Source organism: Rhodanobacter sp. Soil772, assembly GCF_001428385.1.
GTDB lineage: Bacteria > Pseudomonadota > Gammaproteobacteria > Xanthomonadales > Rhodanobacteraceae > Rhodanobacter.
Genome location: NZ_LMSK01000001.1, coordinates 1 through 55,303, shown reverse-complemented (window position 1 = coordinate 55,303; position 55,303 = coordinate 1). Strand labels below are relative to the sequence as shown.

Below are 55,303 nucleotides of genomic sequence, written 5' to 3'. Positions count from 1 at the left end.
CGGCCGCGACGTTCACCGGGGCGTCGATGGCCTGCACCAACGCGGCCAGCGTGGCACGGTCATCGAGGCCGATGGGATAGATGCAGTCCGCGCCCGCCGCCAGATAGGCCTGTGCACGCTGCACCGCATCGGCAAGACGCTCGGCCGGAGCGGCGGCATCGTGCTGCATCCAGTTGTCCACCCGCGCGTTGATCACGATCGGCACGCCAGCCGCAGTGGCCGCCCCGCGTGCGGCGCGGATCCGTGCCGCGGCCTCCTCGACGGGCCGCAGCGGGCCGTGCCCGGGGCGGCCGTCTTCCAGGTTGATGCCCACCGCGCCGGCCGCGATCACCGCCCGCACCGTGGCCGCCACGTCCGCCGGTGCCTCGCCGTAGCCGGTCTCGATATCCGCCGTCACCGGCAGCTCGACCACCCGCGTGATCCGCGCGATCGCCGCCAGCACCTCGGCCAGCGGCGCCTGTTCGCCGTCGGCGTAGCCGAGCGACCAGGCCACGCCGGCGCTGGTGGTGGCGATCGCCGCAAAACCGCGCTGCGCGAACAGCCGCGCGCTGCCCGCATCCCAGGCATTCGGCAACAGCAGGATCGCCGTGCGATCGTGCATCTGCCGGAACGCCTGCGCCCTGCCGATCTGTACTTGCATGTCCATCCACACACCCGCTGACGATGACGAAACCTGCAGCCTACGCCGCTTGCGTCTTGTCCGGCACTGGTTCCCTCCCGCGTTGCGGCCTAGAGTTGCCGCTGGCAACCCGACGCACCGCGCTGGAGGGAACCATGGCCACACGCAAGCTGGTACTGCTGTTCGACGGCACCTGGAACAAGCCCGAGTCGAACACCAACGTGGAACGCCTGCGCCAGCTGATCGCGCCGCACGATGCCGACGGCAGCCTGCAACTGGTCAACTACATTCCCGGTGTCGGCGTGAAGCGCGGCATCACCCACCTGCTCGGCGGCGCGTTCGGCTACGGCCTGTCCGACAACGTGATCGATGGCTACCGCTGGCTGTGCGAGACCTGGCAGCCCGGCGACCAGCTCTACCTGTTCGGCTTCAGCCGCGGCGCCTACAGCGCGCGCAGCCTCGGCGGGCTGATCCGCAAATGCGGCTTGCTTCGGCGCGGCGCCGACGACAGCGTGGCCAAGGCCGATGTCTCCGCCGCCTACGATTTCTACCGCGACACCCGAAGCAAACCCGACGACCCGATCGGCGTGGAATTTCGCGCCAGCCATTCGATCGAGGTCGACATCCACTTCATCGGCGTGTGGGATACCGTCGGCTCGCTCGGCATTCCTGACACCGCCTCGTGGTTCCCGTACGCCCGCTCGCGCTACCAGTTCCACGACACCGAGCTCAGCAAGATCGTGAAGTACGCGTACCAGGCGCTGGCACTGGACGAACATCGCGCCGACTTCGTGCCCGCGGTGTGGACGCGCAACCCGTTCACGGTGAAGCCCGGCGAAACCCTCACCTCGAAGAAGTCCGAGCAGATCGAGATCGAGCAGCGCTGGTTCATCGGTTCGCACTCCGACGTCGGCGGCGGCAACGACTGCGACGGCGCCGGGCGCAAGCCCGATCCGCTGCCCGACCTGCCGCTGGCATGGCTGCAGCGCAAGGCGATCGACGCCGGCATGACCTGCAGCAAGCTGCTGGTTCCCGCGCTCGATGCCGACAGCGGCGTGCCGCGCAACTCGTACGCGGAATTCATGAGCGGCATCTACAAGGAATTCAAGTCGCCGATCGACCGCCTGCTGGGCACCGGCGTCAACGAAAAGATCGACGATTCGGTGTGGCAGCGCTGGCGTGCCGACGCCGGCTACCGCTCGCCGCCGCTGGTGCGGGCGCTGGCCGACGCCACCGTGCTGATGTCGGCGGATGCCGTGGTGCAGAACCCCGCACCCCAGCCGGGGTCGCCGGCGTAACTCCCGTCACCCTCGATCCTGCGCCGGCCATCAGCGCGGTTCGGCGATCTCCGCCTGCATCACCACCGCCGCTTCGGCACCGGCGGCAGGCTGCACCAGCTGGCGGGTCACGCCGTGGTACCACCACCACGCCAGCACGCCGACCAGGGTCAGCGTCGACGCGCCCAGCGCCAGATGCAGCATGCTGGCCGACAGCAGCGGCGACATCACCCCGGCCACGAAGCTGCACAGCAGCAGGCTGGCAAACGCCTGCACCGAGGAAATCCCGCCGCGATGGTGCGGAAAACGATCCAGCAGCAACAGCGTGAGGGTGGGGAACGCCAGCTGCACGCCGATGCCGTGCAGGATCAGCGGCAGCATCGACCATGGTAGCCGCGGCGCGGGGAACGCCAGCGCCAGCAGCAGGTGCGCCGCACAGGCCAGCAGCATCACCGCGTAACCCAGGCTCACCGTGAACTTCGCGCTGCGCCGTTCGGCCATCCGCCCGGACAGCCAGGCGCCGCCGATCAGGCCGGTCACCACCGGCAGGAACAGCCACGGAAAACCCTGCGCCGACAGCTGCAGCAGTTCGCGCACGATGTGCGGCGCCGAGGCGATGTACAGGAACAGCCCGGCGAAGTTGACCGAGCTGGCCACCAGCAGCGGCCAGAACCGCCGGTCGCGACCGAACGACAGGTAGCCGGCCAGCAGCGGCCGCGGCGCAAATCGCGTACGCCGCGCCGGCGGATGGGTTTCGTCCAGGAACAGCTGCAACGCCAGCGCCAGCAGCACGGTGAAGCCCGCCAGCAGCCAGAAGATGCCGTGCCAGCTGCCCAGCGGCAGCAGCAGCGCGCCGACCATCGGCGCGATCACCGGCGCCACTCCGAAGATCATCATCACCTGCGACATCAGCCGCTGCGCGGCCGGCCCTTCCAGGCTGTCGCGGATCACCGCGCGCCCCACCACCAGTCCGGCGCCGGCGCACATGCCCTGCAGGCCGCGGCAGGCCAGCAGCATCGTGAACGAGGTGGACACCGCCGCGCCCACCGAAGCCAGCGCATACACCAGCATGCCGGCGATGATCACCGGCTTGCGCCCGATCGCGTCGGAGATCGCGCCGTGGAACAGGCTCATCGCGGCATACGTGACCAGGTACACGCTGATCAGCTGCTGCAGCGCCGCGGCGTCCACGTCGAAGCGCGCGCCGACCAGCGGAAACGCCGGGAACACTGCGTCGATCGAGAACGGCCCGATCATCGACAGCGCGGCCAGCAGCCACGGCAGGCTGCGTCGCACGGTGCGATGGGTTGGGTTCATGGCGGCACGGGGCATCGACGGGGCCGTGCAGTATAGCGGCCACCCTTGACGGCGGGACCGCCGGATCAACTAGGATTGGCCGCGCGGGAGATGGCATGCCTCCCGTTCCGGAGCCTGCGGGCACACCGGGACAAACCGCTTCTCGTGATCCCGCGTTGAAGTTGATGATGCCTGCTCCCCCGGTTTCCGGCGGTGCAGGCGCGCCTGCCCGCGGCAACCGGACACTTTCATTGTCAGGAGGCGCGCACGTGGGCTGGAACGGATTTGTGGCAATCGGCGTCGGCGGCGCCCTGGGCTGCTGGCTGCGCTGGGGGCTGGGCATCCTGCTCAACCCGCTGTTTCCCACCCTGCCGCTGGGCACGCTGGCGGCGAACCTCGTCGGCGGCCTGCTGATGGGCTGCGTGATGGGCCTGTTCGATCATTTCCAGGCACTGTCGCCGGCGCTGCGGCTGTTCGTGTTCACCGGTTTCCTCGGCGGCCTCACCACGTTCTCCACCTTCTCGGCCGAGTCGGCCACCCTGCTGCTGCGCCAGCAGTACCTGTGGTTCAGCGGCCACGTGGCGGCGCACCTGGCCGGCTCGCTGGCGATGACCGTGCTCGGCATCGCTCTCACCCGCAGCCTGCTGCGGCATTGAACGGGAGCAGCGCATGAACCAGGAAACCCTGCAACACGGCGTGCACCTGTACTTCTACTGCCACTCGCGCGCGAAACACGACGGCATGCTGCTGTCCGAGTGGCTGCTGGAACAGGCCAAGGCGCACGGCCTGGGCGGCGGTTCGGTGTTCCGCGCGATCGCCGGCTTCGGCCGGCACGGCGTGCTGCACGAGGAACAGTTCTTCGAGCTCGCCGACGACCTGCCGGTGAAAGTGGAATTCCTGCTGCGCGAGGAACAGGCCGATCTGCTGCTGCAACTGGTGCGCAACGCCGGCGTCGACGTGACGTATGCACGTTCGCCGGCAAGCTTTGCGGTACTCGGCGGCGACTGACCGCCACGATTCCACCCACGACGAGGCCACGCATGAGCCAGGACGATCTGAAAAATCGCGCCAGCGAACTGCTCGAACAGGCCGGCATCCGCATCGACGGCGATGCCCCGATCGACCTGCGCGTGCACGACGAGCGCCTGTACGCCCGCGTGTTCGCGCACGGCTCGCTGGGCCTGGGCGAGGCCTACATGGACGGCTGGTGGGACGCCGACGACCTGCCCGCGATGTGCACCCGCCTGCTCACCGCCGGGCTGGACCAGGAACTGAAGACGCTCGACACCCTGCTCGCCCACCTCAAGGCGCGCTTCATCAACCTGCAGCGCGGCGAGCGCGCATTCGAGATCGGCAAGGCCCACTACGACCTCGGCAACGACCTGTTCCACGCCATGCTGGGCAAGCGCATGGTGTATTCCTGCGGCTATTGGGCCAAGGCCGACAACCTCGATGACGCGCAGGCGGCCAAGCTCGACCTGATCTGCCGCAAGCTGCAGCTGAAGACCGGTCAGCGCGTGCTGGACATCGGCTGCGGCTGGGGCGAGGCGCTGAAATACGCAGCCGAACACTACGGCATCGAGGGCGTCGGCATCACCGTGTCGCAGGAGCAGGCCGAGTACGCACGCGAACTGTGCGCCGGGCTGCCGATCGAAATCCGCCTGCAGGACTACCACGACGTCGAAGAGCATTTCGACGCGGTGTACTCGCTGGGCATGTTCGAGCACGTCGGCGGCAGGAACTACCGCGCGTATTTCGAAACCGTGCGGCGCTGCCTGAAGGACGACGGCCTTTCGCTGCTGCATTGCATCGGCAGCAACAGCGCACCGGCGCAGACCGATCCGTGGATCGACAAATACATCTTCCCGAACTCGATGATCCCCGCCGCCAGCCAGGTCACGGCCGCGCTGGAAGACCTGTTCGTGGTCGAGGACTGGCACAACTTCGGCGCCGACTACGACCGCACCCTCACCGCCTGGCGCGCCAACGTCGAAGCCGCCTGGCCCAGCCTGCCGGCGAGCTACGACGAACGCTTCCGGCGCATGTGGCGCTACTACCTCGCCGTCTCCGCCGCGGTGTTCCGCAGCCGCCGCGACCAGCTGTGGCAGATCACCCTGAGCCCGCACGGCGTGCCCGGCGGCTACCGCGTGCCGCGCTGACGCGTGCCGCACTGAAGCCGCATGCGCTGCCCGCTGGTTGCCGGCAACGCGACCGCGCCGCATAGTTCGGGCTGATCTTGCACCGGGGGAATACCGATGAAGCGTTGCATCGCCACCTTGCTGGCCGGCCTGGCCCTGGCCGCCACCGCCGCCATGGCCAGCGGCCCCACGCCCGCCACCACCGCGCCCGGTGCCGGCTACTTCGACCACAGCGGCCGCGACGACGTGCTTGCCGGCGGCGTGAAGATGATCCCGATCACCACACCCAAGGGCACGTTCCGCGTCTGGACCAAGCGCGTGGGCAACAACCCGAAGCTGAAGGTGTTGCTGCTGCACGGCGGCCCCGGCGCCACCCACGAATACTTCGAGGCATTCGACAGCTATTTCCCGGGCGCCGGCATCGAGTACTACTACTACGACCAGCTCGGCTCGGCCTACAGCGACCAACCGAAAGACGATGCGCTGTGGACCATCGACCGCTACGTCGACGAAGTGGAACAGGTGCGCCAGGCGCTGCACCTGGACAAGAACAACTTCTGCCTGCTCGGCCACTCCTGGGGCGGCGTGCTGGCCATCGAATACGCGCTGAAATACCAGCAGCACCTGAAGTGCCTGGTGATCTCCAACATGGTCGACTCGATCCCCGCCTACAACGACTACGCGCACAAGGTGCTGATGCCGGCGATGGATCAGAAACAACTCGCCGAAGTGCAGAAGCTGGAAGCCGAACACCGCACCGACGACCCGCGCTACATGCAAATCCTCACCCCGATGCACTACGAGCAGCACGTACTGCGCATGCCCTCGGCGCAATGGCCCGAGCCGGTGACCCGCTCCTTCGGCCACATCAACGAGCAGATCTACGCCTTGATGCAAGGCCCCAGCGAACTCGGCGCCAGCGGCCGCCTGCTGAACTGGGACCGCAGCAAGGACCTGCACCGGATCACCGTCCCCACCCTGGTGATCGGCGCGCAACACGACACCATGGATCCGAAGTACATGGCCGGCATGGCGAAGAAACTGCCGCATGGGCAGTTTTTGCTGTGCCCGAAGGGGAGCCATATGGCGATGTATGACGACCAGCAGGTGTATTTCGATGGGTTGATCGGGTTCTTGCGGGGCGTTGAAGCGAAGTGACGCAAAAGGTGCGTCGAAACGCTGCGGGATTAGGCTGCGGCGTTAGGCTGCGCATGGCAAGCCAAGGTATTGATTCAAAAAGCGACGACTGGAAAAGTGACACCGCAGACACGGGATAGGCTGCAGGATTACACTGCGATTTGAAATCTACTTAGCGTTAGCCTCCTATGCATCTTCTTAACTACGTTGCGATGATTCCCAATGTTGTCTGGGCTGCCATATTGGCATCAGCCCTTACCTTCTTTGGGGTGATGCTTTCAAATAGGAGTAACACGAGCCGTCTCATCAAAACGTTGGCGCATGAATCTTCCGAGAAGGACAAAGACCGAATACATTCTCTCCGAAAAGACGTCTACCTGCGCGCCGCGGAAACGATGGCTGAGGTCGGCAACTACCTCGGTAAGATTCCACAACTTGACCCAACGAAAGAAAATATTGCCGATGGCCTGTCAGGTTTTTTCGGGGCGTCAATAAAGCTTCAGCTCGTTGCGGAGTCCGGAACAGCCAAGCTGGCAAACGAATTGACAGCTAGATACACCGAGATGCTCTTTTCACTGCTCGCTAAGGCCTCTCCGGTTCATACATTGCAAGCATCCATACAGATCGCAGGTGAGTTCTACGACCAGAAGCAGTCAGAAGTAGTGCGCGTGCTAGCGGAAATGACTCAACTCAATGAGTCTGGTTCCGCTGATCCGTTGCGTTTCGAGGCCCTAAAACGATCCTTCGACAATTCTCAACAGGCCGCTACGCAACTTAGCGAAGATAGGATCAAGAGCTTCGAGGAGCGCAACCTTGCGATGCGCGAATACACAATTGCCCTACTGAAAGAGATGCGCTCGGTTGGTCCCCTGCAAATGCGTCTTACCGCCGCAATTCGTGGTGAGCTTGCGCTGGCAACAGAAGCATCTGACTATGAGGCGGAAGCTCAGGCTAATTTCGAGCGGATCGACCGTTCTATGAAGGAACTACTTGCAACGCTCGAAAAAGGCTAACAAATCAATCCAGCGGACGCGCTACGCGCGCCGCTGATTTCAGGCGTTAGTGCGAAGGGGAATTTGTGGCTTCTACTGAAGAATTAATTGCACAAATAGAGCGCGTGCTCACGAAATTTCCAGCCGTGGCCGCCACGTGGCACTCCAGCAATGTTGTCTCTAGGTTCAGAGACACGGTTGCGTTTTCAGCACTCTGTACTGAGTGTATTGCACTTGGCAACTACATTTATGGCGCGGACCATGTGCAAGCTCGCAGCTTGGCAAGAACTGTCTCGCAGGAAACCCTATTTCATCTTCAATCTGCCGAAGGAATTCTTCATGGCACATTGGAAGCGCTGAGGCACGGTCTCCTAGCAGAGCTACGAACTCAAGTACTGCTCGATATCAAGTCGGATTTTATCAGTGCCGCAAGCCAGGCGCTCGACAACGGCGGTACAGAGGTGGCAGCGGTCCTGGGTGCTGCCGTTCTTGAGGATTCAGCGAAGCGCCTTGCGGAAAAGCACGAACTTACTACGGTGCTCAATCAAGAATTTAGCGTCGTTGTCGTGGAGCTATTCAAGGCCGGCGCCATCACTAAAGCAACAAAAGGTATTCTTCTTGGGTTTAAAGACTTTCGCAATTCGGCCTTGCACGCACAGTGGCACGAAGTATCGGCTGAAAGCGTCCGGAGTCTTTTATTGTACCTTCCGCAGTTCATGGAGCAATATGAGGCTTAGCGCTAACAACTCGTCCGAGGCGGACGGCTTCGCCGCCACTTAACTCCAGCGTTGGGGCTAACGTGCCAGCTTCTCTCGAACATCGATTTACAGAATTCTTGAAGAGCCTTCCCGACTCGGAGTGGCTTGATTCCCCAGAATTCTGTTTTCCGCCAAAAACTAGAAAAGCTGACTTTCTTCTGTATCAACGTAGCGTCATTGTCGAAGTCAAGACAGTTACGAACGACCCGCAACCGAAGATCGATCGTCGGCTAGATCAGCACCTGGAAGATTCGGGCATCATTGTCTTTGGCACTATAGTGAGTACGCAGCTATTCAAAGATCAAACCGATAGCGATAGGTTCCATCATAAGATTCTCAGAGATGTCACGCGAAACACCGAGGAGATGTGTCGATCTGCGAACGAGCAAATTATGCATACCTCGCAGCATCTTGGCATTGACTCCACCGGGCTACTGATCATCTTAAATGAGAGCATTGCGCCCCTCGATCCGGGGGTTGTCGCTTACCGGGTCTGTGAGTACTTGAACAAGAAGTCACGACACATCGATTATTGCTTACTTGTCTTCGAGTCTCATGAGATCAGTAATGGCGGGGATCGCCAGAACCAAATGCTAGTGATTTGTGCTTGCCGCACATTCAAGCACCTCGCTGATGGTTACATAGATCGGCTTATGCAGCGCTGGGCAGAGCATAACGGATCCGAGTACATCAGGCGGGATATCTATGATCCCACAGCTATTGACTATCATCCAAAGCGTTAGCCCTAACAGTTTCGTAAGAGACTTCCGATCAACCCCATGCGCATGATGCTTTTGCCCTGAGCTTTCGGGCCACTGCTGGTCATGTGTCCCCTCTCTTCTGCGAGGTCGCGCATATAGGCGCGACGCAACACCAACGGAAGCCACCCATGAACCAGCCAACCCCACCCTCCGACTACCTCATCCTCTGCCGCGGTCAGTGGGACAAGGACGCCTCGCGCGACGAGATCCAGGGCGCGATCGACCGGTTCTATGCGTGGTACGACCGGCTGGTGAGCGAGGGCAGGATCGGGCCCGGGCATCGGCTCGCCCGCGAGGGTAAGGTGGTGTCGCGGCAGGCGGCCACGGACGGCCCGTTTGCCGAGGCCAAGGAAGTGGTCGGCGGGTACTGGTTCATTCGCGCGAACAGCCTGGAGGAAGCGGCGCGCATCGCGGCGGAGAACCCGTGCCTTGCCTACGGCCTGGTGTGCGAGGTGCGGCCGCTCGATCTGACGCGCGCCAGCGCGTTTGCGCTGACCAACGAAACCCCGACGTAAGCCCGTGCGGGCGACGCCATGTTGGTCGCCCCCCTTCCCGCTCTGCGGCGAAAACGCGATCAGGTCCATTCAAACCCAAACGCCACGAATCCTCCCAAGGAGCCGAAATGGATAGCCAGAACAAGTATTGGTTTCCCGCCAAGCGCTACGGCTGGGGCTGGGGTCTGCCGGTTCGGTGGCAGGGCTGGGTTTGCCTCGCCATCTACGCGGGGTGTGTTGCGCTAGTCTTTCGTTCCCTGCAGCCAGCGGCCGACCCCGTCATGTTCGCGATCAGTCTGGTGTTGCTTACCCTCGGCCTGACGGCCGTGTGCTGGCTGAAGGGCGAACCGCCGCGTTGGCGTTCGGGCGACTGACCGGCCCCGAAATCCTCCGGCGGCTGCACGAGCATCCGCGGGGCGTGACGCGGCCCTCGCTACCGGCCCGCACCCACGCGCCCGATCTCGCTGCGCCGCGTCCGGCAAGGCGGTAGCGAAACCCGGCCAGGACGTGCCGAACCCCGATGTCGAGGTTCCGGATATCGACGGGGACGTGCGCCACCTCGACGCCGAGGTTCCCGATATCGACGGGGACATGCGCCACCCCGACGGCGAGGTTCCGGGGGTCAACTGGCACCTGTGCAACTCCGACACGGCGGTTCCGCAGGCCGACGGCCCACGCCGTCGCCAACTCGCCGGGATTGAACTGGCCACGACCTGCCGCGACACTCGCGGCATGAAGTCCTCGATCGCCCTGCGCCTGTTCGCCTGCCTCGCCCTGCTGCTGCCCGTGGCAGCCATCGCCCACCCCGCCTTGTGGGTGGTGAAGGACGCCGACACCACGATCTACCTGTTCGGCACGGTGCACCTGATGCCGAGCGACGCCAGTTGGCATACCCCCGAGCTGGACCGGGCGATGGCGGACAGCCGGACGCTGTATATCGAAATCACCGACGACGACCCGGCGAACATGGCGGCGCTGGTGCTGCGCCACGGGATGGATGCGACGCATCCGCTGTCCAGCCAGCTCAGCCCGTCGGAGGCGCATCGGCTGAGCCTGCTGGCGAACAAGCTCGGCGTGCCCGGCGGCATGCAGACGCTGAACGTGATGCGTCCGTGGCTGGCCGCGCTGACGCTGGCGGTGACGCCGCTACTGAAGGCCGGGCTCGACCCGGAGCATGGCGTGGACAAGCAGCTGAAGGCGCAGATGAGCGCCACCGGCAAGCCGGTGCTGGGGCTGGAAACCGCCGAACAGCAGATCCGCTTTCTCGCCGACATGCCGCGCGCGATCGAGCTGGCCCTGCTGCGCTCGACCATGCGCGACGCGGACAAGGGCGCGTTCCAGCTCACCGAACTGATCGACGCCTGGAAGGCCGGCGACGTGGACACCATCGCCCGCATCGGCAACGACGACATGCGTCTGCGCGGGCCGAAGCTCTACCAACGGCTGCTGGTGCAGCGCAACCAGGTCTGGGCGACGAAGATCGCCGCGATGCTGCAGCAGCCGGGCACCGTCTTCATCGCCGTCGGTGCCGCGCACCTGGCCGGGCCGGACAGCGTGCAAGCGCGACTGGAATTGCTGGGCGTCCCGGTCGAGCGCCTGCCCTGATCAGTCGATGCCGGCGACGGCGTGCGGTGCATACGGCGCCTCGAGCGCGGCGATCTCCGCCGGCGGCAGGCTGACCGACAACGCCGCCACCGCCTCCTCCAGATGATGCGGCTTGGTCGCACCCACGATCGGCGCGGTGACCACCGGCTGCTGCAGCAGCCACGCCAGCGCCACCTGCGCACGCGGCACGCCGAGCCGCGCGGCGACCTCGCCGACGCGATCCACCACGGCCTTGTCCGCCGCCTTGCTCGCGGCATACACGCCATCGCCCCACGGATCGGAGCCGCCGCGCACGGTGCTCGGTTCGTCCTCCCACGCCCGCGCCAGCCGGCCGCGCGCCAGCGGGCTCCACGGCACCACGCCGATGCCTTGGTCGGCGCACAGCGCCAGCATCTCGCGCTCCTCCTCGCGGTACAGCAGGTTGTAGTGCGGCTGCATCGACACGAAACGCGTCCAGCCGTGCAGGTCGGCGGTGTACAGTGCTTTGGCGAACTGCCACGCCGACATCGACGAGGCGCCGAGATAGCGCGCCTTGCCCGCCTTCACCACGTCGTGTAGCGCCTCCAGCGTTTCCTCGATCGGCGTGGCGTCGTCCCAGCGATGGATCTGGTAGAGGTCCACGTAGTCGGTGCCGAGGCGACGCAGGCTGGCGTCGATCTCGGTCATGATCGCCTTGCGCGACAGGCCGCCGCCATTCGCATCGCCGCGCATCGGATAGAACACCTTGGTGGCGATCACCACCTCCTCGCGCCGGGCGAAATCGCGCAATGCGCGCCCCAGCACCAGCTCGCTGCCGCCGCCCGAATACATGTTCGCCGTGTCGAAATAATTGATGCCCAGTTCCAGCGCGCGGCGGATGAACGGCCGGCCGTGCTCCTCGTCCAGCGTCCATGGCCTCTCGTCGGTAGGTGTCACCGAATAACTCATGCAGCCCAGGCAGATGCGCGAGACCTTGAGGCCGGATTTGCCGAGATTGATGTAGTTCATGAGGTGCACTCCCGTGGGGATGTCGACGGAACGAAAAGCGATCGCCTGCGCTCACCGGTTGCTCACCCGATGCAGGTTGACTCCAACGATGACCAGCGCGATGCCGGTCATCTCAAGCGAACCCGGTATCTGATGCAGCACCACGATACCGATCACGCTCGCCGTGGCCGGTAACAGCGCAAGCAGCAGCGCGAACGTGGCGCGCGGCAGTCGCGCCATCGCGAGCTGGTCGCAGACATAGGGGATCACCGACGACGAAATGCCGATGCCGATACCGGCCGCGAGCAGCCCGGGGCTGACCAGTGCCGTCGCCGCGTCGCGCAGGCCAAACGGCATGACCAGCAGCAAGGCCACCAGCATCGCCGCGGCGAGACGGTCGATACCCTCGCCGCCGCCATCCTTCGCGGCACGATGTCCGAGCACGATATACAGCATGAACAGCGCGCAGTTGGCGAAGGCGAAGACAAAACCCGTCGCCTCGCCGACGATGCGCACGTGGGTCAGCATCCACACACCGGCGACCGCAACGGCCAGCGCCACCACATTGCGTCGGGTGCGCGTACCGGCCAGGGCAAGCGCGATCGGACCAAGGAATTCCATCGCGCCCACCGTGCCGAGCGGCAGGCGATCGATCGCCAGATAGAAACAGAGGTTCATGCAGCCGAGCACGACGCCCAGCCCCACGATGTTCCATCGCGCCGCGACATCCTGCTGCAGGAAATAGCGCCACGGCCTTCGCCACACGGCGAAGATCAACGCGGCGCTGGCGATCCGCAGCCAGGCGACGCCGAGCGGCTCGACGCGGGCAAACAGCAAGACGGCGAAGGCCGGGCCGAGGTAATGAAAGACCGCGCTGACGATGAAGTACAGGTGCGGCGGCAGCCGGTCGCCAAGCGCGGCCAGGGTCGGCACCGGCCGGCGCAAGGTCGGGGTATCGTGCGCGTCATTCATGGCTCCACTTTTACAAAGTATCGGCGCATGATCCATGCCGAAAGAAAGGATTCAGCGGTCAATATTTCGCTTCTTGCAGGTTGAATAACCAAGATGCCTCAGATTTCAAATCTCCTGTCCGACCCCCGCAACGTCGCGCTGCTGCAGGCGCTGCAGGAGGATCCGCGCCAGCCCGTCACCAAGCTGGCCGCCTGCGTCGGGATGTCGGCACCGGCGGTGAAAGAACGCCTGAGCCGGCTGGAAGAAGCCGGCGTGATCCGCGGCTACCGGCTTGATCTGGATCCGAAGGCGCTGGGCTGGCCGATCACGGCGTATGTGCGCGTGCGCCCGGTACCCGGGCAGTTGCCGAAGATCGCCGAACTCGCGCAGAAGATGCCGCAAGTCGTGGAGTGCCATCGTGTCACCGGCGAAGACTGCTTCATCATGAAAGTGCACCTGGATGCGCTGGAAAACCTCGACCTGATCCTCGACCGCTTCCTGCGCTACGGCCAGACCACGACCTCGATCGTGCAATCCACGCCGGTCCCGCTGCGCGCGCCGCCGTTGCCCGCGCCCAAGGGCAAAACCCGGTGAACCCCGGCAACCGTTGCGGCACAACAGCCGCGCTCCCGCAAGCTGTCCCGGGCCGGCGCGTTCTGGCACCATCGACCGGTTATCCGCGCACTGCGCGCTACTCATCAGACATCACCGCATGAACCTGCAAGCCAATTACGAACAGATCCCGCTGAAGGAATACGCCGAGCGGGCCTATCTCGACTATTCGATGTACGTGGTGCTGGACCGCGCGCTGCCGTTTGTGGGCGACGGCCTGAAGCCGGTGCAGCGGCGCATCATCTACGCGATGAGCGAGCTGGGCCTGGCGGCCACCGCGAAGCCGAAAAAGTCCGCACGCACCATCGGCGACGTGATCGGCAAATTCCATCCGCACGGCGATTCGTCGTGCTACGAGGCGATGGTACTGATGGCGCAGCCGTTCTCGTACCGCTACCCGCTGGTCGACGGCCAGGGCAACTTCGGTTCGCCGGACGACCCGAAGAGCTTCGCCGCGATGCGCTACACCGAATCCAAGCTCAGCCCGATCGCCGAGGCGCTGCTGGGCGAGCTGGCCCAGGGCACGGTGGACTGGGTACCGAACTTCGACGGCACCATGGACGAGCCGAGCTGGCTGCCGGCGCGCGTGCCGCACGTGCTGCTGAACGGTTCGATGGGCATCGCCGTGGGCATGGCCACCGACATCCCGCCGCACAACCTGCGCGAGCTGGCCACCGCATGCATCCGCTTGCTGGACGATCCGGACGCCACCGTCGCCGACCTGTGCGAGCACGTGCGCGGGCCGGACTACCCGACCGAGGCGGAGATCATCACCCCGCGCGCCGACCTGCTGGCGATCTACCAGGCCGGCGGCGGTTCGGTGCGTGCCCGCGCGGTGTACCAGCGCGAGGAAGGCAACATCGTGATCACCGCGCTGCCGCACCAGGTCAGCCCGTCGAAGATCCTCGAGCAGATCGCCGCGCAGATGCGCGCGAAGAAGCTGCCGATGATCGAGGACCTGCGCGATGAGTCCGACCACGAGAATCCGATCCGGCTGGTGATCGTGCCGCGCTCGAACCGCGTCGATGCCGACGAGACCATGCAGCACCTGTTCGCCACGACGGACATGGAGAAGAGCTTCCGCGTCAACCTCAACATGATCGGCCTCGACGGCCGACCGCAGGTGAAGGATCTCAAACGCATCCTCGGCGAGTGGCTGAGCTTCCGCACCAGCACCGTCACCCGGCGCCTGGAACATCGCCTGGCCAAGGTCGACCGCCGCCTGCATCTGCTCGAAGGCCTGCACACCGCCTACCTCAACCTCGACGAAGTCATCCGCATCGTGCGCAGCGAGGACGAGCCCAAGCCCGTGCTGATGGCACGCTTCAAGCTCAGCGAGGAACAGACCGACTACATCCTCGAAACCCGCCTGCGCCAGCTGGCCCGACTGGAGGAGATGAAGATCAACGCCGAGCGCGACCAGCTCGAAGAGGAGCGCGCGCGCATCAACGTGCTGCTGAAATCGCCGGCCAAGCTGAAGAGCCTGATCAAGGACGAACTGCGCGCCGATGCGGCGAAATTCGGCGACGAGCGCCGCTCGCCGCTGGTCGAGCGCGAGGTGGCGCATGCGCTGGACGAGAGCGCGCTGGTGGCCAGCGAGCCGGTCACCGTGGTGCTCTCGCAGAAGGGCTGGGCGCGCGCGGCCAAGGGCCACGACGTCGACGCCGAGGCACTGAACTACCGCGAAGGCGACGGCCTGCTCGCCGCGGTGAAGGCACGCACCACGCAACAGGTTGCGTTCATCGACTCCACCGGCCGCGCCTACTCCACGCTGGCGCACACCCTGCCTTCGGCACGCGGCAACGGCGAACCGCTGACCGGCCGCTTCAGCCCGGCCGCGGGCGCCAGCTTTGACGCGGTGGTCGCCGGCGACAACGACACCCGGCTGATCCTCGCCACCGACTTCGGCTACGGCTTCGTCACCCGCTTCGAATCGCTCACCGGCCGCAACAAGGCCGGCAAGCAGATCATCAGCCTCAGCGACAAGGCCAAGGTGCTGGCGCCGCAGACCAGTGCCGACCCGGCGCGCGACCGCATCGTGGTGGTCACCACCGAAGGGCACTTGCTGATGTTCTCGGTGGCCGAGCTGCCCGAGCTGGACAAGGGCAAGGGCAACAAGCTGATCGAGGTGCCGAAGGCGAAACTCGTCAGCGGCGACGAACGCGTGGCCGGCGTGGCCGTGGTCAGCGAAGGCAAGGGTGAGGTCACCCTGTACGCCGGCCAGCGCAAGCTCACCCTGCGCTGGGCCGACCTCGTCGAGTACGGCGGCAACCGCGCCACCCGCGGCGGCCTGCTGCCGCGCGGCCTGCGCCGGGTCGAGCGGATCGAGACCAGCGGTTGAACAACAGCCACAGGAACTTGTCGACGTCCGGCCTTTCCAACAGGGATGTGCACGCCAACGCGGCATCGCGCGTTGAACACGTGACAACCTTGGAGTACGCATGAACATGCCACGGTTCCTTCCCGCCCTGCTGGTCACCTTGCTGACCGCGCCGGCGTGGGCGCAGAGCGCCGACAAGCCGCTGAACCTGAAACTGCCGCCCAGCGACCTGCCTGCTCCGAGTTCCACCGCCGCCACGCCGGCCCGCAACGCGCCCGGCGTGTACTACGGCGACACCAGCGGGCGCATGGGCAACAACGACACCACTGCCGCCGCGACGGGCACCGACTGCGACGACTACAGCTACAACCAGCCCCAGCTGCACGGCAGCGTCGGCATGGGCGTGGTCAGCGGCAACCATTTCGGCGGCAGCTACCAGACCGGCACGGTCAACCTCACCAAGGCGTTCGGCAGCTGCGACCACCCCACCGGCGGCGTCAGCATCTCGGTCGGCGCCGGCAGCGATCACTTCCACGGCCGTGGCGGCCACTGACCGAAGGTATAATCGCCGCATGGTGCCAGGGACGCTTTCGATGCACGGCGAATACAAGATGCCCGGCGGCAAGCTGGTGGTGATCGACCTCACCGTGCGCGACGGCCGGCTTGCCGGCGTGCAGCTGAGCGGCGATTTTTTCCTGGAACCGGACAGCGCGCTGGACACGATCAACCGCGCGCTGGAGGGTCAATCGGAACACGCCGACGAAGCCGCGCTCGCCGCCAGCGTGCGCGACGCCCTCGCCGCCGACGTGATGATGTATGGTCTTTCGCCGGAAGCCGTCGCGGTAGCCGTGCGCCGCGCCTTGCACAGGGAACCCGCCGCATGATGCGCACCGACTGGCGCGACCACGACTGGCAGCTGATCCACACCGCGCCGCAATCGCCCACCCTGCACATGGCGCTGGACGACGTGCTGACCCACGAAGTCGGCGCCGGCCGCCGCGCGCCGACCCTGCGCATCTGGGAATGGGCCGCGCCGGCGGTGGTGATCGGCCGCTTCCAGTCGCTGCGCAACGAAGTGGACGGCGAGGCAGCCCGGCGCCACGGCATCGAGGTGGTGCGCCGGGTTTCCGGTGGCGGCGCGATGTTCATCGAGCCGGGCAACACCATCACCTATTCGATCTACGCGCCGCAGTCGCTGGTCAAGGGGCTGTCGTTCCAGGAGGCCTATGCGTTCTTCGACGCGTGGGTGCTCGAAGCACTCGGCGAACTGGGCATCAAGGCGTGGTACCAGCCGCTCAACGACATCACCTCCGAAGGCGGCAAGATCGCCGGCGCCGCCCAGGTGCACCGCGGCGGCGCGGTGCTGCATCACGTCACCATGGCCTACGACATCGACGCCGCGAAGATGCTGGACGTGCTGCGCATCGGCCGCGAAAAACTGTCCGACAAGGGCACCGTCAGCGCGGCCAAGCGGGTCGACCCGCTGCGCAGCCAGACCGGCCTGCCGCGCGAGGCGGTGATCGAGCGCATGATCGCCACCTTCCGCCGCCTGCACGGCCTCAACGACGGCAGTTTGCGCGCCGACGAGCTGGTCCAGGCCGAAGCACTCGCGCTGACCAAGTTCAGCAGCCCGACCTGGATCGGCGACGTGGCCTAAGCGCAGCCGGCTCGGTTGCTTCGCTGTCGCCGCCGGCTTCGTCGCGGATCGCCCTGGCAATGATGCGGGCGATCCTCTCGCCGCCACTCACAATCGCGTATACGACCACGACTGCATGCGCCCGTCCTTGTATGGCATCACGCCATGGAACGGGCGCGGGTCGGCGTCGAACACCAGCGGCAGGAAGTGGCGGTCGCCTTCCCACATCGGCAGGGTCGGCAGGCGCTCCAGCGCCACCCACTCCAGCGTGCCTTCGTGGTTGACCATGAACGGCGTGCCGCTGTAGCGATCGATCACGAAGATGAAACCGAGCCAGTCTTCGCCGTGCTTGCCGAAACCCGGCCAGTTCAACGTGCCGCGCAACTGCATCGACTCGCATTCGATACCGGCTTCCTCGCGGATCTCGCGGCGCATGCAGGCGGCAATATCCTCGCCCGGTTCCATCTTGCCGCCGAGGCCGTTGTACTTGCCCAGGTGCAGGTCGTCGGGGCGGGCGTTGCGGTGGATCATCAACACTTCGCTGCGGTCGGGCGACAACACGTAGCCGAGAGTCGCCACTATCGGGGTATAGGGCATGGGCGGGCACCGCGGAAAAACCCAAGTTTAGCGGCAGCCGATATCCGGCGCAGGGACATCGGCGGACTTGCACCGACGCGGCTGGGCGGCGACCATCGACGGATGCGCCCATCCGCTTCGCCGCCACCCCACATTTTCCCTGCACGACAGCTGCGACGCGTGCTGCTGCACGCGCTGCTGCCCTTGCTGCTGCTCGTCGGCATGCCCGGCTGTACGCCGAGCGCACGCGCGCTGGACAGCCGCGAGCTGGCGTTCGAGGGCCAGAACTACCGCGTCGTGCACCTGAACCTGAAACGCGAGCCACTGAGCCTGCACTGGCGCGAACCCGCCAGCGGCCAGCCGTTCGGCAGTATCGAGACGCTGCGCCAATGGGGCGAGCAGCGCGGCCGGCGCCTGCTGTTTGCCGCCAACGCGGGCATCTACGACCACAAGTTCGCGCCGCTCGGCCTGTACGTGGAAAACGGCAAGACCGTGGTGCCACTGAACCTGGCGCACGGCAACCCCGCCTCGGGCAATTTCTCGCTGCTGCCGAACGGCGTGTTCGCGGTGTACCCGGACGGCCATGCCGCGGTGCGCACCAGCGCCGCGTTCAAGGCCGACGGCGCGAGCGCGCAGTGGGCGACCCAGTCCGGGCCGATGCTGCTGATCGACGGCAAGCTCAACGAACAGTTCATCGACGACTCGTCCAGCCTGAAATGGCGCAGCGGCGTCTGCGCGAAAACCCCCACCGACGTGGTATTTGCCGTGAGCGAGGCCCCCGTGAACTTCCATACGTTTGGACGGCTGTTCCGCGACAAGCTGGGCTGCCGCGACGCGCTCTACCTGGACGGCAGCATCTCGCAGCTGTACGTCGACGGCGAGGGCTACGCCGGCGCGCCGGCCTTCATGGTCAAGCCGTACGCCGGCATCTTCGCGGTGTTCGCCAAGCCATGACGACCCGCCGCTGGCGCATCCTGCGCACCTTGCTGCTGGCCTTGCTGGCGCTGTTGCTGCTGGCTTTCCTCGCGCTCTGGTGGCTGCTCGCCGGCAGCCAGGCGCGGCTCGACGGCACGCGCCCGGCCACAGGCCTCACCGCCGCGGTCAGCATCGACCGCGACGCGCTGGGCACGGTCACCATCGAGGGGAAAAACCGCGCGGACATCAGCTACGCGCTTGGCTACGCGCACGCGCAGGAGCGCTTCTTCGCGATGGACCTGATGCGCCGCATGAGCGCCGGCGAATTGTCCGCGTTGGTCGGGCCGGCCGCGCTGAAGGTCGATCTCAACCATCGCCGCCATCGCCTGCGCGCCGTGGTCGAGGCCGCCTATGCGCAGTTGCCGCCGGAGCAGCAACACGAACTGGACCGCTACCGCGACGGCGTCAACGCCGGCCTTGCCGACCTGCGCGTGCGGCCGTGGGAATACCTGCTGCTGGGCAGCCAGCCGCAGCCATGGCGCTCGGAGGACAGCGCGCTGGTGATCGCCGCGATGTACCTGGACCTCAACAGCGACGGCCGCAACGAGCGCGAACTGCGCTTTGCGCAGATGCGCGCGGTGCTGCCCGGATCGCTGGTGGATTTCCTGCTGGCGCCCGACCCCGACTGGGAGGCGCCGCTGAGCGGCCGGCTGTCGCGGCCACCGGTGATTCCGCCTGCCAGCGTGTTCGACCTGCACCAGCTCGCGCCGTCGCAGCCCTCCGCGGCGCTGCTCGCCGCCCTGGCGCCGGCGCTCGATGCAGTGCGCCCCGGCAGCAACAATTTCGCGGTCGCCGGCGCACTCACCGGCAGCGGCGCGGCGATGCTGGCGAACGACATGCACCTGAGCCTGCGCGTGCCGAACATCTGGTTCCGCACCCGCCTGCGCTACCCCGACGCCAGCGCACCGAACGGCCAGCGCGACGTCAACGGCGTCAGCCTGCCCGGCACGCCGGCGATCATCGTCGGCTCCAACGGCCAGATCGCCTGGGGCTTCACCAACAGCTACGGCGACTGGCAGGACTGGGTGCGCGTGCTGCGCGATCCCGCCGACCCCACGCGCTACAAAGTGCCCGATGGCTGGGCCCGCATCGACAGCCACGACGAACACATCCAGGTCAAAGGCCAGCCGGATACCATCCTCAAGGTCGAAGACACCCGCTGGGGCCCGATCATGGGCCAGGACGCCGACGGCACGCCGCTGGCGCTGGCGTGGATCGGCGGCCGCGCGCACGGCTACAACGTCGAACTGATGCAACTGGAACGAACTACCGACGTGGCCGGTGCGCTGGACCTGGCGCCGCGGCTCGGCATGCCGCCGCAGAACCTGCTGGTCGCCGACCGCGCCGGGCACATCGGCTGGACCATCGCCGGCAACAGCATCCCGCTGCGCACCGGCATCGACCCGCTGCTGCCGTCGGACTGGTCGAAACCCGGCAGCGGCTGGCAGGGCTGGGCCATGCCGGCGCGCTACCCGCGCATCGAAAATCCGGGCGAAGGCCGGCTGTGGACGGCGAACAACCGCACCGTCGACGGCGATGCGCTGGCCCTGCTCGGCAACGGCGGCCACGACCTCGGCGCGCGCGCGCAGCAGATCCGCGACGACCTGCGCGCCCGCGCCAGCTTCACCCCCGGCAACCTGCTCGATATCCAGATGGACAACCGCGCGGTGTTTCTCACCCGCTGGCAGCGCCTGCTGCAGGACACCCTGGCCGGCAGCACCGACCCGTCACTGCAGCAGTTGCGCCAGCTCACCGCGCAGTGGCAGGAACGCGCCGCCGTCGACAGCGTCGATTACCGGCTGGTACGCGCCTTCCGCGACCAGGTCGGCGCAGCCGTGCTGGCTCCGTTTGCGGCGCAAGTGCAGCAGCGCTACCCGGACTTCAGCTGGCCCGGCGAGAACAGCGCCGAAGCGGCCGTGTGGGCGCTGGTGCGCGCCCGGCCCGCGTACCTGCTCGACCCGAAATACCCCGACTGGCACGCCCTGCTCACCGACGCCGCCCGTCAAGTGGTGGCCGAACTCGGCCGGCAACCCGGCGGCCTCGCCGCGCGCAGCTGGGGCGAACGCAACCGCGCCGGGATCAAGCACCCGCTGTCCGCCGCGCTACCGTCCTGGCTGGGCCGCTTCATCGACATGCCCGACCAGCCCATCCCCGGCGACAACAACATGCCGCACGTCGCCTCGCCCGGTTTCGGCGCCTCCGAGCACCTGGACGTGGCGCCCGGCCACGAAGCCGACGGCATCCTCAACATGCCCGGCGGCCAGAGCGACCACCCGCTGTCGCCGTACTTCGGCGCGGGGCACGCGGATTGGGTCGAAGGAAAGCCGACGCCGCTGTTGCCGGGGGCGACGCAACACACGCTGGTGTTGCAACCCGGGCGCTGAGGCGAATCGTGGCAACCACAACATGCGGACATTCAGCGCAGGGTTGTGCCCGCCTGGAGGCATTTCGTCATTTCTGCGAAAGCGGGAATCCAGCGCCTTTCGCACCACTCACGAATCCTGAAGTCGCTGGATTTTCGCTTTCGCGGGAATGACGGCTCTGCAGCAGGTCGCTCTTGAACCAGTCCGTTCGGTGCTGGGGGTAACACCCGGCACTGCTACCCGCGATCACTCCGACCAAGCAGCCGTTCGCAGATGGCCTCGTACAACGCCGGCAACTGCTCCAGTTCCTCCAGCGCCACGCACTCGTCCACTTTGTGGATGGTCGCGTTGACCGGGCCGATCTCCACTACTTCGGTGCCCATCGGCGCGATGAAGCGGCCGTCGGAGGTGCCGCCGCCGGTGCTCTGTTCGGGGTCGATGCCGCACAGGTCGCGGCAGACGGCCACCACGGTTTCGCGCAGCACGCCGCCAGGCGGGGTGAGGAACGGCTCGCCGGAGAGGTTCCAGTCCAGCACGAAGTCCAGGCCATGCCGATGCAGGATCGCCTCGGTGCGCGCGCGCAGATCTTCGGCGCGGCTGGCGGTGCAGTAGCGGAAGTTGATCAGCGCGGTGAGCTCGCCGGGAATCACGTTGTTGGCGCCGGTGCCGGCGTTGAGATTGGGGACCTGGAACGAGGTGGGCGGAAAGTCGCCGTTGCCTTCGTCCCAGCGCTCGGTCGCCAGCTCGGCCAGCGCCGGCGCAAAGGCGTGGATCGGATTCAGCGCCTTCTCCGGATACGCCACATGCCCCTGCACGCCGCGCACGCGAAGCGTGCCCGACAGCGAGCCGCGTCGGCCCACGCGGATCAGGTCGCCCAGCCGCTGCTTCGCCGACGGTTCGCCTACCACGCACCAGTCGATGCGCTCGCCGGTGGCACGGAAGTGCTCCACCACCTTGCGCACGCCATCGAGATTGGTCGGCCCTTCCTCATCGCTGGTCAGCAATAGTCCGACCCGGCCGCGATGGCCCGGATGCGCCGCCACAAATTGTTCCAGCGCCACCACCATCGCCGCCACCGCACCTTTCATGTCGGCGGCGCCACGGCCGTATAGACGGCCATCGCGAATTGTCGGTTCAAACGGCGGGCTATGCCACGAGGCTTCCGGACCGCTCGGCACCACGTCGGTATGGCCGAGGAACATCAGGGTCGGGCCGGTAGCGCCGTGGGTGGCCCAGAGGTTGTCCACCTCGCCGTAACGCAGATGCTCGGCGCGAAAGCCGGCGCGCTCGAGTCGGGTGCCGATCAACGGCAGGCAGCCGGCGTCTTCCGGCGTCACCGAGCGGCGGCGGATCAGGTCACAGGCAAGCTCGAAGACGTCGGACATGGAGACTCACGCGGCACAGCGATGGGCGATGACGCAGCATATCAAGCTAGGCCAGCACCACGCCCAGCAGATGGCCCACGCCGTAGGTGATCGCCGCAGCCGCGGCGGTGATGCCGAACTGGCGGGCGATCGAGAACAGCATGCTGCGGCCGGTGAACAGCGAAGTGCCGATGCCGATCAACGCCAGCCCCGCCGCGGTGGAGCACCCGCTGGCCAGCAGCGCGGCATGGCCGCCGAGGAAGAAGTACGGCGCCACCGGAAACAGCGCGCCGCAGGCGAACAGGCAGAACGACGAGATCGCCGCGCCCCACGCCGAGCCGCCCAGTTCGCCCGGATCGACGCCCAGATCCTCGCGCACCAGCATGTCCAGCGCCGCGCGCGGCGTCTCGGCGATGTGCCCGGCCAGGTGCTCGGCTGCGGCCGGCTCCAGTCCCTTGTCGCGATAGATGCCGGCGATATGCTCGAGGCCGTCCTCCGGCGCCACGGCCAGGCGTTCGGCGCGCTCGGTGATCTGCGCCTGGTAGAACTCGCGCGAACTGTTCACCGACAGCCACTCGCCCAGCGCCATCGAGCAGGCACCGGCAACCAGTCCGGCCAGGCCGGCCAGCAGCACCGCACGATCGCCCGTGGCGGCGCCGGCCATGCCCATCACCAGGCTGACGTTGGAAACCAGCCCATCGTTGGCGCCGAGCACGGCCGCACGCAAGGTGTTGCCGCTCTGCGTGCGATGGCGATGACTGCGCGAACCGGCCTGCTGGGACCCGATCCCGCGTGGCACGACGAAATGGTCGCGATGACCGCTGCGATCGACTGGCGTGGCGCCCTGGTCGGCGTGCTCCAGCCGCACCACCGTCGGCATCACGAACTCGGTGCCGAAGTGCTGCGCGAACCAGCTCAGCGCACGTACGCGCAGACCGATCCGCGCTGGCGGCACGGCCTCGCCCAGTTCGCGCAGACGCGCCTCCCAGAACTGCGCATTGACCTGCTCGCCCGCGGCGATGCGCCGGTAGACGTGGGCCAGCCGCGCATCGGTAGCCAGCTCGGCCAGCCGCGCGTACAGCGCGGCGTTGTCGCGCTCGATGCGCAGATTGCCGCGGAACCTGCGGGTACGGTGATTGCCCATCGCAGCCTCCCGGCTCAATCGCCGAGTTCGTCGTCGCGCTGGCCGAGATAGGCCAGTGCAACCAGCAACACGACAACGAAACGAAAGGCGCTGGCCAGGCCGTTCCACTGCGTGGACATCCACATGCCGAACCATTCGCCGCCGATCGCCATGAAGCCGCCCAGCCACAGCAGCACGCCGACCGTCAGTCCGGTCACGGCGAGCTGCCCGGCGCGATGGAACGTCGCCGCAGGCGCGCGACGTGCACGCCACATGCGCCAGGCACCGGCTCCGCACAGCACCGCGGCCAGCGTCTCGGCGGCGATGATCAGTACGTAGGCGGCGTGCTGCAGCAGCGGCGCATGGATCGCACGGTAATGGATGCCGGCGTCGGGAAAGATCGAATCCATCGCCAGCACGTGCTGCACGAAGACCCAGTTGCTGCCGTAGTCGGTGATGTTGCCGAACGCGACCAGCGCCAGCCACAGCGCGATCGTCGCCATTATCAGGATCTTGGAAAGGCGCGTCGGCACCTCAGCGCCCGAACAGCTTCTTGAAGCCGTTGTCGGTGAAGCCCACGCTCACCGCGCCGTCGGGCTGCACCACCACCGGGCGGCGGATCAGCGCGGGGTATTCCTTCAGCAGCAGCGTCCACTCCGGATCGCTGCCCGGGTTCTTGCGCTGCGGCAGCAGGTTGCGCCAGGTGGTGGACGACTTGTTCACCAGTTTTTCCCAGCCGCCGAGCTGCGCCGCCCAGTCCTTCAGCGTCGCCGCCGGCACCGGGTTGGCGCGGTAGTCGACGAAGTCGTGCGCCACCTCGAAGCGGGCGAGCCAGTTGCGCGCCTTCTTGCAGGTGTCGCAATTCGGCAGTCCATACACGACAGGGTTCATTCGCCGCTCCGCAACAGTTCGTTGATGCTGGTCTTGCCGCGCGTCTTCGCGTCGACCTGTTTGACGATGACCGCCGCGTACAGGCTGTGGCTGCCGTCTTTCGCCGGCAGGCTGCCGGCCACCACCACGCTGCCGGCCGGCACGCGACCGTAGCTCACTTCGCCGGTGGCGCGGTTGTAGATGCGGGTGGACTGGCCGAGGAACACGCCCATGCCGATCACGCTGCCGCGCTCCACCACCACGCCCTCGACCACTTCGGAGCGCGCGCCGATGAAGCAGTTGTCCTCGACGATCGTGGGGTTGGCCTGCAGCGGCTCCAGCACACCGCCGATGCCGACGCCGCCGGACAGGTGCACGCCCGCACCGATCTGCGCGCAGGAACCCACCGTGGCCCAGGTGTCGATCATGCTGCCGGCACCGACATACGCGCCGATGTTGACGTAGCTGGGCATCAGCACCGCGTCCTTCGCGATGTGTGCACCGCGGCGTACCAGCGCACCGGGCACCACGCGTGCGCCGAGCTGCTGCAGCTCGGCATCGTTGCCGTGGGCGAAGCGCAGCGGCACCTTGTCGAACGCCTGCGCCGGGCCGCCGTCGACCACCTGGTTGTCGTTGATGCGGAAGTACAGCAGCACCGCTTTCTTGATCCACTGGTTCACCGTCCAGCCGCCGTGGCCGTCCGGCTCGGCGACGCGGCGCTCGCCGGATTCGAGTAGATCCAGAACCTGACCGATGGCCGGGCGCAGATGGGTTTCGATCTCGGCCTGGGTCAGCGCGTTGCGGCGTTCGAAGGTGTCGTCGATCAGGGTTTCGATGGCTTGCATGGGATTCATTCGCTGGTGGCAGTCGGTCGGCCGGGGTCGACCGTTAAGGGTACATGCTGCAGTCATGCTTGCCGCAGCCGGGTTCACTCGCATACGGCACACGACGGGAGAAACCGGGCGCATGTCCATTCTTCCACACCCTGCCCCGACGCCGGAAATGAACCGCTTTGGGACCGCCGTTTCCGCATCCTTCGACGCCAGGGCTCGGGTACTGCCGGGGACAGGCAGCGCGACCCTGTGCATTTTCACCGCTTCGAAACGGCGGGTGTGTCCATCATTCGCTGCAGCCCGCATTGCGAAGGCTGGTCGCAGCACTGTCCGCCGCTCATGCCGTCGCAACGCGAAGCTCAACCCGCCCAGTTTCGCAGGGAGATCGCATCATGCACGGTCAGATCAGCGAAGGATTCATGGTTTTCGTCTCCGACGGGGCCGAGGGCGTCGGCTCGGTCCGCGAGATCAGGCACGGCCTGCCCGAACTGCTCGTCTACATCGAGAACGCCGGCGACTTCGTGGTCCCGCTTTCAGCAGTGAAAGCCGTCCATTCCGACAAGGTCATCCTGGACTTCGATCACCTGGGCCTGCGCCTGCGCAATGCCATCCGCCACGCGCGCGACTCGGAAGATCCGGACTACGTGCCGCCCGCTTCCACCGAAGAAGAATAGGACCGCTTGGCCCGCAGACACACCTGACCCGGTTTGCCGATAGGATGGCGCGTGTTCGTGGGTACGCGTGACTGGAAAGGCATGATCGACAAAGACGAGGAAAGGCTGAACCACCAGCTCGACCGTTTCGAGCGGGAGCTGCCGAAACGGGTCAGCCGAAGCATCCGATGGCTGCGGGAACCTTCGTCGCGCTGGGTGCGCATTCCCGTGGGACTTCTCCTGATCGCGGGAGGGATTTTCAGCATCCTGCCCCTGCTGGGCATGTGGATGCTGCCGCTGGGCCTGTTGCTATTGGCGCAAGACCTGCCCTTCCTGCGTCGCCCGATGCGGCGGGCGCTGCTCTGGGTGGAGCGACGCTGGGTGCGCTGGAAGCGGTCGCGGCGGCGCAGAACCGGATAATCGCCCGGGCGCAGCCCGCCGGATACGTGAATTGCCGACCTGACGAAGGATGTACCCCGTCTGCACGGGGTCAGTACGGGGTTAGCAACCGCCAAACGCAGAAACGGCGCCAAGCCCGAAAGCTGCGCCGTTGCTGGGTCGAAGGTGGTGGGCGGTACAAGGATCGAACTTGTGACCCCTACCATGTCAAGGTAGTGCTCTACCGCTGAGCTAACCGCCCGTATCGCGCATACCAGCTACGCGAGCCGCGCAGTATACGGGAGCTGCCGGCGCTCGACAATATCCCGCCGGTGACCGGGTTGCCGGCTCAGCGCAGGGCCTGCTCGCGCAGCTGATGGATCTGGTCGCGCAGCCGGGCGGCGTCCTCGAATTCCAGGTTCTGCGCGTGCTTGTACATCCTGGCCTCCAGCTTCTTCAGCATGCCTGCCGCCTGCGGCGCGCTGAGCCCGGCGTAGTCGGCGGCCTGCTCGGCCACGGCAACACGGCCGCGCGCGGACGACTTGCTGCCGCGGCGATTGCCGGCCTCGCTGCGCGCGCCCTCCATGATGTCGGCGATGCGCCGCACGATGGTGGTCGGGGTGATGCCCTGCTGCAGATTCCACGCTACCTGCTTCTCGCGGCGGCGGGCGGTCTCGTCCATCGCCGCCTGCATCGAGCGGGTGACGTTGTCGCCGTACAGGATCGCCTTGCCGCGCACGTTGCGGGCGGCGCGGCCGATGGTCTGGATCAGCGAGCCGGTGGAACGCAGGAAGCCTTCCTTGTCCGCGTCGAGGATCGCCACCAGCGATACCTCGGGCATGTCCAGGCCCTCGCGCAGCAGGTTGATGCCGACCAGCACGTCGAACTCGCCCAGGCGCAGGTCGCGGATGATCTCGCTGCGCTCGACCGTCTCGATGTCCGAATGCAGGTAGCGCACTTTCACGTCGTGCTCTGACAGGTATTCGGTGAGGTTCTCGGCCATGCGCTTGGTCAGTGTGGTGACCAGCACGCGGTCGCCGATCGCCACGCGCTTGTGCACCTCGCTGAGCAGGTCGTCGACCTGGGTGCGCACCGGGCGCACCTCCACTTCCGGGTCGACCAGGCCGGTCGGGCGCACCACCAGCTCGGTCACCGCGTCGCCGGACTTGTCCAGTTCGTACGCACGCGGTGTCGCGGAGACGTAGATCGCGCGCGGCACGCGTTCCTCCCATTCCTCGAAACGCAGCGGTCGGTTGTCCATCGCCGACGGCAGGCGGAAACCGAACTCCACCAGCGTCTCCTTGCGCGAGCGGTCGCCCTTGTACATCGCGCCGAGCTGCGGCACGGTGACGTGCGACTCGTCCACCACCAGCAGCCCATCGGCCGGCAGGTAGTCGAACAGCGTCGGCGGCGGCTCGCCCGGTTCGCGCCGGGTCAGGTGGCGCGAGTAGTTCTCGATGCCCTGGCAGTAGCCCACTTCGGCCATCATTTCCAGGTCGAAGCGGGTGCGCTGGTCCAGCCGTTGCGCCTCGACCAGCTTGTTCTCACGGTACAGCAGCTCCAGCCGTTCCTTCAGCTCGACCTTGATCGTCTCGACCGCGTTCAGCACGCTCTCGCGCGTGCTGGCGTAATGCGTGCGCGGGTAGACCGTATAGCGCTGCACCTTGCGGATCATCTCGCCGGTGAGCGGGTCGAACAGCGCCATGTTTTCCACCTCGCCGTCGAACAGCTCGATGCGCAGCGCCTCGGTTTCCGACTCGGCCGGGAACACGTCGATGATCTCGCCGCGCACGCGGTAGGTGCCGCGGCGCAACTCCATCTCGTTGCGGGTGTATTGCAGCTCGGTCAACTGGTGGATCAGCTTGCGCTGCTCGATCCGCTCGCCCTTGGCCAGGATCAGCCGCAGGCTCAGGTAGTCCTCCGGGTTGCCCAGGCCGTAGATCGCCGACACCGTGGCCACGATGATCGAATCCCGCCGCGACAGCAGCGCCTTGGTCGCCGACAGGCGCATCTGCTCGATGTGCTCGTTGATCGAGGCGTCCTTCTCGATGAAGGTATCCGACGCCACCACGTAGGCTTCCGGCTGGTAGTAGTCGTAGTAGCTGACGAAGTACTCCACCGCGTTGTGCGGGAAGAACTCCTTGAACTCGCCGTACAACTGCGCGGCCAGCGTCTTGTTCGGCGCCATCACGATGGTCGGGCGCTGGATGCGCTCGATCACGTTGGCGATGGTGTAGGTCTTGCCCGAACCGGTCACGCCGAGCAGGGTCTGCGTGGCCAGGCCGGCCTCGAAACCTTCGGCCAGGCGCACGATCGCCTGCGGCTGGTCGCCGGCGGGCTGGTAGGGGGCGACGAGTTGGAAGCGGTCAGTCATCGGCTACAGATGTGGGTGCGACAGGTCATTTTAAATCGTCCCTGCTGACAGGACGCGTCAGCAGAAACCGACAGCCGGCTGGCGGCCGGACTGCTGGCCGGGCGACGGCATCGCCCTAGCATGAACCTCCCGGACCACGCAGGAAGCGACACCGTGACGGTTTCAAGGAATCCCGGGCCATTGCGCCGGCAGTGCGGCATGACCCTGATCGAGCAGATCATGGTGCTCGCCATCATCGCGGTACTCATGGGCATCGCCGCCCCGCCCTTGCGCCAATTGCTGAGCCGCAACGAACTGCGGGTCGCCCAGACCGACTTCATCGCAGCCCTGCAACATGCCCGCGAGGCTGCCGTCACGAGCGGCCGGCGCACGCTGTTCTGCCCTACGCTGGATGGCAGCAGCTGCAGCGACGCCACGCGCTGGGAGAACGGCTGGCTGCTCGGCCGCGACGGCGATCACGATGACCAGCCCGACGGCGGTCCGCTGCACGTCGGCCGGGGCTACGCCGGGAAAGTGGCCATCTACAGCAGCGGCGGCCGGCACGTCGTGCGCTTCCATCCCGACGGCAGCGCCAGTGGCAGCAACATCACCCTGCTGTTCTGCCAGCCGTCCAAGGCGAGCGATGCGCTCGTCGTCGTGGTCTCCAACGCCGGCCGCATCCGCGGCGCTCCCGCCAACTCCGCCCAGGCCGCTACCTGCACCCAGCTGAAATGATTCGCTTCGGCGACATCGACGCGCCGGCATGACCTCCACTTGACACCGGTCAATACCCGGGCATGCCGGCGCGCACATGCTATGTCTCAACTCCCCGAGGAGGCATGGCCATGGGCAGATTGAGCGGCAAAGTGGCACTGGTGACCGGCGGCGAGCTGGTCATCGATGGCGGCTACACCTGCCGCTGATTATCGAGAAAGTAGAGGAGTTCGCCATGTTCAAGCACATCCTGCTGCCCACCGACGGTTCCGAGCTGTCCCTGCGCGCCGTCGACACCGGCATCGAGCTGGCCGCCAGGCTGGGAGCCCGCGTGCACGCGTTCCACGTGATCGCGCCGTTCCCTGCTTCCACCTATTTCGCCGAGTTCGTCCAGGCCAACGAGCCCGCATACACCCAGGAAGCCAACGCCAACGCCGAGCGCTACCTGGCCGACGTGCGTCGGCGTGCGGAGGCCGCCGGCGTCTCTTGCGAAAGCAGCTCCGAGGTCGATGCGCGCCCCTACTCCGCCATCGTCGGCGCTGCCCGCAAGCACCAGTGCGACCTGATCGTGATGGCCTCGCACGGCTGGCGCGGCTTCGACCGGCTGCTGCTGGGCAGCGAGACGCACAAGGTGATCCTCAACGGCGACGTACCGGTGCTGGTTTGCCGTTGAGCAGCACTATCGGCGGGCAGACGACTCAGAACGCCGCGCATAGCCTGCCAACTACCCGGCCTGCATGAGCCGGTCAAGGTCGACTGAGTCAACCCGGCAGCATGCGTCGCAAGGTGTTGTCGCGCATGCCGTAGTGGTGGAGCAGCGCGGCGGCCGCGTGCAGGCCGACCAGGTAGTAGCCGACCGTGCCGATGGTCTCGTGGATTTCCTTCAGCGAATCGGCGAGTGCCTTGTCCGCCCCCACCAGCGCCGGCAACTGCAGGCCGAAGAACGGAATCGGCTTGCCCGCGGCGCTGAGAGTAAGCCAGCCGAGCAGCGGCATCGCGATCAGGAAGGCGTACAGCGCCAGGTGCATCAGCCCGGCCAGGCGCTCCTGCCACACCGGTGGCGCCGGCCGGATCGGCGGCGTCGCCCCCGCCGCGAAGCGGATCGCCAGGCGCGCGAAGACCAGTACGAACACACCAAGGCCCAGCATGAAGTGCCAGGTCTTCAGGCCCTCGCGCAGGTCGCTGCCGCGCGGGTAAAAGCCGCGCAACTCGATGCAGGCATACACGGCGACCAGCAACAGCAGCATCAGCCAGTGCATGCCGATCGACAGCGAGCCGTAACGGTCGGTGGTGTTTTTCCAGTTCATGACAATCTCTTGCAGGCGGGATGTCGGCAACGGCCGGTTCTGCACGATCACGCGCTGCTCCGGCCCATGCCGACAGCCTGCGATGAAAGACCCGCGCGCAACTTGACTCCGGTCAAATACACACGGAATTTGCACCCCGCCATGCTATGGTGCGGCCACACGATCCGGCTGCCTGCCGGGTCCATGCGAGCCCATCTCAAGCCCTGCGAGGACGTTGATGGACTCCGGAACCAACGTCCTTGATCTGAGCCAACTGCGACGCAGTTGCTCGTCCTGTGCCCTGAGCGAACTGTGCCTGCCTGCCGGCATCGGCAACGACGATCTGGAACGGCTGGACACGGCGGTCCGCGACAAGCGCACGCTGGACCGCGGCGGCATGCTGTACCGCGATGGCGACCCGTTCGAGGCGCTCTACGTGGTGCGTTCCGGCTCGCTCAAGACCTTCGTGCAGGACGATTCCGGCGACGTGCAGATCCTCGGCTTCCACCTGCCCGGCGAAATCATCGGTTTCGACGCGCTGGCTTCGAACCGGCATGTCAGCCAGGCCGAGGCGCTGGAACGCAGCAGCATCTGCGAGCTGCCCTATGCGCGGCTGCAGCAGGTCACCAGCGAGGTGCCGGCGCTGCACCGGCAACTGATGCGGGTGATCAGCCGCGAAGTGATCGAGGAACACCGCCACCTGGTGATGATGGGCCGGCAGCAGGCCCAGGAACAGCTGGCGATCTTCCTGAAGAGCCTGGCCGACCGCTACCAGCGCCTGCAGCGCGACAGCACCGCGCTCACCTTGTCGATGTCGCGCTACGACATCGCCAACTACCTCGGCCTGGTGGTCGAGACGGTCAGCCGGCTGTTCTCGCGCCTGGAGGAAATGGGCGTGCTCGAGGTCAACCGCAAATCCGTGCGCATCTGCCGCCCCGATCTGCTCGCCGAACTCTGCCGCAGCAGCCCCGTGGCGGCATCGAAACAGCGCGATGCCGGCTGAATCTTCCGTGTTCATTCCGGATTGACCGAGGTCAAGTCGAACCACCATTGGCCGGCGTAGAAATGGACCCTGCAAGGAGCCATGCCGCGATGGCCGCCCGTTTCGGCATGGGAATCGACCGCGATTCATCCGCCACGGGAACAGATCATGTCCAACGCCCATCATGCCGACCACGACCCCACACCCGCCGCGCCCTTCGGCGCCATCGAGGGAACGCACTGGATCGAGACCCTGAATGACGGCAGCCCGGTGCTGATACGCCCGCTGCGCCCGGAGGATCGCCAGCGCGAAACGGACTTCATCAACCGCCTGTCGGAACAGGCCTGCCGTTTCCGCTTCCTGGGCAATTTGAAGGAAGCGAGCCCGGCCCTGCTCGACCAGCTGATGAACGTCGACTACCAGGATCGGATGGCCTTCGTGGCGCTCGCCCACGACAACGGCGAACTGCGCGAAGTCGGGGTCAGCCGCTACAGCGCGAGCGGCGACGAAAAGCAATGCGAATGCGCGGTGACGGTGGCCGACGACTGGCGCCATCGCGGCCTGGGCGTGCTGCTGATGCGGCGCCTGATCGATATCGCTCACAAGAACGGATTCCGCACGATGTTCTCGATCGACGCCGCCGAGAACGAACCGATGCGCGAGCTGGCCGGTTTCCTGGGCTTCCGGCGCCGGCTCGACCCGGATGACGCCGCGCAAGCCATCCACACCCTCGACCTCTGACCGCCAGCGAAGCTCGGACGCCCACCATGCCAGCCACCGAGCAAGCCAGCCCGACACCGCCCGTGACACGCCCGGGCGACGTCCTCGCGCTGGTGACATCAAGCAACCCGTGGAGTCCCGCCGCCGAAACCGGCCTCGCGATTGCCGCGCGCTGGGGCAGCAACCTGACGGGCTGTTTCATCGACCCCGCGCTGCGGAAACCCGGCGGCGCCGAAGCCGGCACCGACCCCACCGTGCTCGGCCTGCTGCTTGAACCGCGAACGGAATTCGCCGACGAGCACGCCGCCTTCGAATCATTCGCGCGGCAGTCCGGCGTGCGCAATGCCGACTGGACCGTCGCCCGGGCCGGCATCGCCGCTACCCTGCGCTGGCTCGGCGCACGGCACGATCTCGCGGTGATCGAGCGGGACATGGTGCAGGCATCCGGCCTGCTCGACATCCTCGGCGAGGCGATACTCGGCTGCCGCGTGCCCTGCCTGATCCTGCCCCCGCAATGGCATCGGGAAACCCGCTTCGAGCGCATCGTGATCGGCTGCAACGGCAGCATCGAGGCCATCCGCGCGATCCACTCCGCCCTGCCGTTCCTCAAGGCAGCAAAACAAGTGACCCTGGTCGACGGCGACGTGCGCGACGGCGACGAAGGGCATCCGCGCTTCGACCCGTTCGTCTATCTTCTGCGCCACGGCATCACGTCCCGGCCCAGTTACGTCCGCGCCTCCTCCGCGATGGCCGGCGAAATCCTGCTGAAGGAAGTCGAGAACATCGACGCGGACTTGCTGGTGATGGGCGCCTATGGCCGTTCGCGCATGCGCGAACACGTGTTCGGCGGCGCCACCCGGCGCGTGCTGGAAGAAGCCTCCATTCCGGTGCTGATGCAACACTAGATTTTCGCGTTCACCCGTTTCACCACTGCCGGGGTCGCTCGCAGGCCGTACGCGAAATGGACGGCATTGTCGAAATGACTGCGCGCGAAGCCTGGCGCCTCATGCGGGGAAAAAGCCGGATAGCGGCGCATGGCTGGCACTGGAAATGTCGCAGCCAGCGGAGCCCCGGAATCCGCACGTTCTCCATCGGCCCATCCCCACGGCAAGACGGCGAGATGCCGCGGGCGACGGCCGCGACAATTCGCGCAGCGTGCCGTGGCGGCTGCTTGACCTGCATCAAGATGGCCAGGTCACGCCTCGCCGAGCATGCGCGCACCTTTCAGGGAGATGCGCGATGAGTACCACCCGAAAACTCTGGCTGGGACTGGCGGCTTTGCTCGTCACGTCCTTCGCCGTGCTGCTGTGGGTCGGCAGCGTGGTCCACCAACAGGCGCCGCCGCTGCCCACGGCCGTCGTCACCGGCGATGGCCAGACGCTGTACACCAAGGCCGACATGGAGGAAGGCCGCCAGGTGTGGCAGAGCATCGGCGGCCAGCAATTGGGATCCATCTGGGGCCACGGCGCGCTGCTGGCGCCGGACTGGAGCGCCGACTGGCTGCACCGCGAAAGCATGGCGATGCTGGACCTGCTCGCCCGTGACGCGGGCCTGGGCCCTTACGAATCGCTGGATGCGCAGCAGCAGGCACCGCTGAAGGCGCGGGTGCAGGAAGAACTGCGCACCAATACCTACGACGCAGCCAGCAACACCATCACCGTCTCGGCGCTGCGCGCGCACGCGATGGAAGCCGTCGCGGCGCATTACATGAGCCTGTTCGGCAACGACCCGGCCACGCACACGCTGCGCGAAGGCTATGCGATGCGCGAGAACACCGTGGCCGAGATGGAGCACCGGCGCGAGGTCACCGCGTTCTTCTGGTGGACCAGCTGGGCCGCCGCCACGCAGCGCCCGAACGAGGCGATGAGCTACACCCAGAACTGGCCGTACGAGCCGCTGGCCGGCAACGTGCCAACCTCGACCAGCTTCCTGTGGTCGGTCTTCAGCATCCTCTTCATGATCTTCGGCATCGGCCTGCTCGGCTGGCACCACGCGCGCCAGGTGAGCCACGAGCCGTTGCCGCCGATTCCGGTGCGCGACCCGCTGACCGAAATGAAAGCGACGCCTTCGATGAAGGCCACCGGCAAGTATTTCTGGACCGTGCTGGCGCTGTTCCTGGCGCAGATCCTGCTGGGCGCCACCACCGCGCATTACCAAGTCGAGGGCCAGGAAGCGTACGGCTTCGCGCTGGCCAACTACCTGCCATACAGCCTCACCCGTACCTGGCACACCGAGCTGGCCGTGCTGTGGATCGCCACTGCGTGGCTGGCCACCGGCCTGTACATCGCGCCGCTGATCTCCGGCCACGAGCCGAAGTTCCAGCGCTTCGGGGTGAACTTCCTGTGGGTCTGCCTGCTGGTGATCGTGGTCGGCTCGTTCGCCGGCCAGTGGTTCGCGGTGATGGACAAGATGGGCCTCCAGTACAACTTCTGGTTCGGCCACCAAGGCTGGGAATACACCGACCTCGGCCGCTTCTGGCAGATCTTCCTGTTCATCGGGCTGATGCTGTGGCTGTTCCTGGTCGGCCGCGCGCTGCTGCCGGCGATGCGCGGCAAGAAGGAAGGCGCGTCGATCGTGGGCCTGCTGTTCCTGTCCACCGTGGCGATCGGCCTGCTCTACGGCGCCGGCCTGATGTGGGGCGAGCACACCCACATCGCGATGGTCGAGTACTGGCGCTGGTGGGTGGTGCACCTGTGGGTGGAAGGCTTCTTCGAAGTGTTCGCCACCGCGGTGATCAGCTACTTGTTCGTCAGGCTGGGCCTGCTGCGCGTGAGCAGCGCCACCACCAACGTGCTGTTCGCCACCATCGTGTTCATGGCCGGCGGCGTGCTGGGCACCCTGCATCACCTGTACTTCAGCGGCACCACCACGGCGGTGATCGCGCTGGGTGCCAGCTTCTCGGCACTGGAAGTGGTGCCGCTGGCGCTGATCGGCCTGGAAGCCCACGACACCTGGAAGAAGCAGCATGCCGCGCCGTGGATGGCGCGCTATCGCTGGCCGATCATGTTCTTCGTGGCGGTGAGCTTCTGGAACCTGATCGGCGCGGGCCTGCTCGGCTTCCTCGTCAACACGCCGATCGCGCTGTACTACATGCAGGGCCTCAACCTCACCGCCACGCACGGCCACACCGCACTGATGGGCGTGTACGGCATGCTCGGCCTGGGCCTGATGCTGTTCTGCCTACGCGGCATCAAGCCAGAGGCGCACTGGCGCGAAGGCTGGCTGCGCAGCTCGTTCTGGTGCCTCAACATCGGCCTGTCGCTGATGGCCGTGCTGACCCTGCTGCCGCTGGGCATCCTGCAGCTGAAGGCGGTGCTGGAACACGGTTACTGGTTCGCCCGTTCGGCCGAGTTCATGGACCGCCCGCTGATCCACATGCTGGTGTGGATGCGCGTGCCGGGCGACACCCTGTTCGCCGTCGGAGCCCTGCTGATCGCGGTGTTCGTCGCTGCACTGTGGCTGTGGCCAAATCGCCGGACAGCTCCCGCGGTGCTACCGCAAGCGGCCCGCGAGAACGCATGACCCACATCAGGGCGCGCCGCGAGGCGCGCCCTGATGCTTTTACCGAATACCGAATACCGAATACCGAATACCGAATACCGAATACCGAATACCGAATCCCGAATCCCGAATCCCGAATCCCGAATCCCGAATGTTCGAGTTCTATCCACAGATCAAATGGGTGCACATCGCCTGTGTGCTGGCCAGCGGTACGCTGTTCGCGTTGCGCGGCCTGGCGACCCAGCTCGGCTACAGCGGCGCGGCACAGGCGATGCCGCTACGCTGGCTCAGCTACGCGATCGACACCACCCTGCTCACCGCCGCGCTGATGCTGATGAGCATCCTGCCCGGCGCACTGTTCGCCAACGGCTGGCTCACCACCAAGCTGGTGCTGCTGGTGGTCTACGTGGTGCTCGCCATGCTGGCATTGAAACGGGCACGCACGCCGCGCGCGCGATTGGCCTTCTATGTGGCTGCGCTGGTCACCTACGTCTACATGCTCGGCGTCGCCCGCATGCATCACCCGCTGGGCTGGCTGTACGGATGGACCCCATGAATGCAGCACGACCCTTTCCCGCCGAAGAACCGCGCGACCACACGCTGGACGCCTGCTTCCTCGGCCCTTACGGCGAGAACGACACGCTGCTGGAAAAGCTGCTGGTGGAATTCCTGCGCGACCACGTCTACTGGCGCCGCAACTTCCACCCGGAGGACCCGCCGGCGATCGCCACCGCCGCCGCGCATCACCCGGACTACCTCGCCTTCGAATCGCGCATGCGCCGCGAGCTGCACCAGCTCTCCGCCGCGCTGAAGAAGTCGGTACCGTTCCACAGCCCGCGTTACATCGGCCACATGGCTTCCGACCTGCTGCTGCCGGGACTGGCCGCGCAGATGCTGACGCTGCCGTACAACCCCAACAACGTCAGCGAGGACGCCGCCCCGGTCACCGTCGACATGGAAGTGCAGGCCGGCCTGCAGCTGGCGCGCATGCTCGGCTATCCGCACGATCCGGCGCAGGACGCCTGCGCGTTCGGCCACCTCACTTCCGGCGGCACCCTGGCGAACTACCAGGCGCTGCGCCTGGCATTGGCGCTGAAGGCGTTTCCGGTCGCGTTGCGCGCGGCGCAGGTGCCGGAGCTGGCCTTGCCCGCCGATGACTGGAGCGCGTTCAACCTTTCCCACACCGATGGCATCGCCCTGCTGCAGGCATGGCAGCACTGGCTGGCCGCACAAGCGCCGACGCAGCGCGCGCACTGGCTGCAGCGGGTCGAGAACGAACGCATCGAGCAGCGCGGTCTGGCCGGTTTCTTCGCCGCACATCCGTCGTTGCGCGTACCGCTGGTGCTGGCGCCGGTCACTGCGCACTACTCGTGGAGCAAGGGGCTGAAGCTGCTCGGCCTGGGCCGCGATCAACTGGAACTGCTGCCTACCGCCGGCATGCGGCTGGACCCCGCCGCCTTGCGCGATACGCTGGAACGCTGCGCGCGCGAGCGCCGACCGGTGCTGATGTGCGTGGCCGTGCTCGGCGGCACCGAGTACGGCACCATCGACCCGATCGACGCCGTGCTCGCCGCGCGACATGAATCGCGCGAGCGCGGATTGGACTTCGCCGTGCACGTCGATGCCGCCTGGGGCGGCTACCTGGCCACGCTGTTCCGCCACGAGGACAGCTCGCTGCGCACCCGCGACGAAGTGGCCGCCGACTACGTGCAATTCCCCACGCCCGCGGTGCACGCCGCGTTCGCCGCGCTGGGCGACACCGACTCGGTCACCGTCGACCCGCACAAGCTCGGCTACCTGCCCTACGGCAGCGGCGCCTTCATCTGCCGTGACCACCGCGCGATGGCGTTGCTGGCCGAGCGCGCCGACTACGTGTTCCACGCCGCCACGCCCGCCGGCTACCTGGCACGCTACCGCAGCCTGGGCCAGTTCATCCCGGAAGGCTCGAAATCCGGCGCGGCGGCAGCCGCGGTGTACGTGACGCACAAGGTGCTGCCGCTGGACCACGCCCACTTCGGCGCCCTGCCGCGCGCCACCGTGCGCGCGGCCGAAACCTTCCACGCCCGCGCGCAACGCTTCGCGCTGGAACTGGCCGGCTGCGTCCACGCGCTGGTGCCGTTCGCGCCGGACAGCAACTTGGTCTGCCTCGCGCTCAACCCGCACGGCAACACCTCGGTGGCGACGGCGAACGCGTTCGTGCGCGCACTGCACGACGAACTGCGCTGCGATCCGCAGCAGCCGCTGCAGCTGAAGGAGTTCTTCGGTTCAGTGACCAGTTTGCGACCGGAAATGCTGGGCCCGGCACAGACCACGCGCATCCTCGGCGCGCTGGGCCTGGACCCGGCCAGCTTCGTTCCCGGCGATGACCGCCTGCTGATCCTGCGTCACACGCTGATGAATCCGTACCTGATCGACCACGAGAACGGCATCAGCTACATCGACCGCTATTTCGACTTCCTCGGCCGTCGCGTGCGCGCCCTGCACGGCGCCGCCGCTTTCCACCCATGATCACGGAGCCTCCGATGGACAGCGTCCTGCGACTGGTCAACCCGCAACGCGAAACCGATCGCCGCTGGGTGCACACCGCGCTGGCGAAGCTGGCGCAGGAGGCCGCGCGTTCGGCCGACACCCACCTGCTCAAGCTGAACTTCCCTGGCTTCCACGGTATCGACTTCTACTTCAAGGACGAGGCCGCGCATCCCAGCGGCAGCCTGAAGCATCGCCTCGCGCGCTCGCTGTTCCTGTACGCGCTGTGCAACGGCCGGCTGCGCGGCGGCCAGGCGGTGGTCGATGCCTCCTCCGGCAGCACGGCGATCTCCGAGGCATGGTTCGCGCGCCTGCTCGGCCTGCCGTTCATCGCCGTGATGCCGGCCTGCACCGCACCGGGCAAGATCCACGACGTGCAGGCGCTGGGCGGCGAGTGCGACCTGGTGGACGATCCCGCGCAAGTGCACGCGCGCGCCGCCGAGCACGCCGCGCGCGGTGCCTGCCACCTGGACCAGTTCGGCCTGGCCGAACGCGCCACCGACTGGCGCGGCAACAACAACATCGCCGAGTCGATCATCGGCCAGCTCGCGCTGGAGGCCGAGCCCGAGCCAGCCTGGATCGTCTGCGGCGCCGGCACCGGCGGCACCTCGGCCACCATCGGCCGCTACCTGCGCTACCGCCGGCTGCACACGCAACTGTGCGTGGCCGAGCCAACCGGCAGCGGCTACGTGCATGGCTGGCGCAACCGCGACGTGCGGGCGGTGGCCAGCCAGCCCACCCTGATCGAAGGCATCGGCCGGCCGCGGGTGGAACCGGGCTTCATCTTCGACGTGGTCGACCGCGTGGTCGAGGTGCCCGACGACGCCTCGATCGCCGCCGCCTGGCTGCTGGAAGATCTGTTCGGCCACCGCTACGGCGGCTCGTCGGGCACCAACCTGGTCGCCTGCCTGCAACTGGCCGCCTCGATGCGCGCACGCGGCGAACGCGGCAGCATCGTCAGCCTGCTGTGCGACCGCGGCGAACGCTACGCGCAGACGCTGTTCGACCGCGACTGGCTGGCCGCGCGCGGGATCGACACCGCACCATGGGACGCCGCGCTGCGCGCCAGCCTGGCCAGCGGCCGTCCGCCTCTCGCGGCATGAGCGCCACCGAGCTGCGCGAGCCTGCGCCATCCGCCACGACTTTCGCCGTGCTCGGCTACGGCCGCTTTGGTAAAGCCTTTGCCGAGCTGCTGTTGCAGGCGGGGCACCGCGTGCGCGCGTGGGATCCGCACGCGGATATCTCCACCGCACTGGCCGCCGCGTCGATGCCTGCCGCCGTCGGCGAGGCACGCTGGATCGTGCTGGCGATGCCGGTGCCGCACATGCGCGATGCGCTGCTCACGCTGCGTCCGCTGCTGCATGCCGGGCAGACCGTGCTCGACGTGGGCAGCGTGAAGCTGCATCCCTGCGCGATGATGGACGAGCTGCTCGGCGCGGACATTCCGCACGTGGGCACACATCCGCTGTTCGGCCCGCTCAGCCTGGCCCGCGATGAGCGGCCGTTGCGCGCGGTGATCTGCCCCGCCGCGGATCATCCACGAGCTGCCGAGCGCACCCGCGAACTGTTCGTCGAACTCGGCTGCGAAGTCATCGTGCAGGACCCGGAAAGCCACGACCGCGCCATGGCCAGGACTCACGCGCTGGCGTTCTTCATCGCCAAGGGGCTGATCGACCTCGGCGTGGACGATGGCTTGCCGGTAGCCCCGCCGTCGTTCCAGGGCATGAAGCACATGCTGGCGGCGGTGCGCGGCGACGCCGGCCACCTGTTTGCCGCGATCCAGCGCGAGAACCCGTTCGCCGCCGAGGCGCGCGCGCAGCTGCTGGCGGAACTCGAACGGGTGCATCGGCAGCTGCTGGCCGATGCGGACGGCGACAGCCTGGCCATTCCCGGGCCGCCCGCATGAGCTTCCACGACCTGCGTGGTTTCCTCGCGCACCTCGAACGCGAACGGCAGCTGCAGCGCGTGACGACGCCGGTCGATCCGCACCTGGAATCCACCGCGCTCAGCCTGCGCGCGCTGCGCGAAGGTGGCCCCGCGCTGCTGATGGAGCGCCCCGGCGACTCGTCGCATGCGCTGCTCGGCAACCTGTTCGGTCACCGTCGGCGCATCGAACTGGCGCTGGCCGGACGACCGCTGGCTTCCCTGCGCGAACTCGGCCAGTTGCTCGCTGCGATCAAGGAGCCGCGCTGGCCATCCAGCCTGCGCCAGGCGCTGGCGACCTGGCCCGAACTGGCGCAACTGGCGCACGTGGCACCGCAGCGTGTGCGCGAGGCGGCGTTCGAACACGAAACATCGCGAGGCTATGAGATCGATCTCGCGCACCTGCCGATCCAGCACTGCTGGCCCGACGACGCCGGCAAGCTGATCACCTTCGGCCTAGTGGTGACGCGCGGCACGAACAAGCCGCGCCAGAACGTGGCGATCTACCGCCAGCAGGTGATCGGACCGAACCGGGTGATCATGCGCTGGCTGCCGCATCGCGGCGGCGCGCTGGACTACGCCGACTGGTGCGCCGCGCATCCGCAGCAACCGTTTCCCGTGCTGGTGGCGATCGGTGCCGACCCGGCCACCATGCTGGCCGCGGTGGCGCCGGTGCCCGACACCTTGTCCGAATACGAATTCGCCGGCCTGCTGCGCGGCCAGCGCACGCGCGTGTGGCGCAGCGAGCTGACCGGCCTGGACGCGCCGGCCGGCGCGGAGATCGTGCTGGAAGGCTTCATCCATCCCGGCGACACCGCGCTGGAAGGCCCGTTCGGCGACCACACCGGCTACTACAACGCGCAGGATCACTTTCCGGTATTCACCATCGAGCGCATGCGCCTGCGCCAAGGCGCGATCTACCACGGCAGCTACATGGGCCGCGCGCCGCACGACGAACCGTCGGTGCTGGCGATGGCGCTGAACGATGTGTTCGTGCCGATCCTGCAGAAGGCGTTTCCGGAGATCGTGGACTTCTACCTGCCGCCGGAGGCGTGCTCGTACCGCATCGCGGTGGTCAGCATCCGCAAGCAGTACGCCGGCCACGCGCGGCGGGTGATGATGGGCGTGTGGTCGTACCTGCGCCAGTTCACCTACACCAAGTTCGTGATCGTCACCGACGACGACATCGACGTGCGCGACTGGTCGCAGGTGATCTGGGCGGTGTCGACCCGGGTCGATCCAGCACGCGACACGATGCTGGTGGAGAACACCCCGATCGACTACCTCGACTTCGCCAGCCCGGTCGCCGGGCTCGGCTCCAAGCTCGGCATCGACGCCACCCACAAATGGCCATCCGAAACCAGCCGCGCCTGGAGCCGGCCGATCGTGCCGGATGCCGCGGTGGAACGGCGCGTCGATGCGCTGTGGGCGGTGCTGCAGGCCACGCGCACACCGACGACAAGGTGATACGCGGCGGCCACGACCTGCCGCCGCTACGACTCAGGGCTCGTCGTGCATCACGTGCTCGACCGGGGCCGGCTGGTCCCAGCCGGGGTCGTTGAAGTACTGCGGGTAGTGCGCGATCGCCGCGCGCATGTCGGCTACCGCTCCGACCTTCTGCGGGTCGGCCTTCAGCGCCTGCGCCGCGCCCAGCAGCGGCACCAGGATGCCGTGCAGTGCGGCGTCGGGCTCGGGCGCCAGCTTGCAGTGGGCGAACATGTAGGTCACCGCTTCCTCGACGGCAGTGGCCCGGTCCACCGCCATCGGCGCGCTCATGTGGCCCATCTCGTAGTGGCGCAACTCGTCCACCGCGGCATGCACGCGGCGCATCCCCTCGCTCAACGGCGCATCCGGCGCCCAGCGCTGCGCTGCTGCCGGCGCGGCCGCTGGTGCGGCGGCGTGATGGTGATGCTCCTGGGCCACCGCCTGCGCCCATGGCGCCAGCGAGAACGCGCACAGCAGGACGGCGGTGACAGCATGCTTGTATTTCATCGAATCGACTCCTCGGTGGGAAACAACATCATGCACGTGACAGATGTGGGGCATGGTAGCTCCGGGCAATGCGGGTCCAGCTGATCCACGTCAACGCAGGCACCGGCGACGACCGTCACGATGCGCCCCGAACTCCCAGCTTCGAGGTGCTCATGCAACTGGTCTGTCCTGCCGGCAACCTGCCGGCGCTGCAAGCGGCGATCGACGCCGGCGCCGACGCGGTCTACGCGGGCTTCCGCGACCAGACCAACGCGCGCGCCTTTCCCGGGCTGAACTTCAGCGACGACGAACTGCGCGACGGCATCGCCTACGCGCACCAGCGCGGCAGGCAGGTCTACCTGGCGCTGAACACCTATCCCGACAGCGTGCGCCTACCGCAGTGGTACGCGGCGGTGGACAAGGCCGCCGAGTTCGGCTGCGACGCGATCATCGCGGCGGAGATGGCCGTGCTCGACTACGCCACCCGCACGCATCCCGCGCTGAAGCGGCACCTGTCGGTGCAGGGTTCGGCGACCACCGCGCCGGCGCTGCGCTATGCGCACGAGCGCTTCGGGATCAGCCGCGCGGTGTTGCCGCGGGTACTGTCGATCCAGCAGGTCGAGCGGCTGTGCGAGGGTTCGCCGGTGCCGCTGGAAGTGTTCGCGTTCGGCAGCCTGTGCATCATGGTCGAAGGCCGCTGCCAGCTGTCCAGCTACGTCACCGGCGCCTCGCCGAACCGCCACGGCGTGTGCTCGCCGGCCAGCTTCGTGCGCTGGGAGGAACACGATGACGGCCGCCGCAGCGTGCGCCTCAACAACGTGCTGATGGACCGTTTCGAACCGCGCGAACCGGCCGGTTATCCGACCGTGTGCAAGGGCCGCTTCGAGGTCGGCGGCGAAGTCTTCCACGCGCTGGAGGAACCGACCAGCCTGAACACGCTGGAGCTGCTGCCGCGACTGGCGCAAGCCGGCGTGGCGGCGCTGAAGATCGAGGGCCGCCAGCGCGGCGTCGCCTATGTCGGCTCGGTCACCCGCACCTGGCGCGACGCGCTGGACCGCTACCGCGCTTCGCCGCAGGACTGGTCGGCGCAACCGCGCTGGCAGTCCGCGCTGTCGAAGCATGCCGAGGGTCACCAGACCACGCTCGGCCCCTATCACCGCTCGTGGCACTGATTTTTCTGGCACTGAACCGATGAACACGATGAAACTGAGCCTGGGCCCGCTGCAGTATTTCTGGCCACGCGAACACACGCTGGCGTTCTACCGCGAGGCAGCCGACTGGCCGGTCGACATCATCTACCTGGGCGAGACGGTGTGCAGCAAGCGCCGCGAGCTGGGCACGCGCGACTGGATCGCGCTGGCCGCCGAACTCGCCCGCAGCGGCAAGCAGGTCGTGCTGTCGTCGCTGGCGCTGATCGAGGCCGAATCGGAACTGGGCGCATTGCAGCGGCTGGTCGATCACGGCGACTGCTGGATCGAGGCGAACGACCTCTCGGCGGTGCAGCTGTGCCGCGAGCGCGGTGTGCCGTTCGTCGCCGGGCCCACGCTCAACGTCTACAACCACCACGCGTTGGCGATGCTGATGGACGACGGCCTGCGCCGCTGGGTACCGGGTGTCGAACAAGGCCACACCTTGCTGCGCGAATTGCGCGAGGCAATGCAGGCCGAAGGCAGGACGATGCCCGAACTCGAGGTGATCGCGTTCGGCCGGCTGCCGCTGGCCTTCTCCGCGCGCTGCTTCACCGCGCGTGCGCTGGACGTGGCCAAGGACCAGTGCGGCTTCCGCTGCATCGACTATCCCGACGGCATGCCGCTGGCCACGCGCGAGGGCCGGCCGTTCCTGCGCATCAACGGCATCCAGATCCAGGGCGAGGAGATCACCGACCTCGGCCCCGAACTGCCGCAGCTGCGCGAACTGGGCGTGGACGTGCTGCGGCTGTATCCGCAAGCCGAGGGCATGGCCGAGGTGGTGGCGCACTATCACCTCGCCCGCCGCTCGCCGGTGGCGCCGCCGCGGATCGGCGCGCGCAACGGCTACTGGCACGGCGAGCCGGGCATGCGGATGCCGGAAACCGCGTGAATCGCCTCTGCTAGCCGGGTACGCCCGGTCGGTCGAACCAAGGCCTGTCGTGCGACAGGAACGCATCGAGGATCTGCGGATCGTGCTTGGTGCCCCGCTCGCTGACCAGGATGGCCACCGTGGACTCATGCGACTGGGGCGCATGGTAGGCACGACGCTTGCGTATCGCGTCGTAGCTGTCGATCACGGACAGTATGCGCGACGGCAGCGGAGTGGCGCGTCCGTGCAGGCCGTCCGGATAACCGGTGCCATCGTAGTGCTCATGATGATGGCGCACCGCCAGCGCGATCTCGTTGCCGAACGGCAGCTCCGGGTCCATCCGCACGATGTGCTCGCCATGGAGGCTGTGGCCCTTCATGATTTCCCACTCGGCGTCGTTCAGCGCCCCCTGCTTGTGCAGGACCGCATCGGGGATCCCGATCTTCCCCACGTCGTGAAACCGGGCCGCCACATCCAGAACCAGCAGTTCTTCGTCGGCCAGGCCAAGATCCCGGGCGAACGCCAGGGCCAGCCGACCGACCCGCCCGCAGTGGGTCGAGGTGTGAACGTCGCGCCGTTCGAGCGCAGCGCCCAGTACCGGTTCCACGCGCGAAAACCACGCTTCCATGTATCCGTCGCCCATCACAGCCTCCACTGCTGTCGCGATGTCGTACCACCGACGTTCCCCACCCTGGCAGCCCCGCGTCCGCCGCGATCCTAGCGCGCCGACACGCCTCGGTACACCCCGGCCCGCACCGACGACACAAGCCGGCGGCCGCTGCAGGCCAACCGGCTTGTCGCAAGTGGCTGCCGCCGGCTCACACCTTGGCGAACACCAGGCTGCCATTGGTGCCGCCGAAGCCGAAGCTGTTCGACATCACCGTGTGCAGCTTCGCCGGGCGGCTTTCGCGCAGGATCGGGAAACCTTCGGCGCGCGGATCGAGTTCGGTGATGTGGGCCGAGCCGGCGGCGAATCCTTCCTTGAGCATCAGCAGGCTGTAGATCGCCTCGTGCACGCTGGCGGCACCCAGCGAATGGCCGGTCAACGCCTTGGTCGAGGACAGCGGCGGCACCGCCTCGCCGAACACTTCGCGCACCGCATCGAGCTCGACGATGTCGCCCAGCGGCGTGGCGGTGCCATGGGTGTTCAGGTAATCGATCGGCGCGTTGACGTTGGCCAGCGCCATCTGCATGCAGCGCACCGCGCCCTCGCCGGACGGCGCCACCATCTCGGCACCGTCGGAGGTGACGCCGTAACCGACCAGTTCGGCGTGAATGCGCGCGCCGCGCGCCTTCGCGTGCTCGTACTCCTCCAGCACCAGCATGCCGCCGCCGCTGGCGATGACGAAGCCGTCGCGACTGCTGTCGTAGGGGCGCGAGGCGGTGACCGGGGTGTCGTTGTGATGGCTGGACAGCGCGCCCATCGCGTCGAACTGCGCGGTCATGCCCCAGTGTTCTTCCTCGCCGCCACCGGCGAACACCACGTCCTGCGCACCGTGCCGGATCAGGTCGGCCGCGGCACCGATGCAATGCGCCGAGGTGGCGCAGGCGGCGGAGATCGAATAGCTCAGGCCCAGGATGCCGAAGGTCGTGGCCAGCGTGGCCGACACGGTCGAGCACATCGTGCGCGGCACCATGTACGGGCCGATCTTGCGCACGCCCTTGTTGCGCAGCAGATCGCCGGTCTCGATCTGCCAGCGCGGCGATCCACCGCCGGAACCGGCAATCGCGCCGATGCGCGGGTGACGAACCTGTTCCGCGTCCAGTCCGGCATCGGCCATCGCCGAACGCATCGACACGTAGGCATAGGCTGCCGCATCGCCCATGAAGCGCTTCAGCTTGCGATCGATCACCGCCTCCAGGTCGATGTTCGGCACACCGGCCACATGGCTGCGCATGCCAAGCTCGGCATATTCAGGCATCGCCCGGATACCGCTGCGGCCATCACGCAAGGCGCCGGTCACGGTCTCCAGGTCATTGCCCAGGCACGACACGATACCCATGCCGGTCACCACTACCCGGCGCATCTCAAAAACCCTCGGTGGACTGGAACAGGCCCACGCGCATGTCGGAGGCCTCGTAGATCAGGCGGTCGTCGACGAAGGTCTTGCCGTCGGCGATCACCATCCGCAGCTTGCCGCGCATGACGCGGCGGATGTCGATCTCGTAGCGCACCAGCTTCGCGCTCGGCAACACCTGGCCGGAGAATTTCACCTGGCCCACGCCGAGCGCGCGACCACGGCCGGGTTCGCCCAGCCACGGCAGGAAGAATCCGCTGAGCTGCCACATCGCATCCAGACCGAGGCAGCCGGGCATCACCGGGTCGCCGATGAAGTGGCAGTCGAAGAACCACAGCTTCGGATGGATATCCAGCTCGGCGCGGATCACGCCCTTGCCATGTGCACCGCCCTCGTCGGCGATGTGGGTGATGCGGTCGAACATCAGCATCGGCGGCGACGGCAACCGGGCATTGCCGTCGCCGAAAAGTTCGCCGCGGCCGCAGGCGCGCAGTTGTTCGTAGTCAAACGAAGAAGAACGTGTCATGAAAGACTCACAGGGTCGGGAGTCTATAGTTTGCACAGCTCCCGGCTCAATTGTCTTGATCCGGGTCAAACCCCTCGCGACAGCCGCCACACATGCCGCTTCCGCCAGGGTATATCGCCGCACTGTGGGTCGCCTATTTCAGGCCGGGCAGCCGCGATCGTGGCGGCAATGGGCGCCCAGGCTGCGCTTGCGCAGCAACGCCGCGCGCAGCAGGGCCTTGGCCAGCCGCGCCTGCCAGCCGGCATCCGCCACCGCCGCACAGCTGCGCCATGCATCGCGCAGCGACGACGCCTCGCGCACAGGGCCGGCCGCGCGCCACAGCAGGTCGCCCAGCGCGATCAGCTGTGACGGCGACAGGCTGTCGCCACGCTCGACCCAGCGGTAGTCGCCGCGCCGGCCGGGGCGTGGTTCGGCAGCGGCCAGAAAACGGCCAAGCCGACGCCCGCACAGCACGCCTTCCAGCAGCGAGTTGCTGGCCAGCCGGTTCGCGCCGTGCACGCCGTTGCAAGCCACCTCGCCCACCGCATGCAGGCCCGGCACGCTGGTGCGCCCGTCCGCATCGGTGGCCAACCCGCCCATGTGGAAATGCGCTGCCGGCGTGACCGGTATGGGTGCCCGCCGCGGATCGAAACCGTGGGCACGGCACGCCGCCAGCACGGTGGGAAAACGCCGTTCCCAGGCACCGGCCACGCCCGTCGCATCGAGCCAGACCTGTCCGCCCTCGCCTTGCGCCTGCGCCACACGGCGCGCCACCACGTCGCGCGGTGCGAGGTCGCCAAGCGGATGCACGCCGGCCATCAGCGGTTGTCCATCGGCATCAAGCAAGTGCGCACCGGCGCCACGCAGCGCCTCGGTGATCAGCGGCAGGCAGTGTCCGGCGACGTCCAGTGTGGTGGGATGGAACTGCACGAATTCCAGGTCGCGCGGCGAGGCGCCACTTGCCAGCCCCAGCGCCAACCCGGCACCGTCCGCACCCGGCGGATTGCTGGTGCGTGCAAACAGCGCACCGATGCCGCCGGTGGCGAGTACCACGGCCGCCGCCTCGATGTGCTCCTGTCGCCCGCGTTCATCGCGAGTACGCACGCCGACCACGGCACCGTCGCGGACCAGCAAGGCATCGACGTCCACGCCGCCGCGCCACTGCACGTGCGCCGCGGCCTGCGCCTTCGCGCGCAAGGCATGCACCAGCGCGGCCCCGCTGGCGTCGCCGCCGGCGTGCACGATCCGCGCGGCGGCGTGGCCGCCCTCGCGCCCCAGTTGCAGGCGGCCATCGGCATCGCGGTCGAACAGCACACCTTGCGCCTGCAGCCAGGCGATGGCGCCGGGCGCCTCGCGTGTCAGCCACTCCACCATCTCCGCGTCGTTGTGATGGGCGCCGGCCAGCAAGGTGTCGGCGGCGTGGGTGGCGGGGCTGTCGTGCGGATCGAGCGCGGCAGCAATGCCGCCCTGGGCCAGGGCACTGGCACTGCCACTGCCGTCGTGCGCGCGGCACAGCAGGCGCACTGGCGCAGGCGCGGCGGCCAGCGCCGTGGCCAGGCCAGCCACGCCGCCACCCACCACCACGATCGGCAGGCGCGCTTGCTTCACACGCTCTCGCGCCGCCCGATCGCGAGCATGCGCTCCAGCGCGGCACGCGCACGCACACGGATATCCGCGGGCACCTCCACCGCGTGCTTCATGTCGCGCAGGGACGCGTAGATGTTCTGCAAGGTGATCCGCTGCATGTGCGGACACAGATTGCACGGCTTGATGAACTGCGTGGCCGGGAACTGCGCGCGCAGGTTGTCGGCCATCGAGCACTCGGTGATCAGCGCGACGCGCGCCGGCTTCTCGCGCTCCAGCCACTTGCCCATCGCCGTGGTGGAGCCGACGAAGTCCACCTCGGCGAGCACCTCGGGCGGGCACTCCGGGTGCGCCACCAGCATCGCGTCGAACTGCTCGCGCGCATGCCGTGCCTGCTGCGCGGTGAATTTCTCATGCACTTCGCAGCGGCCGTGCCACAGCACCAGCTCGACCTTCGTCTGGCTGGCGACGTGGCGGCCCAGGTACTCGTCGGGCAGGAAGATCACCTTGGCCGCACCCATCGACTCGACCACCTGCACCGCGTTCGCCGAGGTGCAGATCGCGTCGGACTCCGCCTTCACCGCGGCCGAGGTGTTGGCGTAGCTCACCACCGGCACGCCGGGATGCTGCGCGCGCAGCGCACGCACGTCGGCGGCGGTGATCGAGGAAGCCAACGAGCAGCCGGCTTCCAGGTCGGGGATCAGCACGGTCTTTTCCGGCGCCAGGATCTTCGCGCTCTCGGCCATGAAGTGCACGCCACACACCACGATCAGGTCGGCGTCGCAATCGGCGGCGGCCTGCGCCAGGCCGAGCGAGTCGCCGGTGATGTCGGCCACGCCGTGGAAGATCTCCGGCGACTGGTAGCTGTGCGCCATGATCACCGCGCCGCGCTGCCGCTTCAGCTTGTTGATGGCGTCGATCCACGGCAAGTGCAGCGGGATCTCCAGGCACGGCACCAGCGGTTCCAGGCGCTCGGCCAGCGCGGCGTACTCGTGTTCGAGTTCGTCGCGCCAGACCGGCACGGGCAGCGTTGCGGAGGCGGTCATCGTGATCGCTTTATCAGTGGGAAAACGGGTTGGCTCAGGCGGCTTCGCCGCAGTGCGCGGCACGGGCGGCACGGGCAAAGCGCGCGCCGCGGTTCAGCGCGATGCGCAGGCCCAGCGGCACCGACTCCCACGGCAGCCGTTCCAGCAGGTTGCGCGCGGTAAGGCCCAGTTCGGTGTCGCCGGTCAGTTCCAGCGCCCGCTGGAAGAACAGCGTGTCGGCATCTTCCAGCCGGCCGGCCAGCAACAGCAGGTCGGTGGCGCTGCCGCGCACGCTTGCCTCGGGTTCGGCGTCGACCACACCGAGGCGGTCGCCGTGCAGTTCGAGCACCCAGCGCAGGCGCAGGTCGCTCACTTCAATGGCGAGCCGGCGACCACGCATGAAATCGAGCGAGCCATCGCGCAGCGGCGTGGCCAGCACGCGCGCCATCGCCGCTTCCAGCAGGCGGCGCTGCCAGCGCGCCGGCAGCGCATGCAGCAGCGGGGCCACCCGCGTCGGCGGCGGCAACAGGCGCAGCAGGCGCGGCGCAAGAGAGGGAAGGAATGTCTGGCTGGGCATGATGGGCGGCATCATGACGGGCGCGCACAACGGCACGCCTTGACCCAGGTCAACCGCCATGCCTTGCCGCTGGCAGGCATCGGCGATCGCCAGATCGAGCAGGCGCTCGGCGGTGCTCGCGGGCAGCGCCAGCCGCTGCGCCAGCGCCTGCGTTCGCGCACGCACCTGCTGCTCGCGCAACGAATCGCGCGGCGACACGCCGGCACGCCGCTTGAGCATCCCGGCGGCAGCGGCCAACCGACGCCGCGCGGCGAACAACGCGACCAGGCCGTCGTCGACGCGGTCGATCGCCGCTCGAACCCGGCCGAGTGCGAAACGGTCAGACCCGGGCAGCGGCATCGGCGGATTCCATCGTCGACAGGAAATCACCGGCGCGCCGGCGCACGCCGCGCAGCGTCCAGCCCATGCAACCCCAGGCCAGCAGCAACGCCAGCCCGGCCGCGCGGGCCAGCCACGCCGACGGCCACATCACGGCAGCCGGCAACAACAGCAGCGGCCCTTGCGCCAGCAGCGCGCGAGTCTTGTCGTGTGCGGGCAACAACCGCTGCACGCCGGGCAGTTGCACGCCGCGACCGCAGCGCCGGTGCAGTTCGATCCAGCCGATGAAGGGAACGATCTCCAGCATCATGCCGGCGACCAGCAGCGGCAAGGCGATGCCCAGCCCCAGCGTCGCGGCGAGCATGCCGCCACGCACGCCCGCGGCCAGTGCCAGTGCCGCCAGCGCCAGCACGATCAAGCCGGCGCGCCAGCTCCACAGCAGCGGCCCGCGGCGCAATCGCGGCGCACGCCATTGCAGCCACAACGCGGCAACGGCGAACAGCAGCGCGTGCACGGCTACCGTACCGGTCAGCCAGACACCGCCACCATCGGTCAGACGCCAGCACGCCGCGCCGAACAGCATCAGCAGCACGCTGCCCAACCACATCGCCTGCACCGGTTCGCGCACCGTGCCGGTGCCCTGGAACATCGGCATCACCACCCGCGCCACGCTGGCCATCAGCACCACCACCCAGCCCAGCACGCCCCAGCTCGCATGCACGTCGGTGAGTACCGCCAACGGCAAAGCCAGGTACCCGGCGGAGCCCAACGCAAGCATGCCGCCAAGCAATGCGGTGAGCACGGCGAATCCGATCGCCGCGCCGAAGCCCGCGCGCAGCAGGCGCTGCCCCGCCGCCACCAGCAGGCCGGGCACGGTCATCGCCGCCAGCAGGGCGAACGCCAACGGCAGCAGCACGGCGGCGGCGATCAGTGCCGTACGCCAACCACGGTGCAGTCCCGCTACCAGCAACAGCACGCCGAGATTGAACAGGGCATGCAGCCACGGTCCAAACGTGGCGCTGCCGCGCACCCGCACGCCGGCCGCGGCGGGCAGGAACTGCAGCACGCTGCCGAACATCGCGTTGCCCAGCACGCCCAGCGTGAACACGTGCACCAGCGCCAGCGTGGCCGCGTTCCAGCGCATGTGCAGCGCGGCATCGCCGTCGACGATCAGCAGCACACCGGCGAGCATTCCCCACCACGGCGCACCGAGCAGGAAGCGCCGCGGCAACGACGGCGCCGGAGCCTGCTCAAGCCGAAGCTGCGTCATCGCCGCCCGGACAACGAATCAGCACGCGCGCACCGCCGGTCGGCAAGGCGAACACCGACGTCTGCATGCCGTGCGAGGCCAGCGCGTCGAGCAGCGGCGTCGGCAGCAGCGGGGTGAGTACCTGCACTGCCTGCCCCGGCAGCAACGCATCGGCTGCCGCCAGTGCGCGCAGCATCGGCTCCGGCGACGGCAGCCAGCGCAGGTCAAGTTCGGGAAGTACCGCGTCGTCGACGCGGCGGTGGGGTGATGACTGGGCTTTCATGGCGTCATCTCAACGCAGTCGCGGCGCGGGCGCGCTGACCTGGATCAACGCGCCCATCTGCATTTCCGCTTCGTTCAACGTGCGCCGGCCAAGGCCTGCTGGCCACGCCATTCCAGTTGCAGCCACAGTTTCGCGCTGTCGCGGCCGAAACCGTCGGCGCGATAGTCCGCCACCTTCAGCAGGCCACTGAGGCCCTGCGCCAGCGGAAACGCGAGCGAGGCATCCCACTCGCTGCCGTAGCGACCGCCGCGATCGGCGCGGTAGTCGTGGTACGCCACTGCCCAGGCCAGCTTGCCGGCAACGCCACCGCGACCGAAGTTGCCGTTGACGCCGACGTAGCGATCTTCCAGCCCGCCGGCCGGGGTCACGTTGAACTGGTCGTTCCAGCCATTGAACGCGTGCAGCGTGGCCAGCGGTGTCTGCAGTGCATGCCGGCCGTTGCCGCCCAGGTGCTCCCAGCCCAGCTTCGCGGTGATCCCGGCCTGCGTCCAGCTCGGTTCCAGCAGCCAGTAACTGTGCGCGAAACGCTGCGGGTTGTTGGCGTAGTCGACTTGCCGCGCCCCCTCCAGCGTCCAGCCGAGACCACGGCCGTCGTGCAGCGCCTTGCCGTTCCAGCGCAGGCCGTAGGTGGCGCTGGAGGCGCTGGCCACGTCGCGATCCTCGTGCAGGTAGGCGTAGCCGCCCCATTGCTGCGCACCCCGGGTCCAGGCCAGGTTGAGCAGGTGAGTATTCAACTTGTGCTCGCGCGCGAGCGGGTTCAGTGCGTCGCGGCCGGCCACCCGGTGCACCCGGTCGAGCCAGTCGTAGCGCACCGTCAACGCCGTCAGCGGCTGCCAGCGCAACTCGACTGCATCGAAAGTCTGCTCGTGCTGGCGCCAGCCGCTGTTGCCAACCCAGCGCTGGTTGTCCAGCAGCAGCCGCTGGCGGCCCGCGGTGGCGCCGAAGCGGTCGCCCTGCCAGCGCAGCCAGTACTGGTTAAACTCACTGCCGCGCGGATCGGTCACCGCCGGATACAGGACGCGGCCATTGGCGCCGCTGTTGTAGCGATCGCCGGCGCCGGCCACGCCGGCGCCTTCGGCCAGGCCGCTCCAGCCATGCCCGAACTCGGCATGCAGGCCGAGGCGCAGGCGCAAGGTGTCGGCATTAGCGTTGCGCGCGAACGCATCGTCGTCGACCTGTTCATGGCGCAGGCGGGCATCCCATTCCAGCTGCCACGATGGCCCGGCCGATGCCGTCGGCTCGCTGATGTTGGCGGTTCCGTCGCCCGCCCAGGCCGGTGTGGCCAGGATCGCGAACAGGCAGGCTGCCGAAAGATAGTTGCGTGCATGGTTCATGGTGTTGCTCCCTTGTGGTCGGCGGCAGTCTCGAAGCGAGCGCACGTGCCCGACCTGACCCCGGTCAAGTCCCCGCCATGCAAGGTGCGACTGTGACAACGCGCCGCGGCCATGCATGCCGCCGAAACGACAACGCCGACCACGAGGGTCGGCGTTGCGCCTTGCAGTGCTTCGTCTGGACGTCTTTACTTCCAGACATGCTTTTTCGTACCGCTCCGCATCAGTGTTCCGCCGCCGGTGCCGGCGCGGCCGCGGCACGAGCCTTGGCCACTTCTTCCTTGCTGATCTGCCCGCCCGGGTTGTCCCAGCTGTTCAGCACGTAGGTSAGGATGTTSGCCACCTCGTCGTCGGTCAGCTGCGCCATCGGCGGCATCACCGAGTCGTACTCGTGGCCGTTCACCGTGATCTTGCCGGTCAGCCCGTGCGTCACGATGGTCATCGNGGCTTCGTCGCCAAGTTCTGAGGATGTTCGCCACCTCGTCGTCGGTCAGCTGCGCCATCGGCGGCATCACCGAGTCGTACTCGTGGCCGTTCACCGTGATCTTGCCGGTCAGCCCGTGCGTCACGATGGTCATCGCCCGCTTCGGGTCGGCCGCCAGGTAGTCCGACTTCGCCAGCGGCGGGAACACGTTCGCCAGGCCCTCGCCGTTCGCCTGGTGACACACCGAGCAGGTGCCGGTGAACAGCTGCTTGCCCGCCGCGATCTGCTCGGCCTTGGTCAGCGTGCCGGCCGCATGCGCCTTCGCCGCCGTGCTCACCGCCGTCAGGTTCGGCTCCGAGCGGTCGCCCAGGTAGACCGAGTCCACTTCCTTGCCCGAGTAGACYGTCTTGTCYTCCGCGCCGTCCACCTTGAGGATGCCCAGCGCGCCCTTGTTGAACGCGCGGAAGATCGAGTGGTCGACCAGCACGTAGCTGCCCGGCACGTCGGTGTGGAATTCCACCATCGCCGCGCCGCCGGACGGGATCAGCGTGGTYTGCACGTTGTGCTGCGCCACCGTGCCGCCYTCGGGCTGCACCTTGTCGAAGATCTCGCCGATCACGTGGAAGCTGGACACCAGGTTCGGSCCGCCGTTGCCCACGAACAGGCGCACCGTCTCGTTGGTCTTGGCGGTCAGCGCGTTGTCGCCGGTGAGCGCGCCTTCCTTGCCGTTGAACAGCACGTAGGTCGGGTGCTCGTCGATCGCCTTCTCCATGTCGAACGGCTGCAGGCCCTTCTGGCGATACTTGCCGGTGGTGTAGAAGTCGCCCTGCATCACGTAGTACTCGTGGTCGACCTTCGACAAGCCCTCCGGCGGCTCGACCAGGATCAGCCCGTACATGCCGTTGGCGATGTGCATGCCCACCGGCGCGGTGGCGCAGTGGTACACGTAGATGCCCTGGTTCAGCGCCTTGAAGGTGAACTGCGAGGCGTGSCCSGGTGCGGTGAAGCTGGACGCCGCGCCGCCGCCCGGYCCGGTCACCCCGTGCAGGTCGATGTTGTGCGGCATCTTGCTGTCCGGCGCGTTCTTCAGGTGGAACTCCACCGTGTCGCCCTGGCGCACCCGGATGAAGCTGCCCGGCACGGTGCCGCCGAAGGTCCAGAACGTGTAGCTCACGCCCTCGGAGATCGGCATCTCCTTCTCGATCACTTCCAGCTCGACGATCACCTTCGCCGGGTAGTTGCGGTTGACCGGCGGCGG

General features: G+C 67.4%; 55 protein-coding genes, 1 tRNA gene and 1 riboswitch (1 of these 57 cut by a window edge). Of the genes, 32 read left to right on the top strand and 24 right to left on the bottom strand.

Going from position 1 to position 55,303, the window contains the following annotated elements; translation table 11 throughout:
* On the bottom strand, window positions 1-646 hold the 5' portion of the coding sequence (locus ASG75_RS00285; RefSeq protein ID WP_056384649.1) for an isocitrate lyase/phosphoenolpyruvate mutase family protein. 194 nt of this gene lie to the left of the window's left edge; only the first 646 of its 840 coding nucleotides appear in the window; it begins with the start codon at window positions 644-646; its stop codon lies off the left edge, out of view.
* Window positions 647-774: 128 nt separating this feature from the next.
* Here ASG75_RS00285 and ASG75_RS00280 point away from each other — a divergent pair, with 128 nt between their 5' ends.
* Window positions 775-1,917, top strand: a complete 1,143-nt coding sequence (locus tag ASG75_RS00280) for a DUF2235 domain-containing protein (protein ID WP_056384647.1) — start codon at window positions 775-777, stop codon at window positions 1,915-1,917.
* A 30-nt stretch (window positions 1,918-1,947) separates the two neighbouring features.
* On the opposite strand, the gene ASG75_RS00275 is transcribed toward ASG75_RS00280, so the two are convergent.
* A complete protein-coding gene (locus ASG75_RS00275) occupies window positions 1,948-3,213 on the bottom strand; it encodes a multidrug effflux MFS transporter (protein WP_056384646.1) in 1,266 nt (421 codons plus the stop codon).
* A 77-nt stretch (window positions 3,214-3,290) separates the two neighbouring features.
* Window positions 3,291-3,394: riboswitch (Fluoride riboswitch) on the top strand.
* 67 nt (window positions 3,395-3,461) lie between these two features.
* Between ASG75_RS00275 and crcB the strand changes: the two genes are divergently transcribed.
* The 9 genes from crcB (at window position 3,462) to ASG75_RS00225 (ending at window position 11,077) form a co-directional block, all read left to right on the top strand.
* Window positions 3,462-3,848: a fluoride efflux transporter CrcB gene (gene crcB / locus ASG75_RS00270; protein ID WP_056384644.1), complete on the top strand. Its 387-nt coding sequence runs from the start codon at window positions 3,462-3,464 to the stop codon at window positions 3,846-3,848.
* A 13-nt stretch (window positions 3,849-3,861) separates the two neighbouring features.
* Window positions 3,862-4,200 (top strand): DUF190 domain-containing protein, encoded by a 339-nt coding sequence (locus ASG75_RS00265; protein WP_056384642.1) that lies wholly within the window; start codon window positions 3,862-3,864, stop codon window positions 4,198-4,200.
* Between the two features lie 32 nt (window positions 4,201-4,232).
* Window positions 4,233-5,351: a cyclopropane fatty acyl phospholipid synthase gene (cfa, locus tag ASG75_RS00260; protein WP_056384640.1), complete on the top strand. Its 1,119-nt coding sequence runs from the start codon at window positions 4,233-4,235 to the stop codon at window positions 5,349-5,351.
* A 96-nt stretch (window positions 5,352-5,447) separates the two neighbouring features.
* Window positions 5,448-6,488 carry a proline iminopeptidase-family hydrolase gene (locus ASG75_RS00255; RefSeq protein WP_082547446.1) on the top strand — a complete coding sequence of 347 codons (1,041 nt, stop codon included), beginning with the start codon at window positions 5,448-5,450 and terminating at the stop codon, window positions 6,486-6,488.
* A 167-nt stretch (window positions 6,489-6,655) separates the two neighbouring features.
* Window positions 6,656-7,480 carry a hypothetical protein gene (locus tag ASG75_RS00250; RefSeq protein ID WP_056384639.1) on the top strand — a complete coding sequence of 275 codons (825 nt, stop codon included), beginning with the start codon at window positions 6,656-6,658 and terminating at the stop codon, window positions 7,478-7,480.
* A gap of 65 nt (window positions 7,481-7,545) precedes the next feature.
* Window positions 7,546-8,196: a hypothetical protein gene (locus tag ASG75_RS16090; protein ID WP_157616856.1), complete on the top strand. Its 651-nt coding sequence runs from the start codon at window positions 7,546-7,548 to the stop codon at window positions 8,194-8,196.
* Window positions 8,197-9,106: 910 nt separating this feature from the next.
* A complete protein-coding gene (locus ASG75_RS00235) occupies window positions 9,107-9,493 on the top strand; it encodes a YciI family protein (RefSeq protein WP_056384632.1) in 387 nt (128 codons plus the stop codon).
* A gap of 107 nt (window positions 9,494-9,600) precedes the next feature.
* Complete coding sequence (locus tag ASG75_RS00230; RefSeq protein WP_056384630.1) at window positions 9,601-9,846, top strand: hypothetical protein; 246 nt, start codon at window positions 9,601-9,603, stop codon at window positions 9,844-9,846.
* Window positions 9,847-9,979: 133 nt separating this feature from the next.
* Window positions 9,980-11,077 carry a TraB/GumN family protein gene (locus ASG75_RS00225; RefSeq protein ID WP_157616855.1) on the top strand — a complete coding sequence of 366 codons (1,098 nt, stop codon included), beginning with the start codon at window positions 9,980-9,982 and terminating at the stop codon, window positions 11,075-11,077.
* On the opposite strand, the gene ASG75_RS00220 is transcribed toward ASG75_RS00225, so the two are convergent.
* The gene (locus tag ASG75_RS00220; RefSeq protein ID WP_056384628.1) at window positions 11,078-12,064 is read right to left on the bottom strand and encodes an aldo/keto reductase; all 987 of its coding nucleotides are present in this window, start codon (window positions 12,062-12,064) and stop codon (window positions 11,078-11,080) included.
* Between the two features lie 51 nt (window positions 12,065-12,115).
* Entirely contained in the window at window positions 12,116-13,015 is a 900-nt protein-coding gene (locus ASG75_RS00215; protein WP_056384627.1) for an EamA family transporter, read from the bottom strand.
* A gap of 93 nt (window positions 13,016-13,108) precedes the next feature.
* On the opposite strand from ASG75_RS00215, the gene ASG75_RS00210 reads away from it, so the two are divergent.
* The 5 genes from ASG75_RS00210 to ASG75_RS00190 all read left to right on the top strand — a co-directional run bounded on the left by ASG75_RS00210 (window position 13,109) and on the right by ASG75_RS00190 (window position 17,583).
* Window positions 13,109-13,588 (top strand): Lrp/AsnC family transcriptional regulator, encoded by a 480-nt coding sequence (locus tag ASG75_RS00210; protein ID WP_056384625.1) that lies wholly within the window; start codon window positions 13,109-13,111, stop codon window positions 13,586-13,588.
* A gap of 118 nt (window positions 13,589-13,706) precedes the next feature.
* Entirely contained in the window at window positions 13,707-15,947 is a 2,241-nt protein-coding gene (gene parC / locus ASG75_RS00205; protein WP_056384623.1) for a DNA topoisomerase IV subunit A, read from the top strand.
* A gap of 100 nt (window positions 15,948-16,047) precedes the next feature.
* A complete protein-coding gene (locus ASG75_RS00200) occupies window positions 16,048-16,479 on the top strand; it encodes a hypothetical protein (RefSeq protein WP_056384622.1) in 432 nt (143 codons plus the stop codon).
* A 40-nt stretch (window positions 16,480-16,519) separates the two neighbouring features.
* The gene (locus tag ASG75_RS00195; protein ID WP_056384620.1) at window positions 16,520-16,810 is read left to right on the top strand and encodes a hypothetical protein; all 291 of its coding nucleotides are present in this window, start codon (window positions 16,520-16,522) and stop codon (window positions 16,808-16,810) included.
* Entirely contained in the window at window positions 16,807-17,583 is a 777-nt protein-coding gene (locus tag ASG75_RS00190; RefSeq protein WP_056384618.1) for a biotin/lipoate A/B protein ligase family protein, read from the top strand. The genes ASG75_RS00195 and ASG75_RS00190 overlap by 4 nt, the downstream gene beginning before the upstream one ends.
* Before the next feature lie 87 nt (window positions 17,584-17,670).
* On the opposite strand, the gene ASG75_RS00185 is transcribed toward ASG75_RS00190, so the two are convergent.
* The gene (locus ASG75_RS00185; protein WP_056384617.1) at window positions 17,671-18,159 is read right to left on the bottom strand and encodes an 8-oxo-dGTP diphosphatase; all 489 of its coding nucleotides are present in this window, start codon (window positions 18,157-18,159) and stop codon (window positions 17,671-17,673) included.
* Between the two features lie 162 nt (window positions 18,160-18,321).
* Here ASG75_RS00185 and ASG75_RS00180 point away from each other — a divergent pair, with 162 nt between their 5' ends.
* Both ASG75_RS00180 and ASG75_RS00175 read left to right on the top strand, forming a co-directional pair.
* Window positions 18,322-19,092, top strand: a complete 771-nt coding sequence (locus ASG75_RS00180) for a phosphodiester glycosidase family protein (protein ID WP_056386870.1) — start codon at window positions 18,322-18,324, stop codon at window positions 19,090-19,092.
* Window positions 19,089-21,497 carry a penicillin acylase family protein gene (locus ASG75_RS00175; protein ID WP_056384614.1) on the top strand — a complete coding sequence of 803 codons (2,409 nt, stop codon included), beginning with the start codon at window positions 19,089-19,091 and terminating at the stop codon, window positions 21,495-21,497. Before ASG75_RS00180 ends, ASG75_RS00175 begins: the two co-directional genes overlap by 4 nt.
* Window positions 21,498-21,712: 215 nt before the next feature.
* Here the strand turns inward: ASG75_RS00175 and dapE are convergent, their stop codons facing one another.
* From dapE to dapD, 5 genes are read right to left on the bottom strand one after another with little or no spacing between them, the layout of a single operon-like run.
* A complete protein-coding gene (gene dapE / locus ASG75_RS00170; protein ID WP_056384612.1) occupies window positions 21,713-22,861 on the bottom strand; it encodes a succinyl-diaminopimelate desuccinylase in 1,149 nt (382 codons plus the stop codon).
* 46 nt (window positions 22,862-22,907) lie between these two features.
* On the bottom strand, window positions 22,908-23,984 hold the full coding sequence (locus ASG75_RS00165; RefSeq protein WP_056384610.1) for a VIT1/CCC1 transporter family protein: 1,077 nt from the start codon (window positions 23,982-23,984) through the stop codon (window positions 22,908-22,910).
* Window positions 23,985-23,998: 14 nt separating this feature from the next.
* Window positions 23,999-24,496 carry a DUF2165 domain-containing protein gene (locus ASG75_RS00160; RefSeq protein ID WP_157616854.1) on the bottom strand — a complete coding sequence of 166 codons (498 nt, stop codon included), beginning with the start codon at window positions 24,494-24,496 and terminating at the stop codon, window positions 23,999-24,001.
* Between the two features lies 1 nt (window position 24,497).
* The gene (locus ASG75_RS00155) at window positions 24,498-24,854 is read right to left on the bottom strand and encodes a Spx/MgsR family RNA polymerase-binding regulatory protein (protein ID WP_056384604.1); all 357 of its coding nucleotides are present in this window, start codon (window positions 24,852-24,854) and stop codon (window positions 24,498-24,500) included.
* The gene (dapD, locus tag ASG75_RS00150; RefSeq protein WP_327213249.1) at window positions 24,851-25,921 is read right to left on the bottom strand and encodes a 2,3,4,5-tetrahydropyridine-2,6-dicarboxylate N-succinyltransferase; all 1,071 of its coding nucleotides are present in this window, start codon (window positions 25,919-25,921) and stop codon (window positions 24,851-24,853) included. The genes ASG75_RS00155 and dapD overlap by 4 nt, the downstream gene beginning before the upstream one ends.
* A gap of 137 nt (window positions 25,922-26,058) precedes the next feature.
* On the opposite strand from dapD, the gene ASG75_RS00145 reads away from it, so the two are divergent.
* Both ASG75_RS00145 and ASG75_RS00140 read left to right on the top strand, forming a co-directional pair.
* Entirely contained in the window at window positions 26,059-26,340 is a 282-nt protein-coding gene (locus ASG75_RS00145) for a hypothetical protein (RefSeq protein WP_056384600.1), read from the top strand.
* 81 nt (window positions 26,341-26,421) lie between these two features.
* Window positions 26,422-26,739 carry a hypothetical protein gene (locus tag ASG75_RS00140; protein WP_056384598.1) on the top strand — a complete coding sequence of 106 codons (318 nt, stop codon included), beginning with the start codon at window positions 26,422-26,424 and terminating at the stop codon, window positions 26,737-26,739.
* Between the two features lie 145 nt (window positions 26,740-26,884).
* Here the strand turns inward: ASG75_RS00140 and ASG75_RS00135 are convergent.
* Together ASG75_RS00135 and uvrB are read right to left on the bottom strand one after the other, a co-directional pair.
* A tRNA-Val gene (locus ASG75_RS00135) sits at window positions 26,885-26,959 on the bottom strand.
* An 87-nt stretch (window positions 26,960-27,046) separates the two neighbouring features.
* Window positions 27,047-29,071, bottom strand: coding sequence for an excinuclease ABC subunit UvrB (gene uvrB, locus ASG75_RS00130; protein ID WP_056384597.1), 2,025 nt, complete (start codon window positions 29,069-29,071; stop codon window positions 27,047-27,049).
* Between the two features lie 198 nt (window positions 29,072-29,269).
* Here uvrB and ASG75_RS00125 point away from each other — a divergent pair, with 198 nt between their 5' ends.
* Together ASG75_RS00125 and ASG75_RS00120 are read left to right on the top strand one after the other, a co-directional pair.
* Window positions 29,270-29,785 (top strand): GspH/FimT family pseudopilin, encoded by a 516-nt coding sequence (locus ASG75_RS00125; RefSeq protein ID WP_056384595.1) that lies wholly within the window; start codon window positions 29,270-29,272, stop codon window positions 29,783-29,785.
* 214 nt (window positions 29,786-29,999) lie between these two features.
* Entirely contained in the window at window positions 30,000-30,437 is a 438-nt protein-coding gene (locus tag ASG75_RS00120; protein WP_056384592.1) for a universal stress protein, read from the top strand.
* An 88-nt stretch (window positions 30,438-30,525) separates the two neighbouring features.
* Here the strand turns inward: ASG75_RS00120 and ASG75_RS00115 are convergent, their stop codons facing one another.
* The gene (locus ASG75_RS00115) at window positions 30,526-31,071 is read right to left on the bottom strand and encodes a cytochrome b (protein WP_056384591.1); all 546 of its coding nucleotides are present in this window, start codon (window positions 31,069-31,071) and stop codon (window positions 30,526-30,528) included.
* Window positions 31,072-31,288: 217 nt separating this feature from the next.
* Here ASG75_RS00115 and ASG75_RS00110 point away from each other — a divergent pair, with 217 nt between their 5' ends.
* The 9 genes from ASG75_RS00110 (at window position 31,289) to ASG75_RS00070 (ending at window position 42,169) form a co-directional block, all read left to right on the top strand.
* Window positions 31,289-32,053, top strand: a complete 765-nt coding sequence (locus ASG75_RS00110; RefSeq protein WP_056384589.1) for a cyclic nucleotide-binding domain-containing protein — start codon at window positions 31,289-31,291, stop codon at window positions 32,051-32,053.
* Window positions 32,054-32,200: 147 nt separating this feature from the next.
* The gene (locus ASG75_RS00105; RefSeq protein WP_056384586.1) at window positions 32,201-32,773 is read left to right on the top strand and encodes a GNAT family N-acetyltransferase; all 573 of its coding nucleotides are present in this window, start codon (window positions 32,201-32,203) and stop codon (window positions 32,771-32,773) included.
* Window positions 32,774-32,799: 26 nt separating this feature from the next.
* Window positions 32,800-33,657 carry a universal stress protein gene (locus ASG75_RS00100; protein WP_056384583.1) on the top strand — a complete coding sequence of 286 codons (858 nt, stop codon included), beginning with the start codon at window positions 32,800-32,802 and terminating at the stop codon, window positions 33,655-33,657.
* Window positions 33,658-33,991: 334 nt separating this feature from the next.
* Window positions 33,992-36,274 (top strand): nitric-oxide reductase large subunit, encoded by a 2,283-nt coding sequence (locus tag ASG75_RS00095; RefSeq protein WP_056384581.1) that lies wholly within the window; start codon window positions 33,992-33,994, stop codon window positions 36,272-36,274.
* 130 nt (window positions 36,275-36,404) lie between these two features.
* On the top strand, window positions 36,405-36,809 hold the full coding sequence (locus ASG75_RS00090; RefSeq protein ID WP_056384579.1) for a SirB2 family protein: 405 nt from the start codon (window positions 36,405-36,407) through the stop codon (window positions 36,807-36,809).
* Entirely contained in the window at window positions 36,806-38,761 is a 1,956-nt protein-coding gene (locus ASG75_RS00085) for a pyridoxal-dependent decarboxylase (RefSeq protein WP_056384577.1), read from the top strand. Before ASG75_RS00090 ends, ASG75_RS00085 begins: the two co-directional genes overlap by 4 nt.
* A 14-nt stretch (window positions 38,762-38,775) precedes the next feature.
* The gene (locus tag ASG75_RS00080) at window positions 38,776-39,882 is read left to right on the top strand and encodes a PLP-dependent cysteine synthase family protein (protein ID WP_056386868.1); all 1,107 of its coding nucleotides are present in this window, start codon (window positions 38,776-38,778) and stop codon (window positions 39,880-39,882) included.
* Window positions 39,879-40,685, top strand: a complete 807-nt coding sequence (locus ASG75_RS00075) for a prephenate dehydrogenase/arogenate dehydrogenase family protein (protein ID WP_056384575.1) — start codon at window positions 39,879-39,881, stop codon at window positions 40,683-40,685. The genes ASG75_RS00080 and ASG75_RS00075 overlap by 4 nt, the downstream gene beginning before the upstream one ends.
* Window positions 40,682-42,169 carry a UbiD family decarboxylase gene (locus ASG75_RS00070; protein ID WP_056384574.1) on the top strand — a complete coding sequence of 496 codons (1,488 nt, stop codon included), beginning with the start codon at window positions 40,682-40,684 and terminating at the stop codon, window positions 42,167-42,169. The genes ASG75_RS00075 and ASG75_RS00070 overlap by 4 nt, the downstream gene beginning before the upstream one ends.
* Window positions 42,170-42,202: 33 nt before the next feature.
* Here the strand turns inward: ASG75_RS00070 and ASG75_RS00065 are convergent, their stop codons facing one another.
* The gene (locus ASG75_RS00065) at window positions 42,203-42,694 is read right to left on the bottom strand and encodes a hypothetical protein (protein ID WP_056384573.1); all 492 of its coding nucleotides are present in this window, start codon (window positions 42,692-42,694) and stop codon (window positions 42,203-42,205) included.
* Between the two features lie 68 nt (window positions 42,695-42,762).
* Between ASG75_RS00065 and ASG75_RS00060 the strand changes: the two genes are divergently transcribed.
* Both ASG75_RS00060 and ASG75_RS00055 read left to right on the top strand, forming a co-directional pair.
* The gene (locus tag ASG75_RS00060; RefSeq protein WP_235580116.1) at window positions 42,763-43,845 is read left to right on the top strand and encodes a peptidase U32 family protein; all 1,083 of its coding nucleotides are present in this window, start codon (window positions 42,763-42,765) and stop codon (window positions 43,843-43,845) included.
* Window positions 43,846-43,873: 28 nt separating this feature from the next.
* Window positions 43,874-44,752 carry a U32 family peptidase gene (locus ASG75_RS00055; protein WP_056386864.1) on the top strand — a complete coding sequence of 293 codons (879 nt, stop codon included), beginning with the start codon at window positions 43,874-43,876 and terminating at the stop codon, window positions 44,750-44,752.
* 10 nt (window positions 44,753-44,762) lie between these two features.
* On the opposite strand, the gene ASG75_RS00050 is transcribed toward ASG75_RS00055, so the two are convergent.
* The 10 genes from ASG75_RS00050 to nirK all read right to left on the bottom strand — a co-directional run.
* The gene (locus ASG75_RS00050) at window positions 44,763-45,374 is read right to left on the bottom strand and encodes an HD domain-containing phosphohydrolase (RefSeq protein ID WP_056384568.1); all 612 of its coding nucleotides are present in this window, start codon (window positions 45,372-45,374) and stop codon (window positions 44,763-44,765) included.
* Between the two features lie 175 nt (window positions 45,375-45,549).
* Window positions 45,550-46,758 carry a beta-ketoacyl-ACP synthase I gene (gene fabB, locus ASG75_RS00045; protein ID WP_056384566.1) on the bottom strand — a complete coding sequence of 403 codons (1,209 nt, stop codon included), beginning with the start codon at window positions 46,756-46,758 and terminating at the stop codon, window positions 45,550-45,552.
* Between the two features lies 1 nt (window position 46,759).
* On the bottom strand, window positions 46,760-47,275 hold the full coding sequence (gene fabA, locus ASG75_RS00040) for a 3-hydroxyacyl-[acyl-carrier-protein] dehydratase FabA (protein WP_056384564.1): 516 nt from the start codon (window positions 47,273-47,275) through the stop codon (window positions 46,760-46,762).
* 138 nt (window positions 47,276-47,413) lie between these two features.
* On the bottom strand, window positions 47,414-48,862 hold the full coding sequence (nadB, locus tag ASG75_RS00035; RefSeq protein ID WP_056384562.1) for an L-aspartate oxidase: 1,449 nt from the start codon (window positions 48,860-48,862) through the stop codon (window positions 47,414-47,416).
* On the bottom strand, window positions 48,859-49,884 hold the full coding sequence (gene nadA, locus ASG75_RS00030) for a quinolinate synthase NadA (protein WP_056384560.1): 1,026 nt from the start codon (window positions 49,882-49,884) through the stop codon (window positions 48,859-48,861). The genes nadB and nadA overlap by 4 nt, the downstream gene beginning before the upstream one ends.
* 34 nt (window positions 49,885-49,918) lie before the next feature.
* Window positions 49,919-50,779 carry a chorismate mutase gene (locus ASG75_RS00025; RefSeq protein WP_056384558.1) on the bottom strand — a complete coding sequence of 287 codons (861 nt, stop codon included), beginning with the start codon at window positions 50,777-50,779 and terminating at the stop codon, window positions 49,919-49,921.
* On the bottom strand, window positions 50,760-52,028 hold the full coding sequence (locus ASG75_RS00020; protein ID WP_056384556.1) for a hypothetical protein: 1,269 nt from the start codon (window positions 52,026-52,028) through the stop codon (window positions 50,760-50,762). The genes ASG75_RS00025 and ASG75_RS00020 overlap by 20 nt, the downstream gene beginning before the upstream one ends.
* Window positions 52,009-52,290 carry a DUF2249 domain-containing protein gene (locus tag ASG75_RS00015; protein ID WP_056384555.1) on the bottom strand — a complete coding sequence of 94 codons (282 nt, stop codon included), beginning with the start codon at window positions 52,288-52,290 and terminating at the stop codon, window positions 52,009-52,011. The genes ASG75_RS00020 and ASG75_RS00015 overlap by 20 nt, the downstream gene beginning before the upstream one ends.
* 74 nt (window positions 52,291-52,364) lie before the next feature.
* Window positions 52,365-53,624, bottom strand: coding sequence for an alginate export family protein (locus tag ASG75_RS00010; RefSeq protein WP_056384553.1), 1,260 nt, complete (start codon window positions 53,622-53,624; stop codon window positions 52,365-52,367).
* Window positions 53,625-54,066: 442 nt separating this feature from the next.
* A partial coding sequence (gene nirK, locus ASG75_RS00005; protein WP_157616904.1) for a copper-containing nitrite reductase occupies window positions 54,067-55,303 on the bottom strand: 1,237 nt, incomplete at both ends.

What these genes read in the sequence shown, in the direction of transcription:
- ASG75_RS00055 (WP_056386864.1), top strand. Translation starts at nt 43,874, where the DNA reads ATGAAACTGAGCCTGGGCCCGCTGCAGTATTTCTGGCCACGCGAACAC.
- ASG75_RS00175 (WP_056384614.1), top strand. Translation starts at nt 19,089, where the DNA reads ATGACGACCCGCCGCTGGCGCATCCTGCGCACCTTGCTGCTGGCCTTG.
- ASG75_RS00090 (WP_056384579.1), top strand. Translation starts at nt 36,405, where the DNA reads ATGTTCGAGTTCTATCCACAGATCAAATGGGTGCACATCGCCTGTGTG.
- ASG75_RS00095 (WP_056384581.1), top strand. Translation starts at nt 33,992, where the DNA reads ATGAGTACCACCCGAAAACTCTGGCTGGGACTGGCGGCTTTGCTCGTC.
- ASG75_RS00120 (WP_056384592.1), top strand. Translation starts at nt 30,000, where the DNA reads ATGTTCAAGCACATCCTGCTGCCCACCGACGGTTCCGAGCTGTCCCTG.
- dapE (WP_056384612.1), bottom strand. Translation starts at nt 22,861, where the DNA reads ATGTCCGACGTCTTCGAGCTTGCCTGTGACCTGATCCGCCGCCGCTCG.
- ASG75_RS00200 (WP_056384622.1), top strand. Translation starts at nt 16,048, where the DNA reads ATGAACATGCCACGGTTCCTTCCCGCCCTGCTGGTCACCTTGCTGACC.
- nadA (WP_056384560.1), bottom strand. Translation starts at nt 49,884, where the DNA reads ATGACCGCCTCCGCAACGCTGCCCGTGCCGGTCTGGCGCGACGAACTC.
- ASG75_RS00185 (WP_056384617.1), bottom strand. Translation starts at nt 18,159, where the DNA reads ATGCCCTATACCCCGATAGTGGCGACTCTCGGCTACGTGTTGTCGCCC.
- ASG75_RS00060 (WP_235580116.1), top strand. Translation starts at nt 42,763, where the DNA reads ATGCGGGTCCAGCTGATCCACGTCAACGCAGGCACCGGCGACGACCGT.
- ASG75_RS00230 (WP_056384630.1), top strand. Translation starts at nt 9,601, where the DNA reads ATGGATAGCCAGAACAAGTATTGGTTTCCCGCCAAGCGCTACGGCTGG.
- ASG75_RS00085 (WP_056384577.1), top strand. Translation starts at nt 36,806, where the DNA reads ATGAATGCAGCACGACCCTTTCCCGCCGAAGAACCGCGCGACCACACG.
- ASG75_RS00250 (WP_056384639.1), top strand. Translation starts at nt 6,656, where the DNA reads ATGCATCTTCTTAACTACGTTGCGATGATTCCCAATGTTGTCTGGGCT.
- ASG75_RS00065 (WP_056384573.1), bottom strand. Translation starts at nt 42,694, where the DNA reads ATGAAATACAAGCATGCTGTCACCGCCGTCCTGCTGTGCGCGTTCTCG.
- ASG75_RS00235 (WP_056384632.1), top strand. Translation starts at nt 9,107, where the DNA reads ATGAACCAGCCAACCCCACCCTCCGACTACCTCATCCTCTGCCGCGGT.
- ASG75_RS00210 (WP_056384625.1), top strand. Translation starts at nt 13,109, where the DNA reads ATGCCTCAGATTTCAAATCTCCTGTCCGACCCCCGCAACGTCGCGCTG.
- ASG75_RS00125 (WP_056384595.1), top strand. Translation starts at nt 29,270, where the DNA reads ATGACCCTGATCGAGCAGATCATGGTGCTCGCCATCATCGCGGTACTC.
- ASG75_RS00265 (WP_056384642.1), top strand. Translation starts at nt 3,862, where the DNA reads ATGAACCAGGAAACCCTGCAACACGGCGTGCACCTGTACTTCTACTGC.
- ASG75_RS00155 (WP_056384604.1), bottom strand. Translation starts at nt 24,854, where the DNA reads ATGAACCCTGTCGTGTATGGACTGCCGAATTGCGACACCTGCAAGAAG.
- ASG75_RS00190 (WP_056384618.1), top strand. Translation starts at nt 16,807, where the DNA reads ATGATGCGCACCGACTGGCGCGACCACGACTGGCAGCTGATCCACACC.
- ASG75_RS00280 (WP_056384647.1), top strand. Translation starts at nt 775, where the DNA reads ATGGCCACACGCAAGCTGGTACTGCTGTTCGACGGCACCTGGAACAAG.
- ASG75_RS00140 (WP_056384598.1), top strand. Translation starts at nt 26,422, where the DNA reads ATGATCGACAAAGACGAGGAAAGGCTGAACCACCAGCTCGACCGTTTC.
- ASG75_RS00195 (WP_056384620.1), top strand. Translation starts at nt 16,520, where the DNA reads ATGCACGGCGAATACAAGATGCCCGGCGGCAAGCTGGTGGTGATCGAC.
- uvrB (WP_056384597.1), bottom strand. Translation starts at nt 29,071, where the DNA reads ATGACTGACCGCTTCCAACTCGTCGCCCCCTACCAGCCCGCCGGCGAC.
- ASG75_RS00010 (WP_056384553.1), bottom strand. Translation starts at nt 53,624, where the DNA reads ATGAACCATGCACGCAACTATCTTTCGGCAGCCTGCCTGTTCGCGATC.
- parC (WP_056384623.1), top strand. Translation starts at nt 13,707, where the DNA reads ATGAACCTGCAAGCCAATTACGAACAGATCCCGCTGAAGGAATACGCC.
- cfa (WP_056384640.1), top strand. Translation starts at nt 4,233, where the DNA reads ATGAGCCAGGACGATCTGAAAAATCGCGCCAGCGAACTGCTCGAACAG.
- ASG75_RS00015 (WP_056384555.1), bottom strand. Translation starts at nt 52,290, where the DNA reads ATGAAAGCCCAGTCATCACCCCACCGCCGCGTCGACGACGCGGTACTT.
- ASG75_RS00050 (WP_056384568.1), bottom strand. Translation starts at nt 45,374, where the DNA reads ATGGGCGACGGATACATGGAAGCGTGGTTTTCGCGCGTGGAACCGGTA.
- ASG75_RS00110 (WP_056384589.1), top strand. Translation starts at nt 31,289, where the DNA reads ATGGACTCCGGAACCAACGTCCTTGATCTGAGCCAACTGCGACGCAGT.
- dapD (WP_327213249.1), bottom strand. Translation starts at nt 25,921, where the DNA reads ATGCACAGGGTCGCGCTGCCTGTCCCCGGCAGTACCCGAGCCCTGGCG.
- ASG75_RS00075 (WP_056384575.1), top strand. Translation starts at nt 39,879, where the DNA reads ATGAGCGCCACCGAGCTGCGCGAGCCTGCGCCATCCGCCACGACTTTC.
- ASG75_RS00020 (WP_056384556.1), bottom strand. Translation starts at nt 52,028, where the DNA reads ATGACGCAGCTTCGGCTTGAGCAGGCTCCGGCGCCGTCGTTGCCGCGG.
- ASG75_RS00220 (WP_056384628.1), bottom strand. Translation starts at nt 12,064, where the DNA reads ATGAACTACATCAATCTCGGCAAATCCGGCCTCAAGGTCTCGCGCATC.
- ASG75_RS00080 (WP_056386868.1), top strand. Translation starts at nt 38,776, where the DNA reads ATGGACAGCGTCCTGCGACTGGTCAACCCGCAACGCGAAACCGATCGC.
- ASG75_RS00070 (WP_056384574.1), top strand. Translation starts at nt 40,682, where the DNA reads ATGAGCTTCCACGACCTGCGTGGTTTCCTCGCGCACCTCGAACGCGAA.
- fabB (WP_056384566.1), bottom strand. Translation starts at nt 46,758, where the DNA reads ATGCGCCGGGTAGTGGTGACCGGCATGGGTATCGTGTCGTGCCTGGGC.
- ASG75_RS00275 (WP_056384646.1), bottom strand. Translation starts at nt 3,213, where the DNA reads ATGAACCCAACCCATCGCACCGTGCGACGCAGCCTGCCGTGGCTGCTG.
- ASG75_RS00215 (WP_056384627.1), bottom strand. Translation starts at nt 13,015, where the DNA reads ATGAATGACGCGCACGATACCCCGACCTTGCGCCGGCCGGTGCCGACC.
- ASG75_RS00165 (WP_056384610.1), bottom strand. Translation starts at nt 23,984, where the DNA reads ATGGGCAATCACCGTACCCGCAGGTTCCGCGGCAATCTGCGCATCGAG.
- ASG75_RS00115 (WP_056384591.1), bottom strand. Translation starts at nt 31,071, where the DNA reads ATGAACTGGAAAAACACCACCGACCGTTACGGCTCGCTGTCGATCGGC.
- fabA (WP_056384564.1), bottom strand. Translation starts at nt 47,275, where the DNA reads ATGACACGTTCTTCTTCGTTTGACTACGAACAACTGCGCGCCTGCGGC.
- ASG75_RS00100 (WP_056384583.1), top strand. Translation starts at nt 32,800, where the DNA reads ATGCCAGCCACCGAGCAAGCCAGCCCGACACCGCCCGTGACACGCCCG.
- ASG75_RS00025 (WP_056384558.1), bottom strand. Translation starts at nt 50,779, where the DNA reads ATGCCGCTGCCCGGGTCTGACCGTTTCGCACTCGGCCGGGTTCGAGCG.
- ASG75_RS00145 (WP_056384600.1), top strand. Translation starts at nt 26,059, where the DNA reads ATGCACGGTCAGATCAGCGAAGGATTCATGGTTTTCGTCTCCGACGGG.
- ASG75_RS00255 (WP_082547446.1), top strand. Translation starts at nt 5,448, where the DNA reads ATGAAGCGTTGCATCGCCACCTTGCTGGCCGGCCTGGCCCTGGCCGCC.
- ASG75_RS00105 (WP_056384586.1), top strand. Translation starts at nt 32,201, where the DNA reads ATGTCCAACGCCCATCATGCCGACCACGACCCCACACCCGCCGCGCCC.